The organism is Bradyrhizobium sp. USDA 372, assembly GCF_053629095.1.
This window is the reverse complement of the sequence record NZ_JBRJHR010000001.1, coordinates 3,892,959-3,948,684: the sequence shown is the minus strand read 5'-3', so window position 1 is coordinate 3,948,684 and position 55,726 is coordinate 3,892,959. Positions and strand designations below refer to the sequence as shown.

Genomic DNA, 55,726 nt, shown 5'->3' with positions numbered 1-55,726 from the left:
TCTGGTGGCCGCAACGCCGGACGAAACTGCCTTATTCGACTCCTTGGAGCGTGCGTTGCGCACCCGTTTGGCGTAAAGGTCGGGCCGAATCCGACGCAATCTGATCCACCCTGGTATGGAAGTGTGAGGAACCGTCACGATGGCCGACGACAAGCCTGAAGACGCTGGATTGGCGCCCGATCCGGGTCGTGCCAAGCGCACCCCGCCCACCATCGACCTCGAGGCGACGGAAGTCTCGACCCAGCCGCAGCAGGTCGCCGGCGAGCCCGAGCCGGCCGAGCATGTCGCGCAGGAGCAGGCCAGGGTGGAAGAGCCCGGCTCGGAAGAGCTCAAGGCCGAGCCTCAGCCCGAATCGGCAGAGCAGCAGGCGTCCGCGGCGGCGCCCGTATCGGCGCCGATCTCCCCCTGGGTCGTTGCACCGTTCTCCGGCGCGGTCGCAGCTGCGGTCGTGATCGCGGTCGGCTGGATGCTGGGCTGGCCGGCGGTACAGGCCCCGCCGGCCGCGCCGCAGGTCACCAGTGCGACCGTCGATGCGCTGAGCGGACGCGTTGCCGCGGTCGAAGCCAAGGCCGCCAAGCCCGCGGCCGATCCGGCCCAAGTGGCGCGAATCGATGCGTTGGAGAAAGCGGCGAGCGCCCTGCGCGGCGACATCGCCAATTTGCGCGCGCAGTTCGACAAGACGGCGAGCGCGCTGAACGATACGAAATCCGCGCCGCCGACTGCCGCGCCCGATCTTGCCGCGCTCACCGACCGCATCGCTCAGCTCGAGCGCGCCAGCAAGACCGAACGGGCCGAGCTCGCGCAGCAGGGCGAGAAGATCGCCGAGGCCAAGACGATGGACGACAGGCCGCTCCGTTATGTGGTGGCGGCGTCGCTGCTCGACGTTGCCGTTCGCCACGGCGATCCCTATCAATCGCAATTGGCCGCGGCGCGGTCGCTGACGGCCAAGCCCGACATGCTCAAGCCGCTCGAGGCGTTTGCATCGTCCGGCATCCCGACATCGGCTGCGCTGAGCCGCGAGCTTCTCAACATCGTGCCGAAGCTGTCGCCGCCGGCTGAAGCTCCGTCGAGCGAGGCCGGCATTGTCGAGCGTCTCCAGGCCGGCGCCTCAAAGCTCGTGCGGATCGAGCGCACCGACGGCGTCGGCAACGATCGCGGCGCCATCGTGTCGCGCGTGACGGCGGCGGCGCTCCGCAGCGATTTCGCCGAGGCGCGGCGCGAGCTGAAGACGCTGCCCGTGGCAGATCGCGCCGCGGCACAGGCCTGGCTCGACAAGGCCGACGCCCGCGACGCCGCGCTCGCCGCGTCCCGCAAATTCGCCGACGATGCCATGGCGGATCTCGCCAAATCTACTCAATAAGATTCGCGCAACAATCGGCGCGTATAGGGATCGACCATGCTTCGCATCGTCCTCTTTCTCGTCTTGATCGCACTGGCGGCTGTCGGCGCGGCCTGGGTTGCCGACCAGCCCGGCGATCTCGTCCTGACCGCGGGCAGCTTCCGCATCTCGACGACGCTGCCGAGGTTCGTGTTCCTGCTCGGGCTCTTTGCTGCTTCCGTCGTGCTGGTCTGGAGCATCCTGACGACGATCTGGCGCATGCCGGGGCGCTTGCGCCGCCGGCGTCATGACAAGCGCCATGCCCGCGGCCGTCACGCCATCACCCATGGCCTGCTCGCGATCGGCCATGGCGATCCCGCGCTCGCGCGCCGGCACGCCGAGGCGGCACGGCGGCATGCACCGAACGATCCGCTCGCGCTGCTGCTGCACGCGCAGTCGGCGCAGCTCGAAGGCAATCGCGACGAGGCGCAGCGCGTCTTCCGCGTCATGGCCGAGCGCGAGGATACGCGGCTGCTCGGCCTGCGCGGTCTATTCATCGAGGCGCAGCGCGCCGATGATGCGGTCGGCGCCGTGATGATCGCGGAGGAAGCGATCAAGCTGTCGCCGTCCGCGACTTGGGCCTCGCACGCGGTGCTCGGCTTCCGCTGCGCGCGCGGCGACTGGAGCGGCGCGCTCGCGATCCTCGATTCGAATCTCTCCGCGGGCCTGATCGACAAGCAGACCTATCGCCGGCAGCGCGGCGTGCTGCTCACCGCGCGTGCGCTGGAGCTGGAAACGATGGACCGCGACGTCGCGCGGGAGAGCGCGATGGAAGCGGTCAAGCTCGCCCCGACCCTGGTGCCGGCGGCCGTGCTCGCGGCAAAATTCGAGAGCGAGGCGCATCAGGTGCGCCGCGCCATGAAGATGGTGGAAGCCGCCTGGCTCGCCAATCCGCATCCCGATCTTGCGGAAGCCTATGCGCATGTGAAGCTCGGCGATACCGCATGGCACCGCATGCAGCGGGTGGAGACTCTCGCCGCGAAGACCCCCGCCGACAAGCCCGGTTATGTCGAAGGGCAGCTCGCCATCGCGCGCGCTGCGATCGAGGCCTCGGAGTTCGCCCGCGCGCGCGAGGTGCTCGCGCCTTATCTCAAGGATCCGACCCAGCGCGTCGCGCTGCTGATGGCCGAGCTCGAGCGCACCGAGCATGGTGACGGCGGCCGAGCCCGCGCCTGGACCTTGCGAGCGGTGCGCGCCCGCCTCGATCCCGCCTGGACCGCGGACGGCTATGTCAGCGACCGCTGGCGTCCGGTCTCCCCGGTCACCGGCCGCCTCGATGCGTTCCAGTGGCAGACGCCGGTCGCGAGCCTGCCCTCGGACAGGGGCCCCACGCTCGAATCCTCCGCCTTCGAGGAAGCCATGCTGGCCGCTCGGCCGCCGAAGCGGGTGACTGCGGTTCCCAACGAGGCCTCGGTGGAACCACCGGAGGTGGCCCCGGTGCCGGCACCGGCCGCGCAGGACAATTCACCCCCTCCGGCCAAGGAGGCCGCGAAGGAGGTTGCCAAGGAAGCTGCCAAGGAAGCTCCCAAGGAAACCGCGGAGCCAGCTGCGAAGGAAACTGCGGAGGTCGACGAGCCGGCCGTCACACCCGCTGAGCCGGCGAATCCGGCTCCGCCGCCCGCCGAATCATCGCCTCCGGCGGCAACGCCCGTCTTCCGGACCCGGGCCGACCTCAGTAAGCCCGCATCGGCGCCGATCCAGACCGTCATTCCGATCGTCCGTGCACCCGACGATCCCGGGATCGACGACGAGGGCCCAAGCGATGAATTTACGGAACAAATCGGCACACCCAAAGCCCACGCAAAGGCGCAGGCGGGCGGCTGGCGCGGATTCTGGTCCCGCTGGGGCGCGTGAGCCGCATTTCGCCCCCGGCTTGTCCTTGCCAATTCGGGCCATGCCCGATATCAGGAGCGCGCGTATCGGGGCCGGCATTGCTTCGGTCTCGGCAGGTTCGCCGCAATAGCTCAGTCGGTAGAGCACGTCATTCGTAATGACGGGGTCGGGGGTTCGAATCCCTCTTGCGGCACCAGCGCCCGATTCGGATCCCGCAATCTTGCTGTCATGCCTGGGCTTGGGCATCCACGTCTTCGCCTGATCCAGACACGCAAATGGCCGGGACAAGCCCGGCCATGACGCAAGAGTTTTGGAACGATCGCGCTTACTGCGACACCGTCTGCACCACGCTCGCGATCGGGCGGGTGTTCGTGCCCGCGGTCGGCACCTTCATGTCCTTCATCAGCGCCTCGTCATATTCAGGCAGCGTCTGAAGGCTCGCCTTAGCCTTCATCTGCACGACCTTGTAGCCGCCGGCCTTCAGCCGCGCGAGCAGCGTCGGCAGGGCGAGGCCCGTGTTCTTCTGGAAGTCGTGCATCAGGATGATGCCCTTGCCGAGCTTGTCCAGCCTCGTCATCACGGTCTCGACGATCTTCTCCGGCGTCGCGCCCTTCCTGAAGTCGAAGGAGTCGATTTCGGTCGAGAACATCGCGACGTTGCGGGTGCCGAAATAGCTCACCATCGCGGGATTGTGCTGCAGCTGCGGAAAGCGGAAGAACGGCGCCGGATTGGTGCCGAGCGCGAATTTCACCGCGCTGAAGCCCTTCTCGACCTCGTCCTTGACCTGCTGCTCCGTCAACTTCTTGCTGTTCAGATTGACATGCGACCAGGTGTGCGTGCCGACCGTGTGGCCCTGGGCCAGCACCTGCTTCAGGATCTCCGGATGGTAGGTCGCGTGCTTGCCGACCGAGAAGAACAGGCCCTTGGTGCATTCGTCCGCGAGCGCCTTCAGCACCGTAGGCGTGTTGACCGGCCACGGACCGTCGTCGAAGGTCAGCACGACCTCCTTCTCGGTCAGGAAATCGAACTGCTTGAAATGCTCGAAGCCGAAGCCGGGGCCGCCCGTCGTGTCGATCTCGACGACGCGGGACACACCCAGCGCGTTCGGATTGGCGCAGACCTGTTTCGGCTGCATCGGCATGACCGGCGCAGGTGCCGGAGCGGCTGGCTTGGCCGCGACGGTCGCGGTGGTCTCGACGTCGTCCTTCGCGGCGAGCTTCGCCTGTGCCGGCAATGGGTCGGCGACACGGGCGGCAACTGTCTTCGGAGCGCCCTGGTCGGCGCGCGTGGAATAATAAAACCAACCGCCGGCGGCGATCACGACCGCCGCAACTACACTGGCCAGCATCAGGCCCAACGCATTACGCATCGCTAATCTTTCCAATTACGCAACCAAACCGGCGGAATTTCCCGCGCGACGAGCCATTAATGCGAACCAAGAGTTAACGTGACACCAACACGACAGCGGTTGCGGTGGAATTTCAGTAGGGTGCGCCAAAGTGACCGAGATCACAGAGAGTGGGTCTCCCGTGACTGTCATCACAGTGGAAACGGTTTTGCCGGAGCATCGTAGCTCCCATCGATAACGGGCCCGCTGAGGCGGTGCCAATGGGAGCTTCAAATGACCAAGTCGTTTACCAGCAAGATCCGCGACACCAGCCTGGCCCTGGGCTTTGCCGCCATCGTCTCGATCGCTTCGACGAGCGCGAGCTTCGCCTTCACGGCTGAGGCGCAGCAGATGTGCACGGGCGATGCCTTCCGTCTCTGCTCGGCGGAGATCCCCAACATCCCGAAGATCACGGCGTGCATGATCAAGCATCGCTCGGACCTCAGCGCCGGCTGCCGCGCGGTGATGGACAAGGACCTCGCCAAGGGCGCCTCGCGCAAGGTCGCTGACGTCCGGGACAGCCAGTAAGAGCGCACGCAACAACGATCGTCGCGCTGGTCAGCTCCCCCTCGCGATGTGCCCCGGTGTCACGCCGGGGCCACGCGGTGGCTTGCCTCCTGCCCGGCAATAAAGCCGTTGCAGCCTCCGGATCGTCGCACTAGCTTCGCCCGCACTTTCTTCCGGGTAGAGGCATTACGCGATGACCAGATTTCTTTTCATTCTTCCTTTGCTCTTGTGCGCATCGGCAGCATCAGCGCAACAGCAGCCCGGCCATGATGCCTGCGCGCGCGATGTCAGCCGCTTCTGCCGCGCCGTGATGAACAATGGCGACGGCGCCGTGCTCGCCTGCCTCAAGCAGAACCGCACCCGGCTCAGCAAGGGCTGCGACAAGGTGCTGACGGATCACGGGCAGTAGTCATCCCCATCTACGGATCGGCAAAAACCTACGTACTGCTCCCGGCCGCGACCACCGGAAGCACCTCGCTGTTGGCACGGTCCGGCGTCTCGTCCTTCCAGCGCACCGAGCCGAATGGACGCTCCAGCATGCGGCGGATCCGCACCGGCTCGGGGCCGATGTGGAAATCGATCGCCTGCTGATGCAGCGCGCGTTCGGACTGGGTCGAACGGTTGCGCTGACGCAAATAGTCGAGCCAGGTCGGGCAGTGATAGCGCTCGGTCCACAGCTCGGGGTCGGCGATATCGCGCGCGATCGACCAGCCATAGGCGCCGTTGCGCTGGCGGGAGAGCTGCACGTCCTGCATGACGTTGTGGAACGCGCGCGCATTCTCTTGCGCGACCCGGTATTCGATCTCGACCACCAGCGGTCCGCTGCGTCCGGTCAGCGACAGCTTCACCTCGGGATCGGCCAGCACGTCCGCATCCTCGTTGCGCGCGCCGACGCGTGGCATCGCTAGCCAGATGCCGAGCAGCGGCGAGACCAGCATCAGGCCTGCCGCGGTCAGCAGCGCGATCTCGACGCCGGCATAATCGGTGAGATGACCCCAGCCCCAGGCGCCGATCGCAATGCCGCCGGAGATCGAGGCCTGGAACGCGGCGAGCGAGCGGCCCGCGACCCAGCGCGGCGCCGAGAGCTGCACGCCGATGTTGAACAGCGCGATCGCAGCCATCCAGACCGCGCCGGCCAGGACCAGCGCGGTTGCCGTCAGCACCGGCTCCGTGCTCAAAGCGAGGGCGGCCATGGCGAAGGCCATCGAGATGGTGCAGGCGCGGATCGCGGCCTCGCCGCTCATGCGCTTGCGCAATTCGTGGATATTGAGCGCGCCGATCACTGCGCCCATGCCGAAGGCGCCCAGCATGATGCCGTAGGTCTGTGCGCCGCCATGCAGGAGGTCGCGCGCGACCAGCGGCATCAGCGCCATCACCGCGCCGCCGATCAGGCCCATCACCAGCGTGCGCAACAGCACGATCTTGATCGGCGGCGAATTCGTGATGTAACGCACGCCCGAGACCATGGCGCGGTTGAGCTTTTCCCGCGGCAGGCGCGACGGCTCGTTGCTGCGGCGCCAGAGCAGCAGCACCACAAGCAGCGGCAGATAGAGAATCGCATTGCAGGCGAACGCGGCCACCGCGCCGAGTGCAGCGACGATGACGCCGCCGACCGCCGGACCGAAGCTGCGCGCGATGTTGTAGCTGATGCCGTTGAGCGCCACCGCGGACGCCAATGCCTCGGGCGGCACCTGTTCGCTGACCGAGGACTGCCAAGCCGGGCCGAACAGCGCATTGCCGCTGCCGACGACGAAGCAGAAGGCGAGCAGCAATTCGGGGGTGATCAGGTTGAAGCCGGCCAGCACGGTGAGCGCGCTCGCGCCGATCAACGCGACCGACAGCGAAATCACGCTGACGATGCGACGGTCATACATGTCGGCGATGGCGCCGGCGGGCATCGAGATCAGCATGATCGGCAGCATCAAGGCGGTCTGCACCAGGGCCACCTTGTCTGCCGAGGCCGCCATCTGCGTCATCGCCCAGGCCGCGCCCACGCCCTGGATCAGGAGGCCGAGATTGGAGAGCAGGCTGGCGAGCCAGATCCGCCGGAACACGGTGTACCGCAGGGGCGCAGTGATGCCGTCGGCGGCCATTTTCGGGCGGTTCGGCTGCTCGGTCATATCCCCTTCCATGTCGGATGGCAGAAGTGGTCGTGGTGATTCCGGCCAATTCAGTGATGCCCGCGAAAGTCCTTCGCTGTCCAGTGCTTAGGCCGCTATAAGCAGTGCAAAGAGGCGGGCTGCCGGGAGGAACAGATGAAGCTGTCGCGACGGACGATTTTGCAAGGGGCTGCGAGCGTGCCTTTCGCACTTGCGAGCTTGCGGACGGACGCGCTTGCCCAGACCGCGCCCGCCGCCGCGGCGGGCACCGAGCTGCCGCCGATTCTGTTCGTCCACGGCAATGGCGATTACGGCGCGCTCTGGATGACCACCTTGTGGCGGATGGAGTCGAATGGCGTCGCACGCGATCGCATGATGGCGATCAATTTCACCGACCCCCTGGCGCGCAACGACGACAAGGTCGAGCAGGCGGGCCGCTCCTCGACCGAGGACCAGCGCCGTGAGCTTGCTGCCGCCATCGCTGAACTGAAGCGCCGCACCGGCGCGCCTCGCGTGGCGCTGGTCGGCAGCTCGCGCGGCGGCAACGCCATCCGCAACGTCATCAGGAACGGCGGCGCCGGCGATGTCAGCCATGCCGTGCTGTGCGGCACGCCCAATCACGGCGTGTTCGCGACCGACGACCAGCCCAACAACGAGTTCAACGGCCGCGGCACGTTCCTGCGCAGCCTGAACGAGGGCGAGAGCGAGGTGACGCCGGGCGTTGCTTTCCTCACGCTGCGCAGCGATGGCATGGACAAATATGCGCAGAGCGACGGCCGCTTCATCGGCAAGCCCGGCACGCCGACCAATGTCACGGCCGAAGGGCCGGAGCTGAAGGGCGCCACCAATCTCGTGCTCGGCGCGCTCGACCATCGCGAGGTGGCTTTTCACCCGCGCGCGTTCCGGGAGATCTACAAGTTCATCGCTGGCCGTGAGCCTGCGCGCATCGCGATCGCGCCGGAGGCCAGTGTGACATTGAGCGGCCTGGTCACCGGCACGCCGGGCGGCGCGCCGACCAATCGCCCGGTCGCGGGTGCAACCGTCGATGTCTTCCGTGTCGATCCTGATACCGGTGAGCGCAAAGCCGGTGTGCTGCACAGCTCGAAGACGGGCTCCGATGGCCGCTGGGGGCCGGCGCAGGTCGATCCCGCCTGGTCGCTCGAATTCGTGCTGACCTCGCCGGATGCGCCGACGACGCACATTTATCGCTCGCCCTTCCCGCGCTCGTCCGAGGTCGTGCATCTGCGGCCTGCGCGCCCGCTCGGGCCGGCCGACAAGGACGCCGGCGCCGTCGTGATCATGTCGCGTCCGCGCGGCTATTTCGGCCTGCCGCGCGACGTGGTGCTGCTTGACGGCAAGGAGCCGGCCGACGTCAAGCCGGGCGTGCCCACGGATGCGGCAGCAACCCTGCGGCTTCCCGCCAGCGAGGTTGGCCGTAACATCGTGGCCCAATTCGGCGAAGAACGAATTGTGGCACGCGCCTGGCCTGCGTCCGAGAACCGGATTGCCATTGCCGAGCTGACTTACTAGCTATTTACCTGTCCCACCCTGCGGGAGAGAGCCATGAATATCGCCAGCGTGCGTCGGCCCATCATCCCTCCGGCTCCCCCGCGTGCGCCCGACGATATGTCGTTCTTCGGCCGGCTCGCGGTTATCCGGCAGAACATGATCGCGACCTGGGGGCAGCGCGCCTATGAGGAAGAGGTCATCCCGGGCCGCTTCTTCTTCCGCAACAGCTTCATCCTGAACCAGCCGGACGCGATCCGGCACGTCCTGCTCAGCAACTACGAGAACTACACGCGCACGCCGGCCGGCATCCGTATGCTGCGCCCCGTGCTCGGCGACGGCCTTCTGATCGCGGAAGGTCATTCCTGGACGTTCCAGCGCCGCACACTCGCGCCGGCCTTCACGCCGCGCGCGACCGCGAACCTCGTTCCGCATATGACGGCGGTGCTCGACGAGACCATCGCCAGGCTGGACGCGAAAACCGGGGAGCCGGTCGACCTGCGCCAGATCATGCAGCGCATGACGCTCGAGATCGCCGGGCGCACGATGTTCTCGTTCGGCATGGACCAGCACGGCGCGACGCTGCGCGACTTCATCATGGAATATGCCGCGCGGTTGGGACGTCCCTATTTCCTCGACATGGTGCTGCCGGTGTCCTGGCCGAGCCCGATGGATTTTGCCCGCGCCCGTTTCCGCAAGCGCTGGACCGAGTTCGTGGCCATGCTGATCGCCGAGCGGCGTAAGGCCGGCAAGAAGGACGGCGCGCCACCGCGCGACCTGTTCGATCTCATGGACGAGGCACGCGATCCCGAAACGGGCAAGGGCTTCTCGGACGAGCAGCTCGTCGACGAGGTCGCGACCATGATCCTCGCCGGCCACGAGACCACGGCAACGGCGCTGTTCTGGGCGCTCTACCTGCTCGCGCTCGATCCTGAAACGCAGGAGGAGGTGGCGTCCGAGACCCGCGGCGAGCATCTCGACAGCATGGCCGACATCGATCGCCAGAAATTTACCCGCGCGGTGATCGACGAGACGATGCGGCTCTATCCGCCGGCCTTCCTGGTCGCGCGTGCCGCGCGCGACAAGGACAACGCGGCGGGCGTCGAGATCGGCAAGGGCGACATCATCATGATCGCGCCCTGGCTGTTGCACCGGCACGAGAAGCTGTGGGATCAGCCGAACGCCTTCATTCCAAAGCGCTTCATGTCGAAGGAGGCACCGGACCGTTTTGCTTACCTGCCGTTCGGCGCGGGTCCGCGCGTCTGCATCGGCGCGCCGTTCGCCCAGGCCGAATCCGTGCTGGCGCTGGCGCGGTTGATCGGCGCATTTCGTGTCGAGCTCGCCGACCCCGCGACCGCCGTGATCCCGCTTGGCGTCGTCACCACCCAGCCGGACCACTCACCCATGTTCCGCATCACGCGTCGGTGACAGGCGCCCGTCTGGCCGTTGGCGTGACCCACCCTAGATAGAGTTTCGCCATGAGCGACATCCAGGCCCAGTTCTCCGTTCTGAAGCAGACCGCCGACCCAGAGGTGGTCGATGCGATCGCGCAGCTGATCGCCAATGGTCATGATCGCGATCTCAACCGTATCAATGTGCTCGATTTTGCCGATCGTACCGGGCTCGATCAGGAGAAGGTCATTTCCGGATTCCTGCACGCCTCACGGCTCGGCCTGTTCGACATGAGCTGGAACGTGCTGTGTCCGGGCTGCGGTGGTGTCTTGGGCGCGCATGCAACGTTGAAATCGCTGAAGCACGAGGACTACAACTGCGCTCTCTGTGCGGCCGGATACGAGGCGTCCGTCGACGAGATGGTCGAAGTCGCCTTCACCGTCAGTCCGCGGGTCCGCCGCATCGGGGCTCACGATCCCGACACGCTGCCGATCTGGGAATATGTGCGACAGATGTTCTGGAGCTCGGGTGTCGACATCAACGAGGAATCGTTTTCACGCCTGATCAACGAAGTGACGCTTGAAGCGCTCGAACTGCCTGCGGGAGAAAAGGCGATCCTCTCGCTGAACCTGCCCAGCCAGTTCATCATCGTTTTCGAGCCGGTCACCCATTCCGCCCACTTCCTGGATGTCCAGGGTGAGCCGACCAGCGAACGCCAGCAGCTTTCGATCATGTTCAACAAGCTGGAGGCGCCCACGGGGACCACCGTGATGCGTCCCGGACCGCTGCGTCTCACGCTCGAGAACCAATCAGGCAATCGCGTGTTGCCGTCGGTCTGGATTGCCGCCGACGCGTTGCATGAGATGATCGGCAAGCGCAAGCCGATCCTGACCGCCAAGCGGATGCTTTCCAATCAGACCTTCCGTGACGTCTTCAAGGCCGACAATCTCAACGTCGACCAGCGGCTGAAGATCACGTCCCTGACGTTCCTGTTCACCGACCTGAAGGGCTCGACGGCCTTGTACGAGCGCGTCGGCGATCTCAGTGCCTTCGATCTCGTGCGAGCGCATTTCCGTGCGCTGCTGGAGATCATCGCGGCCGAGAAGGGCGCGGTGGTGAAGACGATCGGCGATGCCGTCATGGCGACCTTCGTCAGGCCCGAGCACGCCATCACCGCGGGACTGCACATGCGTGCAGCCATGGACGAATTAAACAAGCAACGCGGCGCCAACGATCTCATTCTCAAGATCGGCATCCATGAAGGCCCCTGCCTTGCGGTGATGCTCAACGAGCGGCAGGATTATTTCGGCCAGACCGTCAACATCGCCGCCCGCGTGCAGAGCCTGTCCACCGCGCAGGAGATCCACATCACCGGCCCGGTGCTCGACGTGCCGGCGGTTGCCGAAATCCTTCAACAGCGCGAGATCAAGCCGATTCAGAAACAGGCCGCGCTCCGCGGCATCGCCGACAAGATGGTGGTGTACGAGATACCGTGAGACCAGCGGAATTTGCCACCATCTCCGTCATTGCGAGGAGCTCGCGACAAAATTGCGAAGCAATTTTGCGCTGATGCGACGAAGCAATCCAGGCTGTCTCCGCGGAAAGGGTTCTGGATTGCTTCGCTGCGCTCGCAATGACGCTGTAGAGGCAGATGGGTGATACATCCTCCATCGTCATGGCCGGGTCGGCCCTTGTCATGAGGCCGAAGGCACCTCCCAGATTGCCGAAACGTAATGCGCGCGCGGAACTGACGCACGTTGCGGCGGTTGAGTTTCCCGCTCATATAATGCTGGTAACGGCCGCGCTCCTTGCGGCGTCATCGATCTCGGTAGGACCTATGCTCGACGGCTTGCGCCAATTCATCGCCGACATTGTCGGTCCCCAAGCCCAGGACCGCGCCTTCGGCGACAGCGATTATCGGCTGGCCGCGACCGCGCTGCTGGTCCATGTGGTCTCGCTGGACGGCCAGCCCAGCGCGGCCGAGCAGCGCAAGCTGCACAGCCTGATCGAAAGCCATTTCGGGCTCGACCGCGGCACCGCTGACCGTCTGATCGCGGATGCCACCCAGGTCGAGGGTGAGGCCGTCGACCTCTATCACTTCACCAGCGTCATCATGCGCTCGCTCGACGAAGCGGGCCGCAAGCGGATCGTGCAGATGATGTGGGAGCTGGTCTATGCCGACGGAGAGGTCAGCGAGTTCGAGGACAATGTGGTCTGGCGCGCGTCCGATCTGCTCGGCATTTCCCAGCGCGACCGCATCGAGCTGAAGCACGCCGTTGCGGAGCGTGCCGGTGGCCAGGTCAAGGATCGCGCTGTCGGACCTGTCCCCGGCGGATTGCCTGGCCTGCGCGCCACATGACGAAACTTTAATGTAAGCCGGGCGGCCCCGCTTTTGCGGATTCGGCTGCAAATACCGGTCTTTGCTGATCCCCTGTCGCCTTCTCAAGCAGCCATGCTGCCTGCGCCGCTTGCGTGGCGCGTACGGCCTATGCTCTCGTTCAGCCATTGCCGGGGCCACAGACTTCAATTCAAGAGACTTCGATCGTGACTGAGCGGGTAACGTTGATCACCGGTGCCTCGGCGGGCATCGGGATGGAGCTGGCGCGTGTGTTTGCCGCCAATGGACATCGCCTCGCATTGACCGCGAGACGGGTGGATCGGCTCGAAGCGCTCGCGAGCGAGCTCGCCGCCAGGGGCGGCAAGAAGCCGATCGTGATCGCCTGCGACCTCGAGAACGCGGATGCCGGCGAGAGGATCGCCGCAGCACTTGCCGCCGAGGGCGTCGAGCTCGATCATCTCGTCAACAATGCCGGCTTCGGCGTGTTCGGCGATGCCATCGAGCGCGATCACGACACGCAGCTCGGCGTCGTCGACGTCAACGTCCGGGCCCTGACGGATCTGTCGCTGCGCTTCGCCGATCAACTCGTCCGGAACAAGGGCGGTCTTCTCAACGTCGGCTCGGTTGCAGGCTTCCTGCCCGGCCCCGGCATGGCCGTCTACTACGCGTCCAAGGCCTATGTGATCTCCTTCACCGAAGCATTGCGGGCGGAGCTCGCGCCCCGCGGCGTCCGCGTCACCGTGCTTTGCCCGGGCCCGGTGCCTACGGAATTCCAGGCCCGCGCCCGCGTTGGCTCGCAACATGACACGGCCGCCCTCAACGTCTCTGCCGACCAAGTTGCGCGCGAGGCCTATCGCGGCCTGATGGCCAACAAACGGGCAGTGCTGCCAGGTTTTGGCATCAAGATTGTGCCGTTCGCGCTGCGCTTCTTTCCGCGTGGCTTCATCCTGGCGGCCACCAGCCGGTTCCAGAGGCAGCGGCGCTGAATAACGCCGCCCGCGTCCGTAGTGGCCCGGAGCTTGCTTCAAGCACGCGGCGTGTGTGCGCAAACTCACACGATGTTAACTATCGCTTAGCTATGCTGGCGGTCTGAACCGATAGCACTCGCAGAGGCCATGTCGTTCCGGACGGACAGGTTTAGTGGCGCAGAGGTGGTCGCCTTCCCACAGAGGGCGCCGCGCGCCGCCGCCGCTGAAACCCGGCTGCCGGTTCTGATCGTCCTGCATCAGGAGTGCTCGACGCCCGGCCGCGTCGGCAATGCGCTGCGCGCGCTCGGCCATCGCCTCGACATCCGCCGTCCCCGCTTCGGCGATCCCCTGCCCGAGACGCTCGATCAGCACGCCGGCGCCGTGATCTTCGGCGGCCCGATGAGCGCCAACGATCCCGACGATTACATCCGTCGCGAGATCGACTGGATCGAAATTCCGCTCCGCGAACAGCGGCCGTTGCTCGGCATTTGCCTCGGTGCGCAGATGTTGGCGATGCAGCTCGGGGCCCGTGTCGCGCCGCATGCGCAGGCGCTGACGCAGATCGGCTACTATCCGATCAGGCCGACCGCCGCAGGCCGCGCGCTCTGCCCGCATTGGCCGGCGCAGGTCTATCATTGGCATCGCGAGGGCTTTGAGCTGCCGCTCGGCGCCGACTTGCTCGCCGAAGGCGATGATTTCCCGGTGCAGGCGTTCCGCGCCGGCAATGCTTTCGGTGTGCAGTTCCACCCCGATGTGACCTACGCGATGATGTGCCGCTGGACCACGCGCGGCTACGACGGCTTCAGCGCGCCTGGGGCGCGGCAGCGGCATCATCACTTCGCGGATCGTGCCGTCTACGATGTCGCCGAACGCGCCTGGCTCGATCATTTCATCGACGGCTGGTTGGAGCGCCGGCCGGTGCTGGCGCAAGCCGCCGAGTGATCGCGCCTTCGCGCAAGTCCTTGCCTCTTCCCTGGATATGCTAGGCTCTCTGCAAACGATCGCGCACCAATGCGTGCCGGCAAGCAAGGGAGAGCGCCGTGGCCTACGAACACATTCTCTATGAGGTGAGCGACAAGATCGCGACCATCACGCTCAATCGCCCCGATCGAATGAATGCATGGACGCCGATCATGGAGCGCGACGTGCGCCACGCGATGGAGGCGTCGAACGCCGACGACAACGTCCGCGTCATCGTCCTCACCGGCGCGGGCCGCGCCTTCTGCGCCGGCGCCGACATGGATGCGCTGAAGGGCCTCGATCCCAACGACGTCAGGCGTGCCTCGAACCTGCCGCCGTTCGACATGAATCGCCGGCCGGACTGGCAGACGCGGTACGGCTACTATCCTTCGATCAAGAAGCCGGTCATCGCGATGCTGAATGGCGCCACGGCCGGCATCGGCCTCGTGCATGCGCTCTATTGCGACCTGCGCTTTGCCGCCGACAACACCGTGTTCACCACCGCCTTCGCGCGGCGCGGCCTGATCGCCGAGCACGGCATCAGCTGGATGCTGCCGCGCATCGTCGGCCACGCCAATGCGCTGGATCTGTTGCTCTCGGCGCGGCGCGTCTCCAGCGATGAGGCGTTGCGGATCGGGCTGGTCAACCGGCTCTCTCCACCGGAGAAGCTGCGCGAGGACACTTACGCTTACGCGCGCGATCTCGCCGATTTCGTCTCTCCGAGCGCGATGGCCGTGATCAAGCGTCAGCTCTACGAGGTGCCGTTCCAGACGCTGGCCGAGGCGACGATCGAGGCCAACCGCGAAATGATGGTGGCGTTGAACGGGAGCGATTTCCGCGAGGGTGTAGCGAGCTTCATGGAGAAGCGGCCGCCGAGGTTTACGGGGAGGTAGGGGATTCGGAGGGAGCCCGGCTCCGCCCTTCGGGCTACGCTGCGGCAGCCCTCGCTGGCTTCGCTGCGATAGAGTTCGACGTGGCTTGCCGAGCCGAAGCTGGCGAAGCCAGCGAAGGCTGGTGGAGCCAGGCGGGATCGAACCGCCGACCTCGTCATTGCGAACGACGCGCTCTCCCAGCTGAGCTATGGCCCCTTTGCTGGCCGCTCTGGTGAACGCGGCCGACAACCGGGCGCCATTTAAGTCCCCGCCAAGGTCAAGTCAAGGACGCGTGTAACCGGGTTTTAGCCATCCGGGCGCCGACTTCCCTTGTTTGGGCCGGGGGGAACCGATATCTAGCAACGGGGCGTCAATCCCGACCGAGCCAGAGTTTTCAAAAGCCAGAGGCCTCAAAAGCCATGCGTGCCGTTCTCGACATCGTCATCATCGTGCTCGATCTCTACGTCTGGCTGCTGATCGCCTCCGCGATCCTGTCCTGGCTGATCGCCTTCAACGTGGTCAACACCCGCAACCAGTTCGTCTCGGCAGTGGCGGAGTTCCTGTACCGGATCACCGAGCCCCTGCTTGCGCCGATTCGCAATTTCCTGCCCAGTCTCGGCGGTCTCGACATCTCGCCGATCATCCTGATCCTGATCATCATGTTCATCGAGCGGGTGATTCTGTACTACATCTACCCGAACGTGATCTAAGCGGGCGGGAGCGCCTTGGTTGCCAACAAGGAGCCTTGGCGCTACTCGGCCGCAGGGATCAGCATCGCGCTGCGGGTGACGCCGCGCGGAGGCCGCGACGACGTCGACGGGATCGAGCAACTTTCGGATGGCCGCAGCGTGCTCAAGGTGCGGGTGCGCGCCATCGCCGATGGCGGCGAGGCCAACAAGGCCGTTCTGTTGCTGCTGGCGAAATCACTCGACGTGCCCAAGGCCAGCGTGAAATTGCTATCCGGAGCCACGTCGCGGCTGAAACAGATCGCAGTCGACGGCGATCCGGCGCGGCTCGGCGAAGCCCTGCGCCAGCTTGTATCGGCCAAATCGAAGGACTGAGGGAACTGACATGACCGCTGAGATCATCGATGGAAAAGTCATTGCGGCAGAACTCCGTGGCCGCGTCACTGAGGAGGTCGCCCGCGTCAAGCGCGAGCACAACCTGGTGCCGGGCCTTGCAGTGGTCCTGGTCGGCAATGACCCCGCCAGCGAGGTCTATGTCCGCTCAAAACACACCCAGACTCAGGCCGCGGGCATGGCCTCGTTCGAGCACAAGCTGCCGGCCGACGTCTCGCAGGCAGATCTGCTGGCGCTGGTCGCAAAGCTCAACCGCGATCCCGCCGTGCACGGCATTCTCGTGCAATTGCCGTTGCCGAAGGGATTGAACACCGGGGCCGTCATCAACGCCATCGATCCCGGCAAGGACGTCGACGGGCTGCATCCGAACAATGCTGGCCGGCTCGCCGGCGGCTTCGATGCGCTGTCGCCCTGCACGCCGCTCGGCTGCATCATCCTCACCAAGAGCGTGCATGCCTCGCTGGAGGGCATGAACGCGATCGTCATCGGCCGTTCGAACCTGGTCGGCCGCCCGCTCGTGCAATTGCTGCTGAACGAGAACGCCACGGTGACGATCGCGCATTCGCGCTCGCGCGATCTGCCCGGCCTCGTGAAGAAAGCGGACCTCGTCTATGCCGCGGTTGGAAGACCAGAGATGGTGCGCGGCGACTGGCTGAAGCCGGGCGCGACCGTGATCGATGTCGGCATCAACCGCATTCCGAAGGAGGACGGCAAGACGCGCCTCGTCGGCGACGTCGCCTATCAGGAAGCGCTTGCCGTTGCCGGCGCGATCACGCCGGTGCCGGGCGGTGTCGGCCAGATGACGGTAGCGTGCCTCCTGGTGAACACGCTGCGCGCGGCGTGTGCCATCGCAGGGCTGCCGAAGCCGGCGGTGTAAGCAAGCTCTCGCGTCCCGGACGCGGCGCGGCATAAAATGACGCGACGCTGAGCCGGGACCCATGGCGCCACCGTACTGGGCCCCGGCTCAGCAGCGCATCGTTTCACGCTGCGCTGCGTCCGGGGCACGGAAGCCTAGCCCTTCTTCTTCTTCTCGCGCTCGATGCCTTCGAGGATCAGCTTGTGCGCCTCCTCCGGGCCGCCCCAGCGCAGGATCTTCACCCACTTGCCCTTCTCGAGATCCTTGTAGTGCTCGAAGAAGTGCTGGATCTGCTGCAGCGTGATGTCGGGCAGGTCGGAGTACGATTTCACCTTGTCGTAGCGCTGCGTCAGCTTGGACGACGGCACCGCCAGGATCTTCTCGTCGCCGCCGGCTTCGTCTTCCATGAACAGCACCCCGACCGGGCGCACGCTCATGACGGCGCCGGGGATGATGGCGCGGGTGTTGATGATCAGCACGTCGCAAGGGTCGCCGTCATCCGACAACGTGTGCGGGATGAAGCCGTAATTACCGGGGTAACGCATCGGCGTATAGAGGAAGCGGTCGACCACCAGCGTGCCGGCCTCCTTGTCCATCTCGTACTTGATCGGTTCGCCGCCCACGGGGACCTCGATGATGACGTTGACATCGTGGGGGACGTTTTTTCCGATCGAGACCGCATCGATACGCATTCAAGGCTCCGTTGTTGCCGAGGATAAATCGCGCCCGGCAGCGATTTTGGCGCTGTCATACGCGGGCTTGGCCCGCTGATCCATCGCGTTTTTGTGAAATAATGAATCCGGCGATCACCGGCTCGAGCGGCCGGCGGTATCGACGGATGGGAACGCTGCCCGATTAGGGTTTCAGCAGCTCAATTGGTCCAAGCGAAGGCAACCTTGTCGAGCGCCTTCGGCCCGAACCGCTCCGACGAGCGTGCCACCATGCGGCCACCCAAGGCCCGGTAGAACTCGGTGGCGGGGTCGTTGTCCGAGAGCGCCCACACCACCATGCTCTTCAGGCCGCTCTGCATGAGGTCGCGGCGGGCGGCGGCGAACAGGCGGCGGCCGAAGCCGAGGCCCTGAAATTCGGGCCGCAGATACAGCTCGTAGATCTCGCCGTCGAAATGCAGGCTGCGGGCCCGGTTGCGACCGTAATTGGCGTAGCCTGCGATCTTGTCGCCGAACACCAGCACGCTGACGCGGCTGCCTTTGCGGATCGCGCTGTCCCACCACTGCGGACCGCGGCGGTTGATCAGCTTCTCCAGCTCGGCCCCGGGAATGATGCCCTGATAGGCCGAACGCCAGGCTTCGTCATGGGTCGACGCCACCGCAGTTGCATCTGCGGCTTTGGCCGGCCGGACCTCGATCAGGGTTGTGCTCATGGACGCGATCAAACCAAGTCGCCGCGTCGGCGGCAAGACCTATCGTTAATTATCGGTTAACCTGTGGACTTTCTGCATCAGTATTTCGGCCATGTTGTGCCGAAAGAGGACAAGCCGCCATGTCAAACGCCAACCGCAGGGCCGGCGTCGGTGCAAAACTACGTCGCGGCAACGAGGGGACGGCAATGGCACCGCAGAAAGTCGGCCGATAATGATTCGTTCCTACTAATCTGGCTGTCGCTGTTCGCGCTCGCTCTCGGCAATTCATGCGGCTCCTCAACATCATCGCGCTCCTGCCTCTGCTGGCTTTGCTGACTGCGCCGCCTCTGTGTGCGCAGGTCAGGTTTGGTCCATCGGGAGAGGAGGGCGCGCCGTTGCGTCGGCAGGACTGGCGCGTGCCCACGCCGGATACCGAGCTTGGCGCGCATGCCGTGCTGTTTCGCCCCTCCGGCCCAGGTCCGTTCCGGCTCGCGGTGATCGCCCACGCCTCGACGCAGAACACGTTGCGTCGGGCGCAAATGCCGCAGCCGGAATACCGTCCGCTTGCCGCCTATCTCGTCGCGCGCGGCTTTGCCGTGCTGGTGCCGGAGCGGCCCGGCCATGGTGCAACCGGCGGCCGCTACCTCGAGGATCAGGGCGGCTGCGACGAAGCCGATTACGCACGCTCGGGCCGCGCAACGGCCGACGCAATCTCGCGGGCGCTGGTTCATCTGCAAAAGCAGGACTTCATCCGCAAGGACGGCGCGATCGTGATCGGCCATTCCGCCGGCGGATGGGGTGCGGTGGCGCTTGCCAATGCCGATCCGAAGGTGATCTCCGCCATCACGGTGTTTGCTCCGGGACGCGGCGGCCATGCCAATGATGAGCCGAACAGAATCTGCGCGCCGCATACGCTGCTCGCCGCGGCAGCGGAGTTCGGCAAGACCGCGCGCATTCCCGTCACCTGGCTTGTTGCGCGCAATGACAGCTATTTCGCGCCTGCATTCTCGCACAAACTCGTCGATGCGTTTCGCGGCACTGGCGGCAAGGCCGAGTTTCGCCCGCTGCCGGCCGTCGGCAGCGAAGGCCATTGGATGATCGAAACCGAAGCCGGCGTCAAAGCCGCCGGCAGCGAGCTCGCGCGCGTGCTGAACCCGCGCAAGCCTGTGGCGACCAAGAAGCCATGACGCTGTATTTCCTGGTCAAATTTGTTCACGTGCTCGGCGCCATCGTCATTCTCGGCACCGGGACCGGCATCGCCTTCTTCATGCTGATGGCGCATCGCACGCAGGATCCGGAGTTCATCGCCCGCACCGCTTCGGTCGTCGTCATCGCGGACGCGATCTTCACGCTGTCGGCCGTGATCCTCCAGCCGGTCAGCGGCGGCGTGCTGATGATGCTGTCGGCGACGTCGATCGCGGAGCGCTGGCTGCTGGCCTCACTCGCGCTCTATGCGATTGCCGGGTTGTTCTGGGTGCCGGTGGTGTTCATGCAGATCGAGATGCGCGACCTCGCGCGCAAGGCTGCTGCGCAGCGCAGTGCGCTGCCACAGCGCTATTTCGTGCTGTTCCGCCGTTGGTTCGCGTTCGGCTTCCCCGGCTTCGGGGCGACGATGGCCATCCTGTGGCTGATGATCGCGAAACCGTTTTGAGACACGTGATGAACCAGCGCACCATTCTCGTGCTCGGCGCCTCCGGCCTGATCGGCCGCTTCATCACCGACGATCTGCGCACGCGGGGCTTTCGCGTCGTCGGCGTGGCGCGGAGCCTGTCGCCGGCGCAGAGGATGAGCGCGCTGGACATCGAGCTGCCGATCCTCATCCTCGACGCGGCCGCGCTGATGCGTTTCCTCAGCGAGCATGCGGTGGACGTCGTCGTGAACTGCCTCGGCGTGCTCCAGGATGGCCCCGGCAGCAACACGAGCGCGGTGCATCGCGATTTCGTCGCGCGGCTGCTTCAGGCGATCGGCGGCTGCGGCCGCGCAATCCGACTGGTGCACATCTCGATCCCCGGCGCCGCGGAGGCGGATCGCACCGCCTTCGCCACGACCAAGCGCGAGGCCGAGCGCCTGATCGGGGCTAGCGGCATTCCCCACGCCATCCTGCGGCCCGGCTTCGTGGTCGCACCCTCAGCCTATGGCGGCAGCGCCATGCTCCGCACGCTTGCTGCCTTTCCGATCGATTTGCCGGCCAAGGAAATGGCAACGCCATTCCAGCCCGTGGCGATCGAGGATATTTCGGTGACCATCGCCTGGCTCGCGGCATGCGACATCGACGGTGCCTCGTTAAGGGCGGTGAGCTGGGACCTGATGGCGGCCGAACCGGTCACCATGGCCGGCGTCATCAAGCCGTTTCGCCTTGCATTCGGCACGGCCGGCTGGCCGCGCATCGCGATGCCGCGCCTCATGCTCGATCTCGGCGCGAAACTCGGTGATATCGCCAGCCATCTCGGCTGGATGCCGCCGATGCGCTCCACCGCCATTGCCGAGCTCCGTCGCGGCGTGACAGGCGATCCGTCAGCGTGGATCGCCGCGACGGGCATCGCGCCGAAGACGCTGCCTGAGACGATCGGACGCCATCCTGCCAGCATCCAGGACAAATGGTTCGCGCGCCTGTTTCTGGTCAAGGCGCTGATCTTCGCAAGCCTGGTCGCGTTCTGGGTCGTCTCCGGTTTCATCGCCTTGTTCGTGTCCTATCCTGCCGCCGCCGGCATCTTGAGCGCGCACAATTTTCCGCCCGCGCTGGTCGATCCCATCACCATCGGCACCAGCCTGATGGACATGAGCATCGGCGTATTGATCGCCTTCCGCCGCACCGCGGCGGTCGGGCTCGTCACGGGAATCGTCGCCTCGCTCGGGTATATGGTGGGCGCGGCGATCCTGACGCCCGACCTGTGGATCGAACCGCTCGGCGCGCTGGTGAAAACCGGGCCGGCGATCGTGCTGATGCTCGTTGCGTTGCTCATCCTGGATAACCGATAGCGTTTTCGAGCGAAGTGGATTCCGGTTCGCATGAAGAAAACGCGTCAAAAAGAGAGTCTGATGCGAAAATGGCCCGACGATGACGTTATCTTGTTCGACGGCATCTGCATCTTCTGCTCACGCTGGGTACGCTTCGTCGCCAAGCGGGATGAGGCGAGGCGCTTTCGCTTCACGCCGATCCAGTCGGACTATGGGGCGCGGTTGGCGCGCACGTTCGGTATCGACCCCGATGATCCCGATACCAATGCGGTGATCCATGGCGGCGAAGTGTTCATGAAGTCGGATGCTGCGCTGACGGTGCTGTCGCAGCTCCCCGGCTGGGGCTGGGTGCGTGGGCTGTTCGCCGTGCCGAAGCCGCTGCGGGACCTCGTGTACAGCCTCGTCGCGCACAACCGCTATCGCATCTTCGGCAAGTACGATGCCTGCTTCGTGCCCGACGCGGATTTGCGGGCGCGGGTGATCGAATAATTCGTCATTGCGAGCGCAGCGAAGCAATCCAGAATCTCTCCGCGGTGGCAGTCTGGATTGCTTCGCTACGCTCGCAATGACGGAAGTGTGGAGCTACGACGTTCCCAGAGTCGCGAGCACTTCCCCCGCCGCTCGCTCGCCACTGTCCCGCGCGCCATGCGCCGTCGTGAAGAAGGTTGGGGACGTCGCTTCCCCCGCAAAAAATAATCGCCCATCCACCGGCGCGGCCAGCACAGCGCGATCTCCGGCATGCCCCGGCAATGCATGCGAATACGACCCCCGCGCAAAGGGATCGCGAGCCCAGCGGGACTCGCAGAGCGGCTTCAGCTTGCGCCGGATATCGTTGCCGAGGAAACCCGCGATCTCGTTGATAGCTTGCGCGGCGATTGCGCCGTCGCCGGCATCTTCCAGCTCGCGGGCAAAGCTGCCGCCGAAAAAGCCCTCGATGCAGGGCTGGCCGAACGGGCGGATGTGGTAGGTGCCCATGTCGGTGCGCATGGTGGCGCCGCGTAAGTTGCCCTCCTTCGGGAAAGCCTCGGCGTCGTCGAGCCCCAGTGTCACCTTGTCGTCGACGCCGAGCGGCAGGCCGGCCGCTGCGTTCACCTTTGCGGGGAGCGGCGGTGAGAAGCGGATCGCTTCATCGGCGATCAGATTGGTCGGCACGGTGACGATCACCTTGTTTGCGGTCAGCGTGCCCTGGGACGTCTCGATGCGGATGCGCTTGTCCGAGTGATCGATCAGCGTGACGTTGCAGTTCAGCGCCACCGGGCAGGGCGCACCATAAGCCGCAATCAGCGCGCCGTAGCCGCGGCGAACGCGCCAATTGAAGTTCGTATCCTCATAAGCGTCCCAGTCCAGCGTCGACATATCCTTCAGCTCGCAGCCGTTGATATAGGTCGAGATCGCGTCGATCATCGGATTCCAGCGATTGCCAGGCTCCAAATGCGAGCTCGTGGGCTCGTCCTTGCCCGTTTGCGCGGCCTTCCACACGCGCTGGTAAAAGGCGTCCATCGCACGCATGAAATCGTCGCGCTCGCTTTCCGGAAAGGCGTTGCCATAGGCGCGCTCGCGCCAGGGCGGCAGGTCCTTGTTCAGCTCGAAACCGAGCTGTCGCGCGATCGGCACGAAGGAGTTCTTGTCCGCCGAATGCAGCCAGCCGCAGCCGACGTCGAACGTCACCTCGGGCGAGGCTTGCACCGTCCAGGCCCGGCCGCCGAGCCGGTCACGGGCCTCCAGCACGATGACGGAGAGGCCGGAGCCGTGCAACGCATGGGCTGCGCCGAGACCGGCGGCACCAGCGCCGATGATCGCAACGTCGACGGAGGAGGGGAGAGAGGTCATGGACGGGCTCTAGCACGTTCGCCGGGTGTGCTGAAGCCGCCACAAGTCGGCTGTCATCACCCGCGCAGGCGGGTGATCCAGTATTCCAGAGGCAGTCGTTATAGAGCCGAGAAGCCGCGGCGTACTGGATGCCCCGGTCAAGCCGGGGCATGACAGTCGTTGGGTTTCGTAGAGTGGGCAAAGGCGCCCTTGCGCCGTGCCCACCATTGCCTATGGGGATCTCGATTGGTGGGCACGCTTGCGCTTTGCCCACCCTACGGCACTGGATTCCCCGCCTTCGCGGGGAATGACAGTTAGAGCGGCGACCTTACGCCACCGCTTCCTTGGCCTTTTCTGCGCGCTTGCGCTCGTTCGGGTCGAGGTGCTTCTTGCGCAGGCGGATCGACTTGGGGGTGACCTCGACGAGCTCGTCGTCCTCGATATAGGCGAGCGCCTTTTCCAGCGTCATGCGGATCGGCGGGGTCAGGCGCACCGCTTCGTCCTTCGAGGTCGTGCGGATGTTGGTGAGCTGCTTGCCCTTGAGCACGTTGATCTCGAGATCGTTGTCGCGGGTGTGCTCGCCGACGATCATGCCGCGATAGACCTTCCAGCCCGGCTCGATCATCATCGGGCCGCGGTCTTCCAGCTTGAACATGGCATAGGCCACCGCCTCGCCCTGGTCGTTGGAGATCAAGACGCCGTTGCGGCGGCCCTGGATCTCGCCCTTGTATGGCGCATAGCCGTGGAACAGGCGGTTCATGATCGCGGTGCCGCGGGTGTCGGTGAGCAATTCGCCCTGGTAGCCGATCAGGCCGCGGGTCGGCGCGTAGAACACCAGGCGCTGACGGTTGCCGCCCGAGGGCTTCATCTCGATCAGCTCGGATTTGCGCTCGCTCATCTTCTGCACGACGACGCCGGAATGCTCCTCGTCGACGTCGATCACGACCTCCTCGATCGGCTCCATGGTGGCGCCGGTCGCTTCGTCCTTCTGGTAGACGACGCGCGGACGCGACACCGAGAGCTCGAAGCCCTCGCGGCGCATGGTCTCGATCAGGATCGCGAGCTGAAGTTCGCCGCGGCCGGACACTTCCATCGCGTCCTTGTCCGCGGCCTCGACCACGCGCAGCGCGACATTGCCTTCGGCCTCGCGGAGCAGACGGTCGCGGATCATGCGGCTCGTCACCTTGTCGCCTTCGGTGCCGGCGAGCGGGGAGTTGTTGACGATGAACGACATCGACACGGTCGGCGGGTCGATCGGCTGCGCCGGCAGCGGCACCTCGACGGTCGGGTCGCAGAAGGTGTCGGCGACGGTGCCCTTGGTCAGGCCCGCAATGGCGACGATGTCGCCGGCTTCGGCTTCGTCGAGCGGGGTGCGCTCGAGGCCGCGGAAGGCCAGGATCTTGGTGATGCGTCCGGACTCGACCAGCTTGCCGTCGGCGTTCAGCACCTTGACCTGCTGGTTCGGCTTCAGCGTGCCGGAGGAGATGCGGCCGGTGATGATGCGGCCGAGATAGGGGTTGGCCTCGAGGATGGTGCCGATCATCCGGAACGGACCTTCCTCGACCTTCGGCGGGGCGACGTGGCGCAGGATCAGGTCGAACAGCGGCTCCATGCCCTTGTCCTGCGGACCTTCGGGGCTGTCCGCCATCCAGCCCTGCTTGGCCGACCCGTAGAGGATCGGGAAATCGAGCTGCTCCTCGCTGGCATCGAGCGCAGCGAACAGGTCGAACACCTCGTTGATGACTTCGGTCGGACGCGCGTCGGGGCGGTCGACCTTGTTGATGACGACGATCGGCTTGAGGCCGACCTTGAGCGCCTTGGAGACCACGAATTTGGTCTGCGGCAGCGGGCCTTCGGCGGCGTCGACCAGCACCAGGGCGCCGTCCACCATGTTCAGGATGCGCTCGACCTCACCGCCGAAATCGGCGTGGCCAGGGGTGTCGACGATGTTGATGCGGGTGTCCTTCCACTGCACCGAGGCCGCCTTGGCCAGGATGGTGATGCCGCGCTCGCGCTCCAGATCGTTGGAGTCCATGGCGCGATCGGTCACCTTCTGGTTCTCGCGGAACGTGCCGGACTGCTGCAGGAGTTTGTCGACCAGGGTCGTCTTGCCGTGGTCGACGTGGGCGATGATGGCGACGTTACGAAGATTCATGAGTGAGCTTCTTTGCGGTCGAACAATGGGTTAAGCGCGATCTCGCCGGTCGGACCGGGACCTCTTCTCGAAACAACGCTGGAAGACTGGAAACGGGGCGCTTTGCGCCCAAAAAGGAAGCCCGGCCATATCAGACCGGGCGCCCTGCGCGTTGCGGCGCAATATATGCAAAAACGGCCAAAAAACAATGTGTTCTTTGGCCGTTGGTTGACTGAATTTTCTCCGGAAATCCCCGGGGCTTAGGGCTGGTTCGGGGGATGGGCGGGGGCCTTGCGCCCCTTGATCGCCGCCCAGGTCATGGCGACCCCGCCGATGCCGATGACTAGTCCCAAAAAGACCAGCGACGCGATGTCGGAGGGGATCTTGCCGTCCTCGACCACCGACATTCCGCCGAACAGCAGTGCGCAGAGGCCCGGTAGCAGCATGAAGATCCCGGCGATCGCCATCAGCGCGGTGAGGCAGCCGCCGCGCTGTTGCGGGGCCTGCGGAGGCACTGCCGGTGGGTTGAGACTGGAATCGCTCATGATTTCTTTCTCGCGGCCCCAATCAGCAACACGCCGGCGAATGCCGCCAGTAGTGCAAGGACGAGGACGGGGATGAAACGGCTATCGACGTGGAACGACGAGTCGGCGACGAAAATCAAGGCGCAGATGCCCGGCAACAGCAGAATCACCCCGAACATCACCATGAGCGCGGTGGCGCATCCGCTTCGCGACGGTGGAGGTGACGACGTCTCGCTCAACGAGGCATCTCCTCGCTCTGCCTGGCTTCTCGATAAGTGTCGCCGGCCAGCGCGGCACGGATGCCGTCGATCTTCCCGTTGCGGTAGAACAGATTGTAGGTGTCGAACGGAATGATCGCGCCTTGCTCGGTCACGAAATGGATGCAGCTGCGCTTGACGTTGCCGACGCAGAAATTGAAGCGGTCGAGAAACTGCACGATGGTGACGCGGAAGACGTTCTCGTAGGTGAGACCGTCCGGCACCTGGAAGCTCGGCAGGCAGCACAACAATTCGCAGACGCGCTCGGACGTGTTGAGGGGGCCTGAGGACAGCGAGAACAGGTCGATGAACTTTTCCCGCAGCATCGGATATTTTTCCGGGCTGATGGTGTTGGGCATCACCGCCACCAGCTGCTCCTGCGGGATCAGCGACGTCAGCGGCAGCACCTTCTCGCCGTTGCGCAGGCCATAGCCTATCGAGATGCTCTCGGGGTTGCAGGGCAGCGGGATCATGTCCTTGTCGCCGAACACGCCGGTTTCGACGACGCGCTTGCGGATCTCCGACAGCATGATGCGGTCGGTGTTCTTATCGAAATTCTCGTTGCGGCCGGCATCCTGGACCGGCTGCAGGGTCACGCCGCGCACGCATGTCCAGGTCAGTGCGTGGCGCACGATGTCGCCGATCTCGGCATCGTTGACGCCGCGCTTGATGGTCGCGACCAGCGTGGTCGAGATGCCGTAATGCTCGAGATTCTCCAGCGCCTGCTGGCGGATTTTTCGCAAGTCGGCACCGCGGAGGTTGGTCAGCGCATCGCGCTGCAGCGAATCGAGCTGGAGGTAGACCTCCAGCCCGCGCCTGTTCTCGGCAAGCCGTGCCACGAAATCCTTCTCGCGGGCGATGCGCAGGCCGTTGGTGTTGATCATGACATGGCGAATCGGGCGGGCGCGTACCGCGTCCAGGATCTCGAAGAAGTCAGGATGCAGGGTCGGCTCGCCGCCGGAAATCTGCACGAGATCGGGCTCGCCTTCGCTCGCAACCAGCGCGTCGAGCATCTTCTCGACCGTCGCGAGCGGCGTGAATTTCGTTCGTGCCGGCGAGGATTCGGCGAAGCAGACCGGGCAGGTGAGATTGCAGTGCTCGGTGATCTCGATCAGCGCCAGGCAGGAATGCTGCTCGTGGTCGGGACAGAGGCCGCAATCATAGGGGCAGCCGAATTGGGTGCGCTCCTGGAATTGCAGCGGCCGGTCGCCCGGCTTGATGAATTCCTTGCACAGCCGCCAATAGGCGGCATCCGTCGACACCAGCGTCGATTGCACGCCGTGCTCCCGGCAGCGCTTTTCGTACCAGACCTCGTTGTCCTGGATCTGGATCTTGGTCGGCACCAGCTTCAGGCAGGTCTCGCACAGGGATTGGGTCTGGCCCCAGAAGATGTAGGGACGCGACTTACGCAACGGCGCGTTCATGCACGGGTCTCGCTTTGGGTGCCGTCGCCAGCATGAAAGCGGCGTAGAGCAGGATCGACAGCGACAGCAGGTGAAACAGGGTCAGGGGTCCGACCAGCGTGCCATAGGGCTTGAGGAATTCCCATAGGAAGCGTTGCGCTCCGTAATAGGCGAGCACCAGGTAGAAACCATTGGTGATCGCGAACGCGTTCCGGTTCAAAACCGCCAGCGCATAGACGAGCGCGAACAGAGCCATGGCCGCGCTCTCGTAGAGCTGCACGGGATGGCGGCGAACGCCATCGCCGAAATCATGGCCGAAGGGCAGGGCCGTCGGCGTGCCATAGGTGAAATCGTCGAGACCCGCGAGGTAACAGCCGATCCGGCCGATCGCGATGCCGAGCGCCAGCGGCAACGCGAACCGCGCGCCGGTTCGCACCGTGATCCCTGCGGACCATTTGTAGAGCTCGATTGCCACGATGCCGCCGGCCAGCGCACCCTCGACCGAGCGCGCAATGCCGTTTTGCCCTGACAGCCACAGATTGGCGGAGCCGAACAGATAGGCGCCAAGGCCTGCGCCAAACACCAGCGCGGCGACATAGGGCAGCGCGAAGGATTGCGCCGGAAACTGCAAGCCCCGTCGCGACAGCCAATAGACGGCGGCCGCCGCCGCCAGCCAGGCCAGGATGTCGAAGAGAGTGTGAAGGAAAGCCCCGCTCATGCGGGGGCAGTATAGCACGACCGCGGTTAGAACGGCGCGCCGCGCATTATCGCGCCACAAGGGAGAAGCAAGAAGCTACCCGGCCTCCCGCTCCTCGGTCGGATAAACCCCGCGCAGCACCTCCTCGAAATGCATCTTCACGGCATCGTTGCACAGGCAGGCGCGCAGCCTCAGGCCGTCGCGGCTGCGGACCAGGATCGAGCCGCGCCTCGTGTCGAGCACGCCTTCGGCCTTGAACGACTGAAGCACGCGGCTAGCATAGGAGCGGCCCACCCCGAGCAGCGTCGCGAGCTGTTCATGGGTCAGCGGCACGCTGGTCTCGTCGCCGGTCCGCTCCATCGCAGCCAAAATCCATTTGGCGGTGCGCTGCTCGATCGAATGGATCGCGTTGCAGGCGGTCGACTGGAAGATCTGGGCCAGCATGCAATCGGCATAGCGGGCGAAGACGTTGCGCAGTGATGCCGAGCGCAGCTTGGCTGCTTCCAGCTTGGCGACGTGAATGCGCGCAAACGGTCCGCCGAATTTCACGCAGATCCGGGTATAGGCCGGCAGAAACCCCTCGCTGACGATGCCGCCGACCGCGCCTTCGCGGCCGACCAGAATGGTTTCGACGTCGCGGCCGTCCTCGTTGGGCACGAGGAAAGTCGCGAGCGACGGGCCGCAGGGGAAGTGGACGACCTGCACGTCATCGCCGGGATTGTAGAGCAAGTGGCCTGCTGCAGACTCCTCGACGGTCACGTGCGGTGCCAGGAGGCCGTAATCGACCTGGCTCAAGCGCCGCAGCAGATTGTTGGCCGGCCGGCTCTCGACCTCGGTGACCTTGCCGATACGCGCATCCATCCTGAACTCCCACCCTTCCTTTCACCTTAGCGAGTTCCATCCGTTTCCTGTGTGCACAAGTGGACAGACCAGAGAACGACGATGTGGTGAGTTTCGTTCCGGGAACCCTCCGATGCGCTGGACGCAGGCATCGTGTCGCGGCAGTCCTGATCCAAAACCCCCCAACCAAGATGCGATCATGGCACCCGCACCCTCCAATGGCACAGGCTGGCCGGCCGATGTTCTGATCGTCGAGGACGATCCGATCATCGCGATCGATTTCGAGGATCGCCTGCTCGGATTTGGAGTATCCGCGGTGCGGACCGTGGGTTCGGTGACGCAGGCGCTAAACGCTATCGCGAAACGGACACCCGATTTCGCGCTGCTTGATGTCGAGCTGATCCGGGAGACGAGCTTTGCGATCGCCGAGCGGCTGATCGCGCTGAAGATTCCGTTCGTCTTCGTCACCGGCTACGGCGCCGAAGCGCGTATTCCGTCCGAATTGGCGGGCCGGCCGCGGCTGCAGAAGCCGTGCTCCAGCGAGGCACTGGAAGCGGCGCTTCAGGCGCGCGCCGCCGATTAGCGGTCAGCTCTGCTTCGGGTCGAGCGTAGTCGACCACAGCGCGACGTCGGCGCGGTCGCGCAGGGTCACCGTCATCTGGCCGGAGGCGCCGTCGATCTTGACGTGGCCGAAGAACTGCATGCCCGCTGACGGCGGCAGGTTCTGGCTGTCTTTGCCCGGCGCCTTGACGAAGCGCACCTCGGGGCCAAAGGTGTTGTCGAGCGCGTTCGGACCGAACGTGCCGGCATGCAGCGGGCCCGAGACGAATTCCCAGAACGGCTCGAACTCCTGGAATTGCGCCTTGTTCGGATCGTAATAGTGCGCGGCGGCGTAATGCACGTCCGCCGTCAGCCACACCGTGTTGCTGATCGGCGCCATCTTGATAAAGCGCAGGATGTCGGCGATCTCGAGCTCGCGGCCGCGCACCGGGCCGTCGCCCTGCGCAACGGCTTCCGAGCCGCCGTTCGGCGTGTCCGAGACGATCAGGCTGATCGGCATGTCGGACGCGATCACCTTCCAAGTCGCGCGCGAGTTCAGCAGGCCGCGCTTGAGCCAGGCAATCTGGTCCGGGCCGAGGAAATAGCTGGCAGGGCCATAGGCGGTTTCGAGATTGGCGCCGTTCGGCCCGCGATAGCTGCGCTCGTCGAGCACGAACACGTCGAGATGCGGGCCGTAGGAGATCTGGCGATAGACGCGGCCGGGCTCGGTGATGCTCTCCCGCAGCGGGTACATCTCGTGGAAGGCGCGGCCTGCGCGGGCCGCGAGCAGCGAGATGTCGCGCACTTTGTAGGCGGCCGGCAAGTCTTTCGACAGCGACCAGTTGTTGGTGACCTCGTGGTCGTCCCACTGCACGAAGATCGGCACCTCGGCATTGAAGGCGCGGAGATTGTCGTCGGTGAGATTGTATTTGTGCGCCGCGCGGAACTCGTCCAGCGTCTCGGCGACCTTGGCCTTCTCCGGGATGGTGAGGTTCTTCCAGATCTTGCCGTCGGCGAGCTTCACCTCGGGTTGGATCGGGCCATCGGCATAGATCGTGTCACCCGAATGCAGGAAGAAGTCCGGCCGGTGCTTGCGCATGGTTGAGAAGGTGAACATGCCGCCGTCGTCGGGATTGATGCCCCAGCCCTGCCCTGCGACGTCGCCGCCCCAGACGAAGCTGACGTCGCGGCGGTCGGCGGGCGCGGTGCGGAAGCGGCCGGTCACCGGCTCGCCCTCGATCGCGCTGTGGGAGAGATCGCGAAAGCGGACGCGGTAAAAGATGTCCTGGCCGGCCGGACAATTTTCGACCAGCAGCTTCGCGGTGAAGTCGCTCTCGGGCAGCGCCGCGATCGGCGGCAGCGCGCGGGCATCCTTGAACGACTCGATGGTCGCCACCTCCACCAGCATCTGCGATGGACGGTCGGCGCGCGCCCACACCACGCCGCCGTCCACGGTGACGTCGCCCGATTGCACGCCGTGGGTGACCACCGGCCGGTCGGCCGCGCGGGAAAGATATGGCATCGCCATCGTGCCGAGTGCACCCGCGCCGGTGGCGAGGAAGCGGCGGCGGGAGAACCTAATGTTCATGAAGATGGCTCCGAACCCGAGCTTGCAGGAAGGCACCTCATTCCGGGGTTCGCGCGTTGCGCGCCCGGGATGACGGAGCAAGCTATATTGAGACAATGTGACGCAGCAATAACGCGCGCAAGCGCAGGCTCAGGCGTTGCCGGCGGCCCGGAATTGCGCGCCGGCGCGCTGCAGGTTCTGCGGCAGGCTCATCAGCAGGGCCTTGCGGTCGGCGACCGCCGAATGAAACTGGTCGAGGGCAATGTTGAAGGCGGTGAGCGCGCCTTCCTCGATCGCGCCGTGATCGTAACAGCGCAGCGTATCGCGCAGGATGTCGTCGGCTTCGGTCTGCATCTGGTCGAGCTCTTCGGTGGTCTCGCACTTGCGCGCGGCCGCGATCATGTCCAACAGCCGATCACGCAGATGGCTGTTGTTGTCGCGCTCGTCCTTCTTCAGATAGCCCGCAAACCACGCGCCGATCGAGCCCATGGCGGACAGCGCCATCAAGCCCCACCAGATGTAATCGCTGTATTTGTCGAGGAAGGTCTTCTCCTCGCCGTCGACGAAGGCGGCCGCACCCGGATGCACCGGGATCACGGCGTCCTTGTCGGTATCGGGCGTTTCGATCTTTGCCGCCAGCGGGAATTCCGTCACCAATTGCTGCCGCACGGCGAACAGCTGGCGCGTGAACGCCGCGATGGTGGTCTCGGACACGCCTTTGCGCGCCACGATGTGATGCGAAAAGCTGATGGTCTTGACCTCGTCCTCGGGTCGGGCGGGCGAGCCGCCATAGGTGCCGGCAGGGATCTCCGAGGCTTCGTAGACCGGGTGGTTCTGTGCGATTGCGTCCGCCGAATCGATCTCGAGGAAGGTCGGCGTGCCGCCCTCCTTGATAGATGCCGCGATCGCGTCGGCCGTGATCTTGCTGTTGACCGGGCCGGCCGCGAGATAGACGTCGGCCTTCTGCGCCTTGATCGCGTCGGCAACCTCGTTCGCCGGGAATTGCACGATCTCGACCTTGGCGGAATCGACGCCATATTGCTGCAGGATCACCTTGAGGAGGTTGACGTTGGCTTGGGTGCGGCCGACGACGCCGATGCGATGGCCGGCGAGCTGCGCGATCTTGGTGATCTTCGCGCCCTTCTTCTTGCCCTTGGCGGGCACGGACCACAGCACCACGACGTTCTTGCGCAGGGTCGCGACCGCCTGTGCGTTCTTCGGCACCTCGAGGTCGCCGCGCACGATGGCGAGGTCGACCTTGCCGTCCGCGAGCGCACTGGCGCTGGCGATGGCACTGTCGGTCTGGATCGGGCGCAGCCGCACCTGGCTCTTGTGTTGCGCGAAGCCTTGCGTCAGCGTCTGCACGACCTTGACGTCGTCGCTGTTGGCAGGGCCGACCGCGATCCTCAGCGTCACCGGTCGCATCGCGAAATAGTAGCCGCCGGCGAGCGCGCCGATGATCGCGAGCACCAGGGCCAGAGACACGAGAGCCGTCTTCCGCGCCGCGGATCGCGGCGAAGGCGGAGGGGGCGCTTCGGTCAGGTCCAATCCCCCGGTCATAGATCTCCCAAACAGGCGCTTCAGGCTCAGTTTCATCTTGGCCGGCGATTTACGCCCGCAATTGTAGCAAATTTCTTGTCCGGCGGGGTTACATCTCCGTCATGGTTAGCGGATCGAGGAAATCCCCGTGTGAACCCGGGCGTCAGCGCGGTGTTAGGGTAAAGTTCCCCTGAAGGACGGAGATGGTCATGTCAGAACGGCTCTCGGCAGAGGCGCGCAGGCAGGCGCTGGGCGGACTACCCGGCTGGACCGACGTCCAAGGCCGCGACGCCATCGGGAAAACCTTTGTCTTCAAGGATTTCAACGAGGCGTTCGGCTTCATGAGCCGCGCCGCGCTGGTCGCCGAGAAGATGGATCATCACCCCGAATGGCGTAACGTCTACAAGACCGTGGAGGTGGTGCTGTCGACCCATGATGCCGGCGGCGTCACGGCGCGCGACATCGAGCTCGCCAAGGCGATGAACGCCATCGCCAAGCCGACGGCTTAGCTGACACCTAGCTGACATCTTGCAGCGCCCGGCCGCATCCCCATCTTGTGATCGCCAGGGCATGCGGCGATCCGCCGCCCCTTGCTGAACGGGGAGTTGGAGCATGGCTGCCGAGCACAGTATTGGCTTTGAGCCGGCCGATCGGCTTGCGGAAGATCGCGAGAGCGTGCGTCGCCGCTTCTGGCGCAAGCTGAAGCGCGTCGCCGCACAACTGCCGTTCGCCGAGGATCTGCTTGCGGCCTATTACTGCGCGTTCGACCGGCAGACGCCGCGCCACGTCCAGGCCTCGCTGTTAGGCGCGATCGCCTATTTCATCCTGCCGTTCGACTTCGTCGCCGACGTCATGCCGATGCTCGGCTTCGCCGATGACGCCGCCGTGCTCGCCACCGCCATCCGCATGGTTGCCGGCCACATCACGAACGAGCACCGCGAAGCCGCCCGCGCCGCGCTGAAGCGCGGGGTGAGCGAGGCGGACGTGGAAGCGGCGTAGTCAAGGCGGATTCAACCACACATTCCGCTGTCATGCCCCGGCTTGACCGGGGCATCCAGTACGCCGCGGCCTCTCGATTCAATCACTGACGTCACGGAGTACTGGATCGCCCGGTCAAGCCGGGCGATGACAGTGAGTGTGTGGCTGCTGCTGCCGCGAGCATCGTCATTGCGAGCGAAGCGAAGCAATCCAGACTCTTTCCGCGGAGGGATTCTGGATTGCTTCGTCGCTCCGCTCCTCGCAATGACGGCCGCTATTTCTTCTCCGCCCGAGCCTTCTCCGCGTCCCACGCCTGGAATTGCCTGAACAGCGTCTCCTTGTCCGCATCAGACACGGTTGCTGCCGCAGGGCTCTGCTTCAAGAACGCCTCGAAGCGCTGCCGTGTCACCGGCTCGATGCCGTGCTTGTCGAGCCATTGCTGCGCCACCGGCAATCTGTTCCAGCCGGAAAGCGGCGCCGCCAGCGAGACCTCCTTCCACTTGGGATGGAAGGGCGGGTTCTGCAGTGCCGTGAATTTCGTGAAGAACGCGTCCACGAACAGCGCGAGCTTGCGATAACGCTCGGTGTTGGGCGCCCAATTGTAGGCCGCGAGCACCGCGGGCACCGCGATCGTGTCGACGCTCTCACCCTCCTTGATGAGATTCGGGTAGTCCTTGGCGGTCAGGGTTGCCGGCAGATAGTCGCTCTGCAGCGGCTTTGCATAGTCCACCTTCGCGAGATGGAAGCGGCCGTCATTGCCGAAGGTCGAGACCGATTTGTACGGCTTGCCTCCGACCACGATGACGGCATCGATCTGCCCGGCCTTCAGCTTCTCCATCGCGATGCGTTGCTCGACATAGACGAAGTTCGCCTTGATCCCGAGCCGCTCGAACACCGTCAGTGCGGTGACGAAGGTCCCGCCATTGGGCAGATCGACGCTGACCTTCTTGCCCTCGAGGTCCTTCAGCGTTGCGATCGATTTCGGCGCGATGACCTGCATCTCTTCATTGTAGAGCTTGGTCACGTAAGTGAACTGTTTCTTGATGTCCTTGGCGAAGCCCTTGCGCTCGAGATAGTCGAGCGTGTCTGCGCGCACGATGCCGAGATCGACGCCCTGCAGGAACAGGATGTCGGCGACGCTCTGCACCGAGCCGCGGCCGACGATCGGCAGCACGCGGATCTTGTTGCCGTCGTCGAGCACCGAGGCGAGGTCGGCGCCGAACTGCACATAAGTGCCACCGATCGTGCCCGTGATCAGCGTGACGGTGTTGGCGTTCAGCGCCTGCTTGGTCGAGGTCGAGCCGAACTGGAAGATGGCCTTCAGGCTGTCCGAGACCTTGGCCGGATCGTATTCGGCCTGCTCGGCGTGGGCGGCGAAGGCACAGATGGTCGTGATGGCGGCAAGCGCCATTTTCAAAGTGTTACGCATGATGTCCCCTCTGAATTGGCCTAATTCGAGAATTGGGCGAGGCGCTGGCGCGCTTCCGCCGATCCGAGACTGGCAGCCTTTTGATACCAGTCGCGCGCGGCGGTCGCGTCAGCGGCGATGCGCCGCGAGTCGCTGGTGCCAAGCACGGCCGGGTCATAACTCTGCGCCAGCAGAAACGCAGCCGTGGCATCCTGTGCATTGGCCGCGCGTTCAAGCAGCAGGCGGGCAGCAACAATATCGCCGACGCCCAACAGGCTCTTCGCGCGCGTCATCAGCGCGGCCAGCGTGTCAGCATCGAGCGTCTTCGCGGGCGCAGGCGGTGCGGGCGGCGCCGCGACGGGCGCGGGCGCTGGTTGGGTTTGTCCTTGGACTTGCAGCGCCGTCTGATAGGCGGTCGCGATCGCCTCGCGACTCGGTGCGGCAGGTGCAGAGAGAGCCTGGGTGTCGGCGCTCGCCAGCCTCGTGTCGCTCACGCGGGCCGCATCCTTGGGCGGGATCTGCGGTGTGGTCGGTGCGCTGGCCGACGCCATCGCTGGGTCCGCCATGATGCGGACCCAGCTATCGGCATGAGTGGCGAAGAGGCCGCGCAAGTCGGACTGAAACAGTGTGACCAGAACTGCCAGAGTGGATGCCGCCAGAACGGCCGCGAGCACACTTGGGACCATTCTGGAGCGCAATGTCACCGGTGCATATTCGCTCGGGTCCGGCGCACCGAGCGGATCGGACAGAAACAGTGGAATTGGATCGTCCTGCGCGAGCTCGGCGCGCTTGGCACGTGCACGGATATAGGACGCGATGGGCGGATGTGATGCAGATCGATCGGAATCGTGCGCGTGCGATTCCTTCGACAGACGGTAGGCCGTCGTCTCCATGGTGTGATGCTCCCCTTTACTGACGCAACGCAGGGGCAGTCCCGGCTTCAGTCTTCTTGTTGTTGTCCAGAGGTCCCCGCTAACTGGAACCGGTAAATCGCCGTCCGATTCAGCCCAAAAAACGACGGTGGTTTGCGCGAATCTGGAAATATTTGGGTTTGATTACGGCGGCGCGGCGGAATGCACCGCAATTTTGCTCGCGATGGTTGAGAGGATTTTACGATGCGGCGGCAGGCGCAGCTTTGCGATGTCGCGGTCGTCGACGCTGCCCGTCTCCCCCTCCGCTGTCATTCCCCGCGACCCGGCTACGCCAAGGCTTCGCCGAGGTTTCGGTCTTGGGCACGCCGAAGCCTGAGCGTAGGCGGCAAGCGGGGAATCCAGTACACCGCGGCGTCTCGGCTAGATCACTAACGTCTCTGGAATAATGGATCGCCCGGTCGAGCTGGGCGATGACAGCTGTGGATGTTGAAACAGCGTCGCGATGACATTGCGATCACGGATGCAGGATCACCTTGCCCATAGCCTGACGGCCCGCGAGCACCTTCAGCGCATCCGCGGTCTGGGCCAGCGGGAAGGTGCGGTCGACATGCGATGAGATCTTGCCTTCCGCGGTCCACTTCACCAGCTTCTCGAGATTGGCGCGATTTTTCGCCGGGTTGAGCCGCGTCCAGGCGCCCCAGAACACGCCGCGGATGTCGCAGCCCTTCAGCAGCGCGAGGTTCAGCGGCATCTTGGGAATGTCGCCGGCCGCAAAGCCGATGACGAGGAAGCGGCCTTCCCATGCGATCGAGCGCAGCGCCTGTTCGGCGTAAGCACCACCCACCGGATCGAAGATGATGTCGACGCCCTTGCCATTGGTGAGCTTGCGCAGGCCTTCCTTCAGATCTTCCTTGGCGTAGTTCAGCGTCAGCTCGGCGCCATGCGCTTTGGCGAATTCGAGCTTCTCGTCCGATGAGGCGCAAGCGATCACCTTCAAGCCCATCAGCTTGCCGAGCTCGCAGGCCGCAAGGCCGGTGCCGCCAGCTGCACCCAGCACGGCGAGCGTCTCGCCCGGCTTGGGGCTGGCGCGATCCTCCAGCGCGTGCAGCGCGGTGCCGTAGATGATGATGATGCCGGCCGCGCGGTCGTAGTCGAGACTGTCGGGGATCTTCACGATCGATGCCGCCGGCAGCGCGATCTTCTCGCGCGCGCCATTGTGGCCGCAGGAGGCGACGACGCGGTCGCCGACCTTGAGGTCAGTGACGCCGGCGCCGATGCTCTCGATCACCCCGGCAACTTCCGCCGCCGGCGAGAACGGGAATGGCGGCTTGATCTGGTACTTGCCCTGGATCATCAGGATGTCGAAGAAATTCAGCGCCGCGGCCTTGATCGCGATCACGGCTTCGCCGGGCCCTGCCACCGGATCCGGCACCTCAGTCAGAACGAGGTCGTCGGGCTGGCAATATTGCGAGCAGAGGATGGCTTTCATGGCGGCACCTTGAGAGCGTTTCGAGTGGAATTATAGTTGGGTCGTTTCTGCCGGATTTACTGCGGCCGGACAATCCGGATTCTTTGTCTCGGACCACGCGACGGCCTAACCTCCCGTCATTGCGAGCGCAGCGAAGCAATCCAGAGTCCGCACCGCGGAAATAGTCTGGATTGCTTCGCTGCGCTCGCAATGACGAAATTCGCGGAGAAAGGATTCAAACGATGTTTGAAACAAGCCTGCTCGAGACCAAGCGCATCCTCATCACCGGCGGCGGCTCGGGCCTGGGCGCCGCGATGGGCCGCCGCTTCCTCGCGCTCGGCGCCGAGCTCGTGATCTGCGGCCGCAAGCTCGATCGCCTCGAGGCAACGGCGCGCGAGATGCGCGAAGAGACTGGCGGCAAAGTCACCGCGATCGCCTGCGATATCCGCGACGGTGTGGCCGTCGACAACATGATGGATGCGATCTGGCGCGAGGCGCCGCTCGACATTCTCGTCAACAATGCCGCTGCCACCTTCATCGCACAAAGCGAGCATCTCTCCTTCCGCGCCGCGGATGCGATCCTGGCGCCGACGCTCCACGGCGCGATGTATTGCACGCTCGCCGCCGGCCGGCGCTGGATCGAGGCCAAGCATGCCGGCGTCGTGCTGTCGATCCTGTCGACCTCCACCATCGCCGGCCGCGCCTTCACGGTTCCCTCGGCAATGGCGAAGTCGGCGCTGCTGGCGATGACCAGGAGCCTTGCGGTCGAATGGGGCCCGAAGCGCATCCGCACCGTCGCGATCGCGCCGGGCCCGTTTCCGACCGCAGGGGCCACCGGGCAGCTCCGTCCCGAAGGCCGCGACGAGGGCTGGTCCTCGCGCAACCCGCTTGGGCGCACCGGCGAGCACAGCGAACTGGCCGATCTCGCCAGCTTCCTGGTCTCGGACCGTGCCGCCTACATCAATGGCGAGATGGTGGTGATCGACGGCGGCGCGCATTTGCGCAGTTCCGGTGCCGAGGATCTGCTCGGCTGGACCGAGGCGCAATGGGCCGCTCGACGCGCCGCCAGATCCAAGGCGTAACCGCCGCCGATACCGCTAACTGCCTTCCCAAATTGGACTTTCCCGGCTATCCCTGGCCGGGGACAACGCGCGCTCGGGCCATCTTCCAGTCACAATATTGAGGGAACCACTGCGGCATGTGGCGGGTGCTGATTTTAGCTTTGACGACTGGCGTGGCGGCCGGGGGAATCGCCGTTTCTGCGCGGGCGCAGACGGCGCAACCGGCGCCCAAGTCCGGTTCTGCCCCAAAAGAGGCGACCCCCAAGCCGGCTGCGCCGGCCAACACCAACGCAAAGGCGACCCCGAAGCCCGAGAGCAAACCGGCGGCCCCGGCTGCGGCAGTTGCGGGGGGCGCGGAGCCGACCCTGATCGGGCAGTTCGGCACCTGGGGCGCCTATTCGGCGACGCCGAACGGCAAGAAGGTCTGCTTCGCGCTGGCCAAGCCGTCGTCGTCGAAAACCAACCCGCCGAACCGGCCGCGCGATCCCGCCTATGCCTTCGTCTCGACCCGGCCGGCCGAGAAGGTCAACAACGAAGTCTCGGTCATGATCGGCTATGCGCTGAAGCCCGGCTCGGAATCGACCGTCGAAGTCGGCGGCGCCTCCTTCGCCATGTACACGCAGGGCGACGGGCTCTGGATCAAGAACGCGGCCGAGGAGGAGCGGATGGTCGAAGCCATGCGCAAATCCGCCGATCTCGTCGTCAAGGGCGTCTCGGCCAAGGGCACCGAGACTACCGACACGTTTTCGCTGAAGGGCCTCGCCCAGGCGCTCGACAAGATCGCGCAGGACTGCAGGCGTTAAGACTGCGGGCGTTAAGTCTGCTGGCGATAAGGTCGCAATCGGCGGTTCCGGTTGCTATATAGGGGTATCCCAAAGGTGCTGCCGTCATGGCCGGGCTTGTCCCGGCCATCCACGCGCTGGTTCCGGCGGGGAGAACGTGGATGCCCGGGACAAGCCCGGGCATGACGAGACAGCAGCAATCTCAGGCAACCGATGACCGAGCCGCACAACGCCATCCTGGTGGAGAAGACTCCGCTCGAAACCTATGTGCCGCCGGCCAAACCGTCGCTGATCGGCCTGTCGCGCGCCGAGCTTGCCGATCGCCTCGGCGAGATCGGCGTCGCACCGGCCCAGCGCAAGATGCGCGTGCAGCAGCTGTGGCACTGGATCTATTTCCGCGGCGCCCAGAGCTTCGATGACATGACCTCGATCTCGAAGGGCATCCGCGCCGAGCTCGCCCAGTATTTCACCGTGGACCGGCCCGAGGTCGTGGCCGAGCAGATCTCCAACGATGGCACCCGCAAATGGCTGTTGCGTCTGCCGAGCGGCGACAATGTTCAAAAGGCGCATGAAGTCGAATGCGTCTACATCCCCGAGACCGACCGCGGTACGCTGTGCGTCTCCTCGCAGGTCGGCTGCACGCTCAATTGCGCCTTCTGCCACACCGGCACCCAGCGCCTGGTGCGCAACCTCACCGCCGGCGAGATCGTAGGCCAGGTGATGGTCGCGCGCGATCGTCTCAACGACTGGGCCGATCGCGAGGACGGCACGCGCCGCGTCACCAACATCGTGATGATGGGCATGGGCGAGCCGCTCTATAATTTCGACGCGGTGCGCGATGCGCTCTTGATCGTCGGCGACAACGAAGGCATCGGCATCTCCCGCCGCCGCATCACGCTGTCGACCTCGGGCGTGGTGCCGAACATCGTGCGCGCCGGCGAGGAGATCGGCGTCATGCTCGCGATCTCTCTGCACGCGGTGCGCGACGAGCTGCGCAACGAGCTGGTGCCGCTCAACCGCAAATATCCGATCAAGGAGCTGCTGCAGGCCTGCCGCGACTATCCCGGCGCCTCCAACGCGCGCCGCATCACCTTCGAATATGTGATGCTCAAGGGCGTCAACGATTCGCTCGACGATGCCAAGCTGCTGGTGAAGATGCTCAAGGGCATTCCGGCCAAGATCAATCTGATCCCGTTCAATCCCTGGCCCGGCACTGCCTATGAATGCTCGGACTGGGACCAGATCGAAAAGTTCTCCGAATACATCTTCAACGCCGGCTATTCCTCGCCGGTGCGCACCCCGCGCGGCCGCGACATCCTCGCCGCCTGCGGCCAGCTCAAGTCGGAGACCGAAAAGCTATCCGCGCGCGAACGCCAGGCGCTGCGCGCCATGGCGATGACGGATTGAGTTGTTCATGCCGTCGCTCTCGCATTCCTGTCATTGCGAGCGCAGCGAAGCAATCCAGAATATCTCCGCGGTGGCAGTCTGGATTGCTTCGTCGCTGCGCTCCTCGCAATGACGACTGAGTTGGCATTTTCGTCATGTCCCTGATCGGCCGCCTCGTCGTCATCTTCATCGGCTTTCTCGCCGCCTGCTTCGTCGGCGGCATGATCGTCGTCGTCGCGCTGCTGTTTCCGGAATTCGCCGATCTCGGCGCCGGTCCGGTCGATCAGGGCACGATCGACATCCTGCTCGGCTTCGGCTTCATCTTCGTCTCCGGCTTCGCGCTGGTGCCGGCGGCGGTGATCGTCGCGATCACCGAAGCGCTCTACATCCGCAGTGCGATCGCCTATGCCGTCGGCGGGGGCCTCGTCGGGCTCGCCTGCTATCTCGGTCTTGTTCCCTTCCACGCCGACACGCTGCAGTTCGAGGGCATCGTGCGGCGTCACCTGGAAATCATGACCGGCGCCGGCATCGTTGCCGGCGTGGTCTACTGGCTGATCGCCGGCCGCAATGCCGGAGCCTGGCGCATCCCGCCGCCCCCGCGCAAACCGCCGCCGCCACTGCCGTCGAATTCGCGGCCGGATTGAGACGCCGTCATTGCGAGGAGCGAAGCGACGAAGCAATCCAGGATCCCTCTGCGGAAAGATTCTGGATTGCTTCGCTTCCGCCTTCGCTCTTCGAGCTACGGCGGACAAGTCGCTCGCAATGACGGATTCCGGGGTTTCCATCCCCGCCCCACTCCGCTAAACCGCGCGCCATGAACCGGACTGGACTCTTCATTGCGCTGGCGCTGTGGCTCGTGATCGGCGTCGCCTTCGGCCTCTATCCCGAGCTCGACCTCAAGCTCGCTTCGCTGTTCTTCGACCCCGAGACCAGGACTTTTCCGCTCAAGCTGAACGAGTGGGCCGGCTTTGCGCGCGATGCGGCGATGTGGATCGCCTGGGCGTTCGCCCTTCCCTCGATCGTCGCGCTCGTGGTCAAGATGGTCCGGCCCGACCGGCCGCTGATGGTGCCCGGGCGCACGATCATTTTCCTGCTGGTCACGCTGATCATGTCGGCCGGCATTTTGACCAACCTGACGTTCAAGACTTATTGGGGCCGCCCGCGCCCGGTGGTGGTGACCGAGTTCGCGGGCGACCAGCAATTCGTGCCGTGGTGGGATCCGCGCGGCGGCTGCGGGCGCAATTGCTCGTTCTTCTCCGGCGAAGGGGCAACGGCATTCTGGACGCTGGCGCCGGCCGCGCTGGCGCCGCCGGCGTGGCGGCCGCTCGCCTATGCCGCCGCCGTGGTGTTCGGTGCCGTCACCAGCACCCTGCGCATGGCCTTCGGCGGGCACTTCTTTACCGATGTCTCGATCGCCGGCCTCGTCACCTTCGTCGTGATCTGGTTCGCCTACGCGCTGATTTACCGCTGGCCGCGGACGCGGTTCTCGGACGAGGCGGTGGATGCCGCCCTGAGCCGGCTGAACATGCCCGCCTACCGGCTCCGCCAGCGCCTGTTCGGCCGCAAGACCGGCCCCGAACCCTCGGTTTGAGCCATTAAAGGGGTGCCGAGCCCCGCGAAATTTGATATTCGCGCGGTCAAACCCATCCGTCACATCAGCTTGAGACCCGATTGGAAGCCCCATGACCACGATCCTGAAAAGCCTGCCCAAGGGTGAGAAAGTCGGCATCGCTTTTTCGGGCGGCCTCGACACCTCTGCGGCGCTGCTCTGGATGAAGCAGAAGGGCGCGCGCTGCTACGCCTACACCGCCAATCTCGGCCAGCCGGATGAAGCCGACTATAACGAGATCCCGCGCAAGGCGATGGAGTTCGGCGCCGAGAACGCGCGCCTGGTCGATTGCCGCACGCAACTCGTCCACGAGGGCATCGCCGCGATCCAGTCCGGCGCCTTCCATATCTCGACCGGCGGCATCACCTATTTCAACACCACGCCGCTCGGCCGCGCCGTGACGGGCACGATGCTTGTTGCGGCCATGAAGGAGGATGGCGTCAACATCTGGGGCGACGGCTCGACCTTCAAGGGCAACGACATCGAGCGCTTCTACCGCTACGGCCTGCTCACCAATCCCGGCCTGAAAATCTACAAGCCCTGGCTCGACCAGCAGTTCATCGACGAACTCGGCGGCCGCGCCGAGATGTCGGCATTCATGACCGCGCAGGGCTTCGCCTACAAGATGAGCGCCGAGAAGGCGTATTCGACCGACAGCAATCTGCTCGGCGCCACGCACGAGGCCAAGGATCTCGAAAGCCTCGACAGTGGCATCAAGATCGTCAACCCGATCATGGGCGTGCCGTTCTGGCGCGACGATTGCGCCGTCAAGGCCGAGAAGGTCGTGGTGCGCTTCGAGGAAGGTCAGCCGACCGCGCTGAATGGCCAGACTTTCTCCGATCCAGTCGCGCTGTTCCTCGAGGCCAACGCGATCGGCGGCCGCCACGGCCTCGGCATGAGCGACCAGATCGAGAACCGCATCATCGAGGCCAAGAGCCGCGGCATCTATGAGGCGCCCGGCATGGCGCTGCTGCACATCGCCTATGAGCGCCTCGTCACCGGCATCCACAACGAGGACACGATCGAGCAGTACCGCATCAGCGGCATGCGCCTGGGCCGCCTGCTCTATCAGGGCCGCTGGTTCGATTCGCAGGCCCTGATGCTGCGCGAAACCGCGCAGCGCTGGGTCGCCCGCGCCGTCACCGGCGAGGTGACGCTGGAGCTGCGCCGCGGCAACGATTATTCGATCCTCAACACCGAGAGCCCCAACCTCACCTATGCGCCGGAGCGGCTGAGCATGGAGAAGGTCGAGGACGCCGCCTTCACGCCGGCCGACCGCATCGGCCAGCTCACCATGCGCAACCTCGACATCGCCGACACCCGCACCAAGCTCGGTCTCTATTCGAAGACCGGCCTGTTGTCGGGCACTGAAGGCTCGCAGATATTCCGGCTCGAGAGCGACAAGGGCTGACGCTCTCGCTGTCGTAGGCTGGGCAAAGCGAAAGCGTGCCCACCATCTTTCCGCGACCGAGATAGTGGTGGGCACGGCGCTCTCGCGCCTTTGCCCACCCTACCGATTACTGACGCCCCGTAGCCCGGATCGAGCGAAGCGAAATCCGGGGCCGCTGCCAAGCCGATGAGATTCCCGGATTGCGCTTCGATCGATCCGGGCTACGGGCTTAATGACGGTGTCATGCTCGATCGCTAGCTTCCTGTGTCCATCGGAACGGAATTGCGGAGCATCAAACATGGTCACGAGATCGGCACTCGCCTCTCTCATCGTCCTTTGCTGGACATGGTCGCTGCAGGCGCAGACGATCTATCCGATCGATCGTGCCGAGATCCTCGCTGGAGCCAAATTCGACTTCAAGGTCGAGCTTCCCGGTCTGGTCGATCCCGCCAAGTTGAAGGTGACGGTGAACGGCGCGGATTATGCGGCCGCGTTCGGCCGTTCCGGGAGCTTCATCGAGCGCGAGGACGGCAAGGAGCAGTCGGCCCTGATCCTGCGCGACGTCGCGCTGACCAAGCCCGGCAGCATCGTGGTCGACGTGAACGACGGCACGCGCCAGCGCAGCGTCACATGGACGGTCTACGACACCGGCGCGCGCAAGGCGAAGAACGTCATCCTGTTCATCGGCGACGGCATGTCGCCGGCGCACCGGGTCGCCGCGCGAATCCTGTCCAAGGGGATTTCGGAAGGAAAGAGCCGCGGCAAGCTCGCCATCGACGACATGCCGCATATGGCGCTGGTGGCAACCGCCGGCTCGGACTCGATCATCACGGATTCCGCCAACTCGGCGAGCGCCTATGCGACCGGGCACAAGAGCGCCGTCAATGCCCTCGGCGTCTATGCCGACCGCACCGCAAGCCCGCTCGACGATCCCAAGGTCGAAACCATCACGAGCCTTGCCAAAAGGCAGCTCGGCATGGCCATCGGTATCGTCACCAATACCGAGATCGAAGACGCGACGCCGGCGGCGATGGTCGCGCACACTCGTCGGCGCGCCGCCTATGACGACATCGTCGAGCAGTTCTTCGCGGCGAAACCGGATGTGATGATGGGCGGCGGCAGCGCGAATTTTCTGCCGAAGTCGGCTACCGGCTCCAAGCGCAAGGACGAGACCGACTACATCGCGAAGTTTCGCGATGCCGGCTATCAGATGGCGACCACCGCGGGCGAGCTCAGCGCCGCTGCCGCAAAACAGGAGACGAGCCGGCTGCTCGGCCTGTTCGCCACCGGCAACATGGACGGTGTGCTCGACCGCAAATTCCTGAAGGGCGGCGGTGTCAGGAAATTTCCCGAGCAGCCCGACCTGACCGAGCAGGTCCAGGCGGCGCTGAAGATCCTCGCGAAGAACGAGAGCGGCTTCTTCCTGATGGTCGAATCCGGAATGATCGACAAATACGCGCATTTGCTCGACATGGAGCGCGCCGTCTACGACACGATCATGCTCGACAACGCCGTGCGTCAGACGCGCGAATGGGCGCGCGCACGCGGCGACGACACCCTCATCCTGGTGCTGGCCGATCACAATCATCCCAACAGCCTCGTCGGCACGGTGAATGACGACATGGGCACGACGCCCAACGTGCCCTTGCGCGAGCGCGTCGGAGTCTACGATCAGGCCGGATTTCCCAACTATCCCGCGCCGGATGCGGAAGGTTATCCGTCACGCGTCGACGTGAGCCGGCGGCTTGCCATCTTCTCGGCGAGCCTGCCCGACCACTACGAGACGTTCCGTCCGAAGCTCGACAATCCCAACGAGCCGACCGTCAAGGCCGGCGACGACGGCACCTACAAGGCCAACGACAAATACAAGGAGGTCCCGGGCGCGGTGCTGCGCCCCGGCAATCTGTCGGCGCTGGTCGGCGCCAGCGTGCATTCGGGTGAGGATGTCATCCTGACCGCGACCGGACCGGGCAGCGAGCGCGTGCACGGCTCGATGGACAATACCGACGTGTTCCGTGTCATGGCCGACGCGCTGGGATTGGCTGCGCGACAATGATGACGGGTCGACTGCCAATCTGGGCACAACTACATGCCTGCCGCACGCGAGCGCGGCAGGGCGGCCGCCCTGGTTCGCTCACGCCCTATGAATTTACGACGAGTGAGGCGGCGTGAAGACCAGCTTCACAAAGCTGCGGAAGAGCAGGATCTGTCGCTCCAGCCGCTTCGGGTCGTTGAGCGTCTTCGACATGATGATTGCGCCGTCGACCACGCACGAGATCATCTCCGCGAGATCGTCGAGGTCCATCGGCTCGCGGGGCGGATAGACGGCGGCGATCCCGTCGAGAATTTCGCGGAAGTGCGCATTCCAGCTCCGGACCGATTGCGCGGTCAGATTGCGAACATCGCGGTCGAACAAGCGCTCCTGATAGCAGATGCTGGCGATCAGGCAGCCGGGATGGCCGTTCGGCAGATCGGCCATGACTTCGGCGAGCAGTTTCAGCGAGATCAGGAACGACTGCAGCGGGTCGTCGGAGAGCTCACGTCCGCGCTTGAAGATCTCGTCGAACAGGCGATCATTCGTATCCACGTAGCGGCGCAGCATCTCCCGTGCGAGCGCGTTCTTGTCCTTGAAGTGATAGAAGAAGCCGCTCTTGGTCAGTCCGGCCTCGGCAATGACCTCCTCGATCGAGGTGGCGCCGAAGCCCTTTGCGAGCACCGCCGCTTCCGCGATTTCGAGAATGCGCTCGCGCGTCGCTTCGCCCTTTCCCATCGATGTCTCCAGAACTGTACCGACGGTGCGGAAATTGGCCCTTGGGACCAAGCACCTCTCCGAGTGACTCGTGCAAATCTTTGATTTGTCTACGCTTGCCGGTGGAAGTTCAGCCGCACCACGGGGCTTCTAGAGCGACGCGACATTATGCGGCACCAAATGCCGCGACCGAACAAGGGCATGGCGCGACCGAATGAAGAGAGCGGGCCCGTCCAAATGATGGAGCGATCAATGGCCAGATACAGGCATGGTCTGCCGCAGCGCGGCGGCGGCATTTTCCTGACCGACGGCGGCATGGAAACAACCCTTATCTTTCACCACGGGCTGGAGCTGCCCCACTTTGCGGCATTCGTGCTGCTCGACAGCGCGGATGGCCGCGCGCACTTGAGGCAGTACTACGAAGCCTATCTGCGTATCGCGCGGCAGCATGGGCTCGGCTTTGTGCTCGACAGTCCGACTTGGCGCGCCAACCCTGATTGGGGCGCCAAGCTCGGCTATGATGCGGCCAGGCTCGAGGCCATCAACATGCGCGCCATTCGCTTCCTCGACGAATTGCGCGGTGCTTGGGAGGCCCCCGGCACGCCTTGCGTCATCAACGGCGCGATCGGTCCGCGAGGCGACGGCTACAAGGCCGGCAACATGGACGCGGCGGAGGCGGAAGCCTACCACTTGGGCCAGATCGCGGCCTTCGCCGAGGCCGGCGCCGACATGGTGACTGCATTCACGCTGAACAGCATCAACGAAGCCGTGGGCGTGGTCCGTGCAGCCAAGAGGCAGGACATTCCGGTCGCGATCTCTTTCACGGTCGAAACCGATGGCCGCCTCGTCCGGGGAGAGTCGCTGCGCGAGGCGATCGAGGCGGTCGACGACGCAACGGAGCGGGCTTGCGAATACTTCCTGATCAATTGCGCACACCCAACGCACTTCGAGAGTGCACTCGCCACAGGCGAGGCTTGGGTCCAGCGCATCCACGGCATCAGAGCCAATGCATCGGTCAAGAGCCACGCCGAGCTCGATGAATCGGAGGCGCTAGACAGTGGTGATCCCGCAGATCTCGGCCGCCGCTACCAATTGCTCAAGCGCGCATTCCCCGGCATGCGCATTCTCGGCGGCTGTTGCGGCACTGATCACCGGCATGTTGCCGCGGTTTGTGAGGCATGTCTGCCGTCGGAAGCAATGACGGCGTGATAAGAAAAATGGCCGGGATTGCTCCCGGCCATTGTCTTCTTGCGAAGGTCTTACTGGCGCGGCGGAGGCGCCGCATTGGCCTGGCCGCCGTTGAGCAACGGCGTGATGCGGCGGACGGTGACGCGCCGGTTGATCAGGCTCGGCCCCTGCGTCTGCTCCTTCAGGTATTGCTCGCCATAGCCCTGCGACGTCAGGTTTTCCGCGGGCACATTGAACTGCTGCGTCAGCAATTCGGCTGCGGCCTGCGCGCGGCGGTCCGACAGCGACAGATTGTCGACCTCGTTGCCGACCGCATCGGTGTGGCCCTCGATCAGGAACACCTCCTGCGGGTTGGCCTGGAGCGCCTGGTTGATGCCGTCGGCGATCACTTGAAGCCGCGCCGCCTGGTCCGGCGGAATGGTCCACGATCCTGTCTCGAAGTTGATCGTGTTGACGTCGATGCTCGGCATCTGCATGCGAACGTTCGGGCTGTAACGGATCTCGTCGAGCGAGTAGCGCCGATCGATCCGCTGCACCGGCGGAGCCCGCATCGTTTCGTAGATCACCTGCGGCGGCGCCTCCTGGGCGTCGACGATGTAGCGATCGTAGGGAATGCTGACCACCGGCGGCGGCACGTCGACATAGAAGCCGCCGACCGCCCGCGGATCGCGGTAGGTGTTGTCGATGATCACGATCTCGCGTCCGCGCGGGTCCCTGCGGATACGACGGAGCAGCGAGCCGTCCGGCCCGACCACGGTGATCACCTCGCTGCCATCGGGACGGATCACGACGGTGCGGGTTTCGCCGCCGACTGTGTCGGTGCGGATGTCGCGGGCGCCGTAGCGGAAGCGATAGAGATCGTTGCCGCGGACATAGGCCTGGCCGCCCGGATCGCGGATGATGATGCGGTCCGGCTCGGTGTAGACGGTGCGGCCGCCTTCGACGACCTCGCGTCGCTGGCTATGGAGATCGGCGATGGTGGCGCCGATCACGGCGCCGGCCACCACGCCGGCACCGATCGCGAGCGGCGTCAGGTCACGCTGTTGCGGACGCGGCGGCGGCGGCAAGGGCGCTGCGACCGTCGGCGCGGCGCGGAACGCGGGCGCGACCGTCGGCGGTCTGTATTGTGCCCTGTCGGGCGGCGGCGCTGCGGCGGGCGTGCCGGGGACCACGGTCGGAGCCGCGGCGCCGGCGGGAGGTGCCGGCGGCCGGGCAGGGGCACCCGCCTGCGGGGGCGCAGCCGGAGTCCCGGCGGCGGGCGCGCCGGCAGGAGGCGTTCCACCCTGTTGTCCCGGGGCTGGCGTCGCCGTCGGAGCCGGGGTTGCGCCGGGTGTGGGCGTTGCCGACCCCGGTCGTCCGGCCGGCGGCGGCGGAGTGCTGCCGGGCGCCGGCGTGGCCGTTGGCGCGGGCGTGGCGCCCGGGGCCGGTGATCCCTGAGGGGGTGGCGGCGCGCCAGGACGTACGCCGGGCGGAGGTGCGCCGGGGCGACCAGCCGGCGGTGCGCCGGGCGTGCTGCCCGGAGCCGGCGTTGCGGGTGTCGCAGTCGGAGCCGGCGTTGCCGCCGGCGCGGGCGCGCCGGGGCGTGCCGTGGGCGCAGCTGTCGGAGCAGGCGGTGTTGCCGTCGGCGCAGGCGCGGGCGTCGGCCGGGCCGGCGGAGCCGCTGCCGGAGGCGGCGGAGGGGGCGGGGTCGGGCGAGCCGCAGGCGGCGGCGTGGTCGGGGCCTGCTGCTGCGGCGCCGCCGCGGGAGGCGGCGGGGCAGCCGGGCGTGCGGCAGGCGGCGGCGCCGGCGGTGTGGGAGCTGGGCGCGCGGCAGGGGGCGGCGGAGGCGGCGGTGTCGGGGCGTGCTGCTGCGGCGCCGCGGCCGGAGGCGGCGAAGGCTGCTTCGGAGCAGCAGGCGGCGGCGGGGGCGGCGGAGGTGCCGGACGGGCCGCAGGGGGAGGCGGAGGCGGTGGCGGCGCTGCCGGGCGCGGCGGGGCAGCTGCCGGCGGGGGCGCTGCAGGCGGGTGCGGCGGTGCTGCCGCGGGCGGCGGAGCCGCGGGGCGCGCGGGTGCTGCAGGCGGCGCGGCTGCGGGCGGTCCCTTCGGCGGCTGCTTCGGTTTTCCGTCAGGGCCCGTGTCTTGCGGCTGGGCCTGCGCGACCACGAGCGGCGCGGCGTCTTGCGCATGCGATGCGGTGTTGGCCAATTGCATCGCGGTCAGAGCCGTCGTCGCAAGCAGCACGAAACGAAGGTTGGTCATGGTGGTGAACTTCCCCGGAAGGTTCTTTGTCGAAGTGTCGTGATGAACGGCTACGCGTTAGGCCGCATTGTGGCGGGCGATGCAACCGCGGCTCGATTTATTTCTGCACGCAAATCATCTCACTATGGCAACGTTCATTGCGCATTCAGAAGCTGGTTGCAATCGCCTTGCACTCGTTGGCCCTTTCACACGTGATCCCGCGGCGGAATTGCATCCGTCGCAGGATTGGGCGTAAGCGGTCCATGCGGGCCGCGCGATGGAATCTCTTCAGGCATGCGGCCCGGCAATTCGTCGGGCCGCGGCGGCGAGCCGGGCTCGCGCACCGGCGGCGTGATTTCGGGCTGCGGATTGCCGGGCGGGATTCCGGGCGGTGGCTCAGTTGGCGTACCGGGCGTCGAGGGCGGAATCTCGGGCGGTTCGATCGGCATCGGCACCATCGGGATCGTTGTGCAGAGAACAACAACGACGGCGCAGCGCCGATGTTCCGCGCCACCCGCTTCGAAGCCCGGTTTATTCCGGCGTGTGGCAGACCGCCTCGATATTGTGGCCGTCGGGATCGAGCACGAAGGCGCCGTAATAGTTCGCGTGATAATGCGGACGGATGCCGGGCGGACCGTTGTCGCGGCCGCCGGCCGCCATCGCCGTCTTGTAGAATGCATCGACCGTGCCGCGGTCCTTGGCGCGAATAGCGACATGCACGGGCTTGTTCATCGCGCCCTCGCCGCCGATCCAGAAATCGGGCTTGCCCTCGGCGCCGAAGCCCGCGGCCGCAGCGTGACCGGTCTGCTCGGCCGTGACTTCCATGATCAGGCTGTAGCCGAGCGGCGCCAGCGCCTTCACGTAGAACGCTTTGGCGCGCTCATAGTCGGAGACGGAGAAACCCAGATGGTCGATCATCGCTAACCTCCCTTGTTCGTCCCTGTCAGCGGGACAGAAACGTATTGCTTCGTGTCTTCCGCACGATCGTAAAGCCGCGCCCGACCATGTCGGCAATACAATCCTGCTGCCATTCGTTTTGTGACAGATGCTCGATCACCACCGCACGCGGCCACAGCGATTGTGGCGCGTCGCGGAAGAAGCCGATCAGCACGCGGTCCTCGAAGCCCTCGACGTCGATCTTGAGCGAATCGACCTGCCCGACGCCGGCCTCCTCCAGAATGCGCATCAAGCGCAGCGACGGCACGTTGATCGCCTCGGCACTGGCCGTGCCGGTGACGACGTGGGTGGCGCCGAGATTGCCGCCGCCGCTCTCGATCATCAGCTCGCCGTCGCTGTCGCCCGCGGCGGCCTGGACCAGGCGAACCTGCGGCGTCTTCGATGCGGCGTGGTTGAAGGAGAGCCGTGCGAAGGTCAGCGGATGCGGCTCGATCGCCACCACTTTTCCTGATGGCCCGACCTGCCGTGCCATCACCAGTGCGAACGTGCCGACATTGGCGCCGACATCGACGAACACGCCGCCCGCGGGGGTGTGCTGGCACAGGAAGTCGAGCTCGTCGAGATTGTAGTCCGGATTGAACAGCGCGCCGCGCTCGGTCGCGCTGCCCTGGTGATGGAGGCGGAACGAGGCGCCCTGGTATTGCACGTCGACAGGGCCGCTGCGCAGCAGGTTGACCAGCCGCGACATCCAGGGCCGGAACGCGCCGCGCTTCAGCCCGGATCGTTGAGCGAGGCGGATGATTGCGGCCTGCGCCGCATTGGGCGCGAACGCGCCGAACGGCGCGGACGAAGGGGCATTGTCGGACGTCAAGCAGCAGATCCTCGTTGCAGGCGGCGCATGCATAGCCGGTTTTGATGGGGACTCCAACGCTCGATCACCGGTGTCGTCCCGGGGCGCGAAGCGAACTCGGGACCCATAACCCCAGGGAGGGGTGTGATGCGACACGCTCACTCCGAGTCTTCGTCAAACTTCCCTCCTGTGGGTATCGGTCCCGGATCTGCGCGCTTGTCCGGGACGACGGAGAGAGCCTCACGCCGCCTTCCTTGGAGCCTTGCGCTGCCGCAAGAATCGCCCGAGCAGCCGGCGCCTGCCCTTGCGCGGAATCAGGTCGATATCGCTGACGAGCTTGGCGCCGCCCTTGCGCCGCTCCAGCACGATCTTGCGGCTGTGGAAAGCCTCCAGCTCGGCGCGGTGCGCGACGCTGACGATGGTCGCCTTGGGCAACGCGTCGGTGACCATCTTCATCATCTTGTCCTGGCTCTTCTCGTCGAGCGCGGAGGTCGCCTCATCGAGCACGACGATATCGGGGTTGTGCAGCAGCAGCCGCGCAAAGGCGAGGCGCTGCTTCTCGCCGCCCGACAAGGTCTGGTCCCATGGTCCTTCCTCCTCGATCTTTTCCTTGAGATGATCGAGGCCGACCTTGTGCAGGGCTTCGCCGATTTCGTCCAAGGTCCAGTGGTCGGCCGCGCCGGGATAGGCGACCGCCCGCCGCAACGAGCCGGAGGGCACATAGGGCCGCTGCGGCAGCATGAACAGTCGGCGGTCGGCATGGAAATTCACGCTGCCGCCGCCCCAGGGCCATAGGCCGGCGATGGCGCGCACCAGCGTGCTCTTGCCGGTGCCGGATTCGCCGGCGACCAGGAGCCGCTCGCCGGGCTCGATCACCACCTCGGTCTCGCCGACCACCGCGGTGCCGTCGTCGAGCGTGACCGAGAGATCCTTCAGCTCCAGCATGGCCTCGCTGCTGGTCTCGCCGCGCTTGATGCGGCCGAGGCCATCGCCCTGCTCGGCGCGCTCGAGGCCGTCGAGCGACATCATCAATGAGGCGATGCGGCGCGCGCAGGCGTTCCAGTCGGCGAGCCGCGGATAATTGTCGACCAGCCAGCCGAACGCGCTCTGCACGATGGTGAAGGCGGATGCGGCCTGCATCACCTGCCCCAGCGTCATGGAGCCGTCGAGGAATTTTGGCGCGCAGAGCAGAAGCGGCACGACCGGCGCAACGAGGCTCGATCCTTGCGACACCAGCGTGGTGCGCATGTGCTGGCCGGCGAGCCGCGCCCATTGCCGCAGCACGTTCGTGAAGTTGCGATCGAGGCCGTCGCGTTCCTCCTCTTCGCCGCCGAGCAGTGCGATGCTTTCGCCGTTCTCGCGTACGCGTGTCAGGGTGTAGCGGAAATCGGCCTCGGCCTGGTTCTTATCCTCCGAGACTTGCACGAAGCGCCGGCCGATCACCGTGATCGATCCGGATGCGATCGCGGCGTAGAGCATCGCGGCGATCACGAGGAAGCCGGGAATGGTCACCGACGAGCCGCCGAGCGTGACGGTGAGCGCGCCGCCGATGGTCCAGAGCACGACGATGAAGGTCGCGGCCGACAGCAGCGCGGAGGTGACGCCGGCAATGAAATCGACCGGCGCGTCGGTGGCAATGCGAAGATCCTCCGCGATCCGGTATTCCGGATTCCCGTGATCGCCGCCGACGAGGTTGAGCTGGTAGTAGCGCCCGTTCTTGAGCCACCGTGTCAGCACGCTCGCGGTCAGCCAGGCGCGCCAGCGCCGCTGGATGCCCATGCGCGCGAACACCTGCACGACTGCGAGCACGATGCTGCCGATCGCGAGCGGGAAGAACATTGCGGTGAGATGGAAGACACTCGCCGCATCGCGCTTCTCGATGGCGTCGAAGATCGCACGATTCCAGACATTGATGCCGTATTGGAAGCCGACGGTCAGCACGATCAGCAGGACGAGACCGATCGAGAACGGCCAGGCGAGGCGGTCGCCGTTGCGGCCCCAGAAACCGCGGGCGCTGATCCAGAACCGCGTCAGCAGATAATCCTTGCGGACCTGCTCGGCTTCCTCCGGTGACAGTTCGGGGTCGGGTTCGACCAGCTCGGGCGGCGGCGGTGTCACGTCGTCGCCGTTCTCGCCTTGGATATCGATGATGGGCGGCTTCTTGCCCTGTTCGCGCGTCGCGGCCGGTTTGTGCATGAGCGGACAACGCGAAGGGAACTCAGCCGGTTCCCATGAGGTTCCGCGGGCCCCTATTCGGCGGCGCCGTCCCTGACGCGCCTGATCCGGGCTGCCCGATGCAGAACGCGCGACAATTCCTCGATCGAATAGGGCTTTTGCACGAGATCGAAGCCGGCAACGCCCTCTTGCGACAGGGCTTGGCTGTAGCCGGTGGTCAGCACGACCGGCACGCCGATGCTGCGGTCGCGGATCGCCTGCGCCAGATCGAGCCCGGTCATCCCGGGCATCACCACGTCCGAGAACACGACGTCGAAGCGGTCGGCGTCCACGACGAGCTCGGCGAGCGCATCGGTCGCGTTGTCGATCAGAGTGATGCTGTAGCCGAGCTCGGTGAGGCCGTCGGCGGCGAAATTCGCCAGCTCGATATTGTCCTCGACCACCAGGACCGACATGCCGCTGCCGGCCACCGCCGGCGCCGTGTTGGGCGCCTGGCGCTGCGGCAGCAGGTCCGGCGGCACGCGCGGTAGATAGAGCGAGAAGGTGCTGCCGCGCCCCACCTCGCTCGTGACAGTCACTTCGCCGCCGGACTGTCGGGCGAAGCCGAACACCTGGGACAGGCCGAGGCCGGTGCCGTGGCCGACCTGCTTGGTGGTGAAGAACGGCTCGAAGATGCGCCCGAGCCGCGCGGCGGGAATGCCGACACCGGTGTCGCTGACGGTTACGCGGACGAAGCCGTGGCCTGCCATGCCCGGGCCAGTCGATGCCAGCGTGTCCGGAACGGCCGTCGTGGCCTCGACCTTGAAGACGATTCGCCCCTGGCCCTGCATGGCATCGCGCGCATTGGTCGCCATGTTGATCAGCGCCGTCTCGAACTGGCTGGCATCGGCATTGACGAGGCACGGCTCCGCCGGCAGCTGCATGACGATCTCGATCGCGGGGCCCAGCAGCGTGGCGAGCATGTCGTGCAGCGACTGCACCCGCGCGCCGACGTCGAACACCTCCGGCTTGAGGGTCTGGCGCCGCGCGAAGGCGAGCAGCTGCGAGGTCAGCTTGGCCGCGCGCGCCACCGAATCCGCAATGGCCGTGATGTAGCGCTGTCGCCGCTCCTCCGTCAGCTGCGGGCGGTTCAGGAGATCGACGGAAGCGCGGATCACCGTCAGGAGATTGTTGAAGTCGTGCGCGACGCCGCCGGTGAGCTGGCCGAGCGCTTCCAGGCGCTGGCTGTGCTTCAGCGCCTCCTCGGCCTCGCGCCGCCTTGCAGCCTCCGCCTGGAGGTGCTGGGTGCGCCGCAGAGCGAGCGCCAGCAGCAGGAACAGCAGCGCGGTGGCGGGAATGCCGAACACCAGATGCTGGCCGATGGTCGCGAGCCAGCGGGCGCGGATCGCCGAGGTCTCGAGCCCGGCGCTGACATAGATCGGATATTCGGCGACGCGCCGGTAGGCGATGCGCCGCTCGATTCCGTCCGATGGCCAGGCGACGGTGATGAGGCCGTGCTGGGGCTGGGCCGCGATTTTCTGGCCCACCGGTCCGGTCGGATCGAGCCGAAGCTCGTGGTCGAGCCGGGGAAAATGCGTGAGCATCGCGCCGTCGGTGCGGCCCATCGCAAGGAAGCTGCCGGGATCGGACCCGATTCTGGCGTAGAAGCTCTCGAAATATTCCGGCAGCACCGAAGCCTGGATCACGCCGATGAAGCGGCCGTCGTCGGACTCGCGGCGGCGGCTGACCCCGAAGAAGCGGGCGCCCTGATAGGGCGGCCGTGGCGTCAGGGCCGTGCCAATGAACGTGCCGATGCTCTGGTCGACATGAGCATAGAAGTAATCGCGGTCGGCAAAGCTCAGGTCCGGCGGCGGCGAGACGAGGCTGTTGACCAGCGCCTTCCCGTTCGCATCGA

At 65.5% G+C, this 55,726-nt stretch carries 54 protein-coding genes and 2 tRNA genes (2 of these 56 only partly in view); 31 read left to right on the top strand and 25 right to left on the bottom strand.

The window, feature by feature from the left end; genetic code table 11:
- From AB7M16_RS18650 to AB7M16_RS18635, 4 genes are all read left to right on the top strand, one after another.
- On the top strand, positions 1–76 hold the 3' end of the coding sequence (locus AB7M16_RS18650; protein ID WP_453944766.1) for a uroporphyrinogen-III synthase. 671 nt of this gene lie to the left of the window's left edge; 76 of the gene's 747 nt are visible here — the last part of the coding sequence; its start codon lies off the left edge, out of view; the stop codon is at positions 74–76.
- Positions 77–139: 63 nt separating this feature from the next.
- A complete protein-coding gene (locus AB7M16_RS18645; protein WP_453944765.1) occupies positions 140–1,360 on the top strand; it encodes a COG4223 family protein in 1,221 nt (406 codons plus the stop codon).
- Between the two features lie 36 nt (positions 1,361–1,396).
- A complete protein-coding gene (locus tag AB7M16_RS18640; RefSeq protein ID WP_453944763.1) occupies positions 1,397–3,232 on the top strand; it encodes a heme biosynthesis HemY N-terminal domain-containing protein in 1,836 nt (611 codons plus the stop codon).
- Positions 3,233–3,331: 99 nt separating this feature from the next.
- Positions 3,332–3,407 (top strand) — tRNA-Thr (locus tag AB7M16_RS18635).
- 129 nt (positions 3,408–3,536) lie between these two features.
- Here AB7M16_RS18635 and AB7M16_RS18630 read toward each other — a convergent pair.
- Complete coding sequence (locus AB7M16_RS18630) at positions 3,537–4,580, bottom strand: polysaccharide deacetylase family protein (protein ID WP_453944762.1); 1,044 nt, start codon at positions 4,578–4,580, stop codon at positions 3,537–3,539.
- Between the two features lie 252 nt (positions 4,581–4,832).
- On the opposite strand from AB7M16_RS18630, the gene AB7M16_RS18625 reads away from it, so the two are divergent.
- Both AB7M16_RS18625 and AB7M16_RS18620 read left to right on the top strand, forming a co-directional pair.
- Positions 4,833–5,126, top strand: coding sequence for a hypothetical protein (locus AB7M16_RS18625; protein ID WP_439401816.1), 294 nt, complete (start codon positions 4,833–4,835; stop codon positions 5,124–5,126).
- Between the two features lie 172 nt (positions 5,127–5,298).
- Complete coding sequence (locus tag AB7M16_RS18620; RefSeq protein WP_172787883.1) at positions 5,299–5,514, top strand: cysteine rich repeat-containing protein; 216 nt, start codon at positions 5,299–5,301, stop codon at positions 5,512–5,514.
- 28 nt (positions 5,515–5,542) lie between these two features.
- Here the strand turns inward: AB7M16_RS18620 and AB7M16_RS18615 are convergent, their stop codons facing one another.
- Complete coding sequence (locus AB7M16_RS18615) at positions 5,543–7,225, bottom strand: MFS transporter (protein WP_172787884.1); 1,683 nt, start codon at positions 7,223–7,225, stop codon at positions 5,543–5,545.
- Positions 7,226–7,360: 135 nt separating this feature from the next.
- On the opposite strand from AB7M16_RS18615, the gene AB7M16_RS18610 reads away from it, so the two are divergent.
- From AB7M16_RS18610 to AB7M16_RS18580, 7 genes are all read left to right on the top strand, one after another.
- Entirely contained in the window at positions 7,361–8,734 is a 1,374-nt protein-coding gene (locus AB7M16_RS18610) for a hydrolase (RefSeq protein ID WP_260381428.1), read from the top strand.
- Positions 8,735–8,767: 33 nt separating this feature from the next.
- On the top strand, positions 8,768–10,138 hold the full coding sequence (locus tag AB7M16_RS18605) for a cytochrome P450 (protein WP_439365042.1): 1,371 nt from the start codon (positions 8,768–8,770) through the stop codon (positions 10,136–10,138).
- A gap of 50 nt (positions 10,139–10,188) precedes the next feature.
- Positions 10,189–11,598, top strand: a complete 1,410-nt coding sequence (locus AB7M16_RS18600; protein ID WP_172787887.1) for an adenylate/guanylate cyclase domain-containing protein — start codon at positions 10,189–10,191, stop codon at positions 11,596–11,598.
- A gap of 341 nt (positions 11,599–11,939) precedes the next feature.
- A complete protein-coding gene (locus AB7M16_RS18595; protein WP_172787902.1) occupies positions 11,940–12,461 on the top strand; it encodes a tellurite resistance TerB family protein in 522 nt (173 codons plus the stop codon).
- Between the two features lie 185 nt (positions 12,462–12,646).
- Positions 12,647–13,426 (top strand): SDR family NAD(P)-dependent oxidoreductase, encoded by a 780-nt coding sequence (locus tag AB7M16_RS18590; RefSeq protein WP_453944759.1) that lies wholly within the window; start codon positions 12,647–12,649, stop codon positions 13,424–13,426.
- 129 nt (positions 13,427–13,555) lie between these two features.
- A complete protein-coding gene (locus AB7M16_RS18585; RefSeq protein ID WP_453944758.1) occupies positions 13,556–14,350 on the top strand; it encodes a glutamine amidotransferase in 795 nt (264 codons plus the stop codon).
- Between the two features lie 98 nt (positions 14,351–14,448).
- The gene (locus AB7M16_RS18580) at positions 14,449–15,261 is read left to right on the top strand and encodes an enoyl-CoA hydratase (RefSeq protein WP_271510128.1); all 813 of its coding nucleotides are present in this window, start codon (positions 14,449–14,451) and stop codon (positions 15,259–15,261) included.
- 119 nt (positions 15,262–15,380) lie between these two features.
- Here the strand turns inward: AB7M16_RS18580 and AB7M16_RS18575 are convergent.
- A tRNA-Ala gene (locus AB7M16_RS18575) sits at positions 15,381–15,456 on the bottom strand.
- A gap of 203 nt (positions 15,457–15,659) precedes the next feature.
- Between AB7M16_RS18575 and AB7M16_RS18570 the strand changes: the two genes are divergently transcribed.
- The 3 genes from AB7M16_RS18570 to folD are packed head-to-tail and all read left to right on the top strand — an operon-like array spanning position 15,660 to position 17,196.
- Complete coding sequence (locus AB7M16_RS18570; protein ID WP_018645113.1) at positions 15,660–15,950, top strand: YggT family protein; 291 nt, start codon at positions 15,660–15,662, stop codon at positions 15,948–15,950.
- Positions 15,951–15,965: 15 nt separating this feature from the next.
- Positions 15,966–16,301, top strand: a complete 336-nt coding sequence (locus AB7M16_RS18565; protein ID WP_172787891.1) for a DUF167 domain-containing protein — start codon at positions 15,966–15,968, stop codon at positions 16,299–16,301.
- A gap of 10 nt (positions 16,302–16,311) precedes the next feature.
- On the top strand, positions 16,312–17,196 hold the full coding sequence (folD, locus tag AB7M16_RS18560; protein WP_453944757.1) for a bifunctional methylenetetrahydrofolate dehydrogenase/methenyltetrahydrofolate cyclohydrolase FolD: 885 nt from the start codon (positions 16,312–16,314) through the stop codon (positions 17,194–17,196).
- 134 nt (positions 17,197–17,330) lie between these two features.
- Here the strand turns inward: folD and ppa are convergent, their stop codons facing one another.
- Both ppa and AB7M16_RS18550 read right to left on the bottom strand, forming a co-directional pair.
- Positions 17,331–17,867 carry an inorganic diphosphatase gene (ppa, locus tag AB7M16_RS18555; RefSeq protein WP_027573074.1) on the bottom strand — a complete coding sequence of 179 codons (537 nt, stop codon included), beginning with the start codon at positions 17,865–17,867 and terminating at the stop codon, positions 17,331–17,333.
- A gap of 179 nt (positions 17,868–18,046) precedes the next feature.
- A complete protein-coding gene (locus tag AB7M16_RS18550) occupies positions 18,047–18,556 on the bottom strand; it encodes a GNAT family N-acetyltransferase (RefSeq protein WP_024338772.1) in 510 nt (169 codons plus the stop codon).
- A 266-nt stretch (positions 18,557–18,822) separates the two neighbouring features.
- Here AB7M16_RS18550 and AB7M16_RS18545 point away from each other — a divergent pair, with 266 nt between their 5' ends.
- From AB7M16_RS18545 to AB7M16_RS18530, 4 genes are read left to right on the top strand one after another with little or no spacing between them, the layout of a single operon-like run.
- Positions 18,823–19,722, top strand: a complete 900-nt coding sequence (locus AB7M16_RS18545; protein WP_453944756.1) for an alpha/beta hydrolase family protein — start codon at positions 18,823–18,825, stop codon at positions 19,720–19,722.
- Positions 19,719–20,186 carry a DUF2269 family protein gene (locus AB7M16_RS18540; protein WP_212260390.1) on the top strand — a complete coding sequence of 156 codons (468 nt, stop codon included), beginning with the start codon at positions 19,719–19,721 and terminating at the stop codon, positions 20,184–20,186. The genes AB7M16_RS18545 and AB7M16_RS18540 overlap by 4 nt, the downstream gene beginning before the upstream one ends.
- 8 nt (positions 20,187–20,194) lie before the next feature.
- Positions 20,195–21,514, top strand: a complete 1,320-nt coding sequence (locus tag AB7M16_RS18535) for a DoxX-like family protein (RefSeq protein ID WP_453944755.1) — start codon at positions 20,195–20,197, stop codon at positions 21,512–21,514.
- 60 nt (positions 21,515–21,574) lie between these two features.
- Positions 21,575–21,982: a thiol-disulfide oxidoreductase DCC family protein gene (locus AB7M16_RS18530; protein ID WP_453944754.1), complete on the top strand. Its 408-nt coding sequence runs from the start codon at positions 21,575–21,577 to the stop codon at positions 21,980–21,982.
- Positions 21,983–22,075: 93 nt separating this feature from the next.
- Here AB7M16_RS18530 and AB7M16_RS18525 read toward each other — a convergent pair whose 3' ends face one another.
- From AB7M16_RS18525 to AB7M16_RS18495, 7 genes are all read right to left on the bottom strand, one after another.
- Entirely contained in the window at positions 22,076–23,323 is a 1,248-nt protein-coding gene (locus AB7M16_RS18525; protein WP_453944753.1) for a flavin monoamine oxidase family protein, read from the bottom strand.
- A gap of 307 nt (positions 23,324–23,630) precedes the next feature.
- A complete protein-coding gene (gene typA / locus AB7M16_RS18520) occupies positions 23,631–25,457 on the bottom strand; it encodes a translational GTPase TypA (protein WP_453944752.1) in 1,827 nt (608 codons plus the stop codon).
- Between the two features lie 239 nt (positions 25,458–25,696).
- Positions 25,697–25,981, bottom strand: a complete 285-nt coding sequence (locus AB7M16_RS18515; RefSeq protein WP_453944751.1) for a hypothetical protein — start codon at positions 25,979–25,981, stop codon at positions 25,697–25,699.
- Positions 25,978–26,199 carry a hypothetical protein gene (locus AB7M16_RS18510; protein ID WP_212260395.1) on the bottom strand — a complete coding sequence of 74 codons (222 nt, stop codon included), beginning with the start codon at positions 26,197–26,199 and terminating at the stop codon, positions 25,978–25,980. The genes AB7M16_RS18515 and AB7M16_RS18510 overlap by 4 nt, the downstream gene beginning before the upstream one ends.
- Entirely contained in the window at positions 26,196–27,641 is a 1,446-nt protein-coding gene (locus tag AB7M16_RS18505; RefSeq protein WP_453944750.1) for a radical SAM protein, read from the bottom strand. The genes AB7M16_RS18510 and AB7M16_RS18505 overlap by 4 nt, the downstream gene beginning before the upstream one ends.
- Positions 27,622–28,338 (bottom strand): prolipoprotein diacylglyceryl transferase family protein, encoded by a 717-nt coding sequence (locus tag AB7M16_RS18500; protein ID WP_453944749.1) that lies wholly within the window; start codon positions 28,336–28,338, stop codon positions 27,622–27,624. The genes AB7M16_RS18505 and AB7M16_RS18500 overlap by 20 nt, the downstream gene beginning before the upstream one ends.
- A 75-nt stretch (positions 28,339–28,413) precedes the next feature.
- Positions 28,414–29,178, bottom strand: coding sequence for a Crp/Fnr family transcriptional regulator (locus AB7M16_RS18495; protein ID WP_212260398.1), 765 nt, complete (start codon positions 29,176–29,178; stop codon positions 28,414–28,416).
- A 178-nt stretch (positions 29,179–29,356) separates the two neighbouring features.
- Between AB7M16_RS18495 and AB7M16_RS18490 the strand changes: the two genes are divergently transcribed.
- Positions 29,357–29,740, top strand: a complete 384-nt coding sequence (locus tag AB7M16_RS18490) for a response regulator (RefSeq protein ID WP_246709104.1) — start codon at positions 29,357–29,359, stop codon at positions 29,738–29,740.
- Positions 29,741–29,743: 3 nt separating this feature from the next.
- On the opposite strand, the gene AB7M16_RS18485 is transcribed toward AB7M16_RS18490, so the two are convergent.
- Positions 29,744–31,285: an alkaline phosphatase D family protein gene (locus AB7M16_RS18485; protein ID WP_453944748.1), complete on the bottom strand. Its 1,542-nt coding sequence runs from the start codon at positions 31,283–31,285 to the stop codon at positions 29,744–29,746.
- 129 nt (positions 31,286–31,414) lie between these two features.
- Positions 31,415–32,860, bottom strand: coding sequence for a TAXI family TRAP transporter solute-binding subunit (locus tag AB7M16_RS18480; protein ID WP_453944747.1), 1,446 nt, complete (start codon positions 32,858–32,860; stop codon positions 31,415–31,417).
- A 152-nt stretch (positions 32,861–33,012) separates the two neighbouring features.
- On the opposite strand from AB7M16_RS18480, the gene AB7M16_RS18475 reads away from it, so the two are divergent.
- Both AB7M16_RS18475 and AB7M16_RS18470 read left to right on the top strand, forming a co-directional pair.
- Positions 33,013–33,312, top strand: a complete 300-nt coding sequence (locus AB7M16_RS18475) for a 4a-hydroxytetrahydrobiopterin dehydratase (RefSeq protein WP_172789510.1) — start codon at positions 33,013–33,015, stop codon at positions 33,310–33,312.
- Between the two features lie 103 nt (positions 33,313–33,415).
- Positions 33,416–33,802 (top strand): YkvA family protein, encoded by a 387-nt coding sequence (locus AB7M16_RS18470; protein ID WP_453944746.1) that lies wholly within the window; start codon positions 33,416–33,418, stop codon positions 33,800–33,802.
- A gap of 253 nt (positions 33,803–34,055) precedes the next feature.
- On the opposite strand, the gene AB7M16_RS18465 is transcribed toward AB7M16_RS18470, so the two are convergent.
- The 4 genes from AB7M16_RS18465 to AB7M16_RS18450 all read right to left on the bottom strand — a co-directional run bounded on the left by AB7M16_RS18465 (position 34,056) and on the right by AB7M16_RS18450 (position 37,550).
- Positions 34,056–35,210 (bottom strand): TAXI family TRAP transporter solute-binding subunit, encoded by a 1,155-nt coding sequence (locus tag AB7M16_RS18465; protein WP_172789508.1) that lies wholly within the window; start codon positions 35,208–35,210, stop codon positions 34,056–34,058.
- A gap of 20 nt (positions 35,211–35,230) precedes the next feature.
- Complete coding sequence (locus AB7M16_RS18460) at positions 35,231–36,082, bottom strand: hypothetical protein (RefSeq protein WP_172789507.1); 852 nt, start codon at positions 36,080–36,082, stop codon at positions 35,231–35,233.
- A gap of 162 nt (positions 36,083–36,244) precedes the next feature.
- Complete coding sequence (locus AB7M16_RS18455; RefSeq protein WP_453944745.1) at positions 36,245–36,373, bottom strand: hypothetical protein; 129 nt, start codon at positions 36,371–36,373, stop codon at positions 36,245–36,247.
- A 202-nt stretch (positions 36,374–36,575) separates the two neighbouring features.
- On the bottom strand, positions 36,576–37,550 hold the full coding sequence (locus AB7M16_RS18450; protein ID WP_260381408.1) for an NADPH:quinone oxidoreductase family protein: 975 nt from the start codon (positions 37,548–37,550) through the stop codon (positions 36,576–36,578).
- Between the two features lie 221 nt (positions 37,551–37,771).
- Between AB7M16_RS18450 and AB7M16_RS18445 the strand changes: the two genes are divergently transcribed.
- From AB7M16_RS18445 to AB7M16_RS18415, 7 genes are all read left to right on the top strand, one after another.
- Entirely contained in the window at positions 37,772–38,611 is an 840-nt protein-coding gene (locus AB7M16_RS18445) for an SDR family oxidoreductase (RefSeq protein WP_453944744.1), read from the top strand.
- A 116-nt stretch (positions 38,612–38,727) separates the two neighbouring features.
- Complete coding sequence (locus AB7M16_RS18440) at positions 38,728–39,393, top strand: invasion associated locus B family protein (protein ID WP_453944743.1); 666 nt, start codon at positions 38,728–38,730, stop codon at positions 39,391–39,393.
- Between the two features lie 192 nt (positions 39,394–39,585).
- A complete protein-coding gene (gene rlmN, locus AB7M16_RS18435) occupies positions 39,586–40,779 on the top strand; it encodes a 23S rRNA (adenine(2503)-C(2))-methyltransferase RlmN (protein WP_453944742.1) in 1,194 nt (397 codons plus the stop codon).
- A 134-nt stretch (positions 40,780–40,913) separates the two neighbouring features.
- Positions 40,914–41,402 (top strand): hypothetical protein, encoded by a 489-nt coding sequence (locus tag AB7M16_RS18430; RefSeq protein ID WP_271510088.1) that lies wholly within the window; start codon positions 40,914–40,916, stop codon positions 41,400–41,402.
- Between the two features lie 170 nt (positions 41,403–41,572).
- Positions 41,573–42,349: a phosphatase PAP2 family protein gene (locus AB7M16_RS18425; RefSeq protein WP_453944741.1), complete on the top strand. Its 777-nt coding sequence runs from the start codon at positions 41,573–41,575 to the stop codon at positions 42,347–42,349.
- A 91-nt stretch (positions 42,350–42,440) separates the two neighbouring features.
- Positions 42,441–43,778, top strand: coding sequence for an argininosuccinate synthase (gene argG, locus AB7M16_RS18420; RefSeq protein ID WP_172789500.1), 1,338 nt, complete (start codon positions 42,441–42,443; stop codon positions 43,776–43,778).
- Between the two features lie 277 nt (positions 43,779–44,055).
- A complete protein-coding gene (locus AB7M16_RS18415) occupies positions 44,056–45,813 on the top strand; it encodes an alkaline phosphatase (protein WP_453944740.1) in 1,758 nt (585 codons plus the stop codon).
- 93 nt (positions 45,814–45,906) lie between these two features.
- On the opposite strand, the gene AB7M16_RS18410 is transcribed toward AB7M16_RS18415, so the two are convergent.
- On the bottom strand, positions 45,907–46,527 hold the full coding sequence (locus AB7M16_RS18410; RefSeq protein ID WP_453944739.1) for a TetR/AcrR family transcriptional regulator: 621 nt from the start codon (positions 46,525–46,527) through the stop codon (positions 45,907–45,909).
- Between the two features lie 231 nt (positions 46,528–46,758).
- On the opposite strand from AB7M16_RS18410, the gene AB7M16_RS18405 reads away from it, so the two are divergent.
- Positions 46,759–47,715: a homocysteine S-methyltransferase family protein gene (locus AB7M16_RS18405; RefSeq protein ID WP_453944738.1), complete on the top strand. Its 957-nt coding sequence runs from the start codon at positions 46,759–46,761 to the stop codon at positions 47,713–47,715.
- 50 nt (positions 47,716–47,765) lie between these two features.
- Here AB7M16_RS18405 and AB7M16_RS18400 read toward each other — a convergent pair whose 3' ends face one another.
- The 6 genes from AB7M16_RS18400 to AB7M16_RS18375 all read right to left on the bottom strand — a co-directional run.
- Positions 47,766–49,931 (bottom strand): OmpA family protein, encoded by a 2,166-nt coding sequence (locus tag AB7M16_RS18400; protein ID WP_453944737.1) that lies wholly within the window; start codon positions 49,929–49,931, stop codon positions 47,766–47,768.
- A 185-nt stretch (positions 49,932–50,116) separates the two neighbouring features.
- The gene (locus AB7M16_RS18395) at positions 50,117–50,359 is read right to left on the bottom strand and encodes a hypothetical protein (protein WP_172788008.1); all 243 of its coding nucleotides are present in this window, start codon (positions 50,357–50,359) and stop codon (positions 50,117–50,119) included.
- An 82-nt stretch (positions 50,360–50,441) separates the two neighbouring features.
- The gene (locus tag AB7M16_RS18390) at positions 50,442–50,828 is read right to left on the bottom strand and encodes a VOC family protein (protein WP_453944736.1); all 387 of its coding nucleotides are present in this window, start codon (positions 50,826–50,828) and stop codon (positions 50,442–50,444) included.
- 25 nt (positions 50,829–50,853) lie between these two features.
- The gene (locus AB7M16_RS18385) at positions 50,854–51,678 is read right to left on the bottom strand and encodes an FkbM family methyltransferase (protein ID WP_453944735.1); all 825 of its coding nucleotides are present in this window, start codon (positions 51,676–51,678) and stop codon (positions 50,854–50,856) included.
- A 219-nt stretch (positions 51,679–51,897) separates the two neighbouring features.
- Positions 51,898–53,853: an ABC transporter ATP-binding protein/permease gene (locus AB7M16_RS18380; RefSeq protein ID WP_212255552.1), complete on the bottom strand. Its 1,956-nt coding sequence runs from the start codon at positions 53,851–53,853 to the stop codon at positions 51,898–51,900.
- A 53-nt stretch (positions 53,854–53,906) separates the two neighbouring features.
- On the bottom strand, positions 53,907–55,726 hold the 3' portion of the coding sequence (locus AB7M16_RS18375) for an ATP-binding protein (RefSeq protein ID WP_453944734.1). 328 nt of this gene lie beyond the right edge of the window; 1,820 of the gene's 2,148 nt are visible here — the last part of the coding sequence; the start codon falls outside the window, past its right edge; its stop codon occupies positions 53,907–53,909.

Coding starts and splice junctions, on each gene's coding strand:
- AB7M16_RS18645 (WP_453944765.1), top strand. CDS start 140: ATGGCCGACGACAAGCCTGAAGACGCTGGATTGGCGCCCGATCCGGGT.
- AB7M16_RS18640 (WP_453944763.1), top strand. CDS start 1,397: ATGCTTCGCATCGTCCTCTTTCTCGTCTTGATCGCACTGGCGGCTGTC.
- AB7M16_RS18630 (WP_453944762.1), bottom strand. CDS start 4,580: ATGCGTAATGCGTTGGGCCTGATGCTGGCCAGTGTAGTTGCGGCGGTC.
- AB7M16_RS18625 (WP_439401816.1), top strand. CDS start 4,833: ATGACCAAGTCGTTTACCAGCAAGATCCGCGACACCAGCCTGGCCCTG.
- AB7M16_RS18620 (WP_172787883.1), top strand. CDS start 5,299: ATGACCAGATTTCTTTTCATTCTTCCTTTGCTCTTGTGCGCATCGGCA.
- AB7M16_RS18615 (WP_172787884.1), bottom strand. CDS start 7,225: ATGACCGAGCAGCCGAACCGCCCGAAAATGGCCGCCGACGGCATCACT.
- AB7M16_RS18610 (WP_260381428.1), top strand. CDS start 7,361: ATGAAGCTGTCGCGACGGACGATTTTGCAAGGGGCTGCGAGCGTGCCT.
- AB7M16_RS18605 (WP_439365042.1), top strand. CDS start 8,768: ATGAATATCGCCAGCGTGCGTCGGCCCATCATCCCTCCGGCTCCCCCG.
- AB7M16_RS18600 (WP_172787887.1), top strand. CDS start 10,189: ATGAGCGACATCCAGGCCCAGTTCTCCGTTCTGAAGCAGACCGCCGAC.
- AB7M16_RS18595 (WP_172787902.1), top strand. CDS start 11,940: ATGCTCGACGGCTTGCGCCAATTCATCGCCGACATTGTCGGTCCCCAA.
- AB7M16_RS18585 (WP_453944758.1), top strand. CDS start 13,556: ATGTCGTTCCGGACGGACAGGTTTAGTGGCGCAGAGGTGGTCGCCTTC.
- AB7M16_RS18570 (WP_018645113.1), top strand. CDS start 15,660: ATGCGTGCCGTTCTCGACATCGTCATCATCGTGCTCGATCTCTACGTC.
- folD (WP_453944757.1), top strand. CDS start 16,312: ATGACCGCTGAGATCATCGATGGAAAAGTCATTGCGGCAGAACTCCGT.
- ppa (WP_027573074.1), bottom strand. CDS start 17,867: ATGCGTATCGATGCGGTCTCGATCGGAAAAAACGTCCCCCACGATGTC.
- AB7M16_RS18550 (WP_024338772.1), bottom strand. CDS start 18,556: ATGAGCACAACCCTGATCGAGGTCCGGCCGGCCAAAGCCGCAGATGCA.
- AB7M16_RS18545 (WP_453944756.1), top strand. CDS start 18,823: ATGCGGCTCCTCAACATCATCGCGCTCCTGCCTCTGCTGGCTTTGCTG.
- AB7M16_RS18540 (WP_212260390.1), top strand. CDS start 19,719: ATGACGCTGTATTTCCTGGTCAAATTTGTTCACGTGCTCGGCGCCATC.
- AB7M16_RS18535 (WP_453944755.1), top strand. CDS start 20,195: ATGAACCAGCGCACCATTCTCGTGCTCGGCGCCTCCGGCCTGATCGGC.
- AB7M16_RS18530 (WP_453944754.1), top strand. CDS start 21,575: ATGCGAAAATGGCCCGACGATGACGTTATCTTGTTCGACGGCATCTGC.
- AB7M16_RS18525 (WP_453944753.1), bottom strand. CDS start 23,323: ATGACCTCTCTCCCCTCCTCCGTCGACGTTGCGATCATCGGCGCTGGT.
- typA (WP_453944752.1), bottom strand. CDS start 25,457: ATGAATCTTCGTAACGTCGCCATCATCGCCCACGTCGACCACGGCAAG.
- AB7M16_RS18515 (WP_453944751.1), bottom strand. CDS start 25,981: ATGAGCGATTCCAGTCTCAACCCACCGGCAGTGCCTCCGCAGGCCCCG.
- AB7M16_RS18505 (WP_453944750.1), bottom strand. CDS start 27,641: ATGAACGCGCCGTTGCGTAAGTCGCGTCCCTACATCTTCTGGGGCCAG.
- AB7M16_RS18500 (WP_453944749.1), bottom strand. CDS start 28,338: ATGAGCGGGGCTTTCCTTCACACTCTCTTCGACATCCTGGCCTGGCTG.
- AB7M16_RS18495 (WP_212260398.1), bottom strand. CDS start 29,178: ATGGATGCGCGTATCGGCAAGGTCACCGAGGTCGAGAGCCGGCCGGCC.
- AB7M16_RS18490 (WP_246709104.1), top strand. CDS start 29,357: ATGGCACCCGCACCCTCCAATGGCACAGGCTGGCCGGCCGATGTTCTG.
- AB7M16_RS18485 (WP_453944748.1), bottom strand. CDS start 31,285: ATGAACATTAGGTTCTCCCGCCGCCGCTTCCTCGCCACCGGCGCGGGT.
- AB7M16_RS18480 (WP_453944747.1), bottom strand. CDS start 32,860: ATGAAACTGAGCCTGAAGCGCCTGTTTGGGAGATCTATGACCGGGGGA.
- AB7M16_RS18475 (WP_172789510.1), top strand. CDS start 33,013: ATGTCAGAACGGCTCTCGGCAGAGGCGCGCAGGCAGGCGCTGGGCGGA.
- AB7M16_RS18470 (WP_453944746.1), top strand. CDS start 33,416: ATGGCTGCCGAGCACAGTATTGGCTTTGAGCCGGCCGATCGGCTTGCG.
- AB7M16_RS18465 (WP_172789508.1), bottom strand. CDS start 35,210: ATGCGTAACACTTTGAAAATGGCGCTTGCCGCCATCACGACCATCTGT.
- AB7M16_RS18460 (WP_172789507.1), bottom strand. CDS start 36,082: ATGGAGACGACGGCCTACCGTCTGTCGAAGGAATCGCACGCGCACGAT.
- AB7M16_RS18455 (WP_453944745.1), bottom strand. CDS start 36,373: ATGACAGCGGAGGGGGAGACGGGCAGCGTCGACGACCGCGACATCGCA.
- AB7M16_RS18450 (WP_260381408.1), bottom strand. CDS start 37,550: ATGAAAGCCATCCTCTGCTCGCAATATTGCCAGCCCGACGACCTCGTT.
- AB7M16_RS18445 (WP_453944744.1), top strand. CDS start 37,772: ATGTTTGAAACAAGCCTGCTCGAGACCAAGCGCATCCTCATCACCGGC.
- AB7M16_RS18440 (WP_453944743.1), top strand. CDS start 38,728: ATGTGGCGGGTGCTGATTTTAGCTTTGACGACTGGCGTGGCGGCCGGG.
- rlmN (WP_453944742.1), top strand. CDS start 39,586: ATGACCGAGCCGCACAACGCCATCCTGGTGGAGAAGACTCCGCTCGAA.
- AB7M16_RS18430 (WP_271510088.1), top strand. CDS start 40,914: ATGTCCCTGATCGGCCGCCTCGTCGTCATCTTCATCGGCTTTCTCGCC.
- AB7M16_RS18425 (WP_453944741.1), top strand. CDS start 41,573: ATGAACCGGACTGGACTCTTCATTGCGCTGGCGCTGTGGCTCGTGATC.
- argG (WP_172789500.1), top strand. CDS start 42,441: ATGACCACGATCCTGAAAAGCCTGCCCAAGGGTGAGAAAGTCGGCATC.
- AB7M16_RS18415 (WP_453944740.1), top strand. CDS start 44,056: ATGGTCACGAGATCGGCACTCGCCTCTCTCATCGTCCTTTGCTGGACA.
- AB7M16_RS18410 (WP_453944739.1), bottom strand. CDS start 46,527: ATGGGAAAGGGCGAAGCGACGCGCGAGCGCATTCTCGAAATCGCGGAA.
- AB7M16_RS18405 (WP_453944738.1), top strand. CDS start 46,759: ATGGCCAGATACAGGCATGGTCTGCCGCAGCGCGGCGGCGGCATTTTC.
- AB7M16_RS18400 (WP_453944737.1), bottom strand. CDS start 49,931: ATGACCAACCTTCGTTTCGTGCTGCTTGCGACGACGGCTCTGACCGCG.
- AB7M16_RS18395 (WP_172788008.1), bottom strand. CDS start 50,359: ATGCCGATCGAACCGCCCGAGATTCCGCCCTCGACGCCCGGTACGCCA.
- AB7M16_RS18390 (WP_453944736.1), bottom strand. CDS start 50,828: ATGATCGACCATCTGGGTTTCTCCGTCTCCGACTATGAGCGCGCCAAA.
- AB7M16_RS18380 (WP_212255552.1), bottom strand. CDS start 53,853: ATGCACAAACCGGCCGCGACGCGCGAACAGGGCAAGAAGCCGCCCATC.